Source organism: Pseudomonas sp. GD03875 (assembly GCF_029840585.1).
GTDB lineage: Bacteria > Pseudomonadota > Gammaproteobacteria > Pseudomonadales > Pseudomonadaceae > Aquipseudomonas > Aquipseudomonas paralcaligenes.
Map to the genome: position 1 here is coordinate 55,337 of NZ_JAOCCV010000013.1, position 53,588 is coordinate 108,924.

The 53,588-nt window shown below is 67.9% G+C and carries 55 protein-coding genes (1 of these 55 cut by a window edge); 30 read left to right on the plus strand and 25 right to left on the minus strand.

The window, feature by feature from the left end; all coding sequences use genetic code 11:
- Positions 1-160: 160 nt before the first annotated feature.
- The 4 genes from N5D30_RS13525 (at position 161) to can (ending at position 2,344) form a co-directional block, all read left to right on the plus strand.
- The gene (locus N5D30_RS13525; RefSeq protein WP_279909413.1) at positions 161-298 is read left to right on the plus strand and encodes a hypothetical protein; all 138 of its coding nucleotides are present in this window, start codon (positions 161-163) and stop codon (positions 296-298) included.
- Complete coding sequence (locus N5D30_RS13530) at positions 295-804, plus strand: nitrogen fixation protein NifQ (protein ID WP_279909414.1); 510 nt, start codon at positions 295-297, stop codon at positions 802-804. The genes N5D30_RS13525 and N5D30_RS13530 overlap by 4 nt, the downstream gene beginning before the upstream one ends.
- A gap of 16 nt (positions 805-820) precedes the next feature.
- On the plus strand, positions 821-1,630 hold the full coding sequence (locus N5D30_RS13535; RefSeq protein WP_279909415.1) for a TOBE domain-containing protein: 810 nt from the start codon (positions 821-823) through the stop codon (positions 1,628-1,630).
- An 87-nt stretch (positions 1,631-1,717) separates the two neighbouring features.
- Positions 1,718-2,344 (plus strand): carbonate dehydratase, encoded by a 627-nt coding sequence (gene can / locus N5D30_RS13540; RefSeq protein ID WP_220815775.1) that lies wholly within the window; start codon positions 1,718-1,720, stop codon positions 2,342-2,344.
- 165 nt (positions 2,345-2,509) lie between these two features.
- Here can and N5D30_RS13545 read toward each other — a convergent pair whose 3' ends face one another.
- From N5D30_RS13545 to N5D30_RS13560, 4 genes are all read right to left on the minus strand, one after another.
- Positions 2,510-2,938, minus strand: a complete 429-nt coding sequence (locus N5D30_RS13545) for a type II toxin-antitoxin system death-on-curing family toxin (protein WP_279909417.1) — start codon at positions 2,936-2,938, stop codon at positions 2,510-2,512.
- Positions 2,939-2,948: 10 nt separating this feature from the next.
- The gene (locus tag N5D30_RS13550; protein WP_220815777.1) at positions 2,949-3,170 is read right to left on the minus strand and encodes an AbrB/MazE/SpoVT family DNA-binding domain-containing protein; all 222 of its coding nucleotides are present in this window, start codon (positions 3,168-3,170) and stop codon (positions 2,949-2,951) included.
- Between the two features lie 200 nt (positions 3,171-3,370).
- Positions 3,371-4,000 (minus strand): two-component system response regulator NarL, encoded by a 630-nt coding sequence (gene narL, locus N5D30_RS13555; protein WP_279909418.1) that lies wholly within the window; start codon positions 3,998-4,000, stop codon positions 3,371-3,373.
- Positions 3,997-5,799 (minus strand): HAMP domain-containing protein, encoded by a 1,803-nt coding sequence (locus N5D30_RS13560; RefSeq protein WP_279909420.1) that lies wholly within the window; start codon positions 5,797-5,799, stop codon positions 3,997-3,999. Before N5D30_RS13560 ends, narL begins: the two co-directional genes overlap by 4 nt.
- 233 nt (positions 5,800-6,032) lie before the next feature.
- On the opposite strand from N5D30_RS13560, the gene N5D30_RS13565 reads away from it, so the two are divergent.
- From N5D30_RS13565 to N5D30_RS13615, 11 genes are all read left to right on the plus strand, one after another.
- Complete coding sequence (locus tag N5D30_RS13565) at positions 6,033-7,295, plus strand: nitrate/nitrite transporter (protein WP_220815780.1); 1,263 nt, start codon at positions 6,033-6,035, stop codon at positions 7,293-7,295.
- A gap of 18 nt (positions 7,296-7,313) precedes the next feature.
- Entirely contained in the window at positions 7,314-8,729 is a 1,416-nt protein-coding gene (locus N5D30_RS13570) for a NarK family nitrate/nitrite MFS transporter (RefSeq protein ID WP_279909422.1), read from the plus strand.
- A gap of 67 nt (positions 8,730-8,796) precedes the next feature.
- A complete protein-coding gene (locus N5D30_RS13575) occupies positions 8,797-12,549 on the plus strand; it encodes a nitrate reductase subunit alpha (protein WP_279909424.1) in 3,753 nt (1,250 codons plus the stop codon).
- A gap of 11 nt (positions 12,550-12,560) precedes the next feature.
- Positions 12,561-14,099, plus strand: coding sequence for a nitrate reductase subunit beta (gene narH / locus N5D30_RS13580; protein ID WP_279909425.1), 1,539 nt, complete (start codon positions 12,561-12,563; stop codon positions 14,097-14,099).
- A gap of 3 nt (positions 14,100-14,102) precedes the next feature.
- Complete coding sequence (gene narJ / locus N5D30_RS13585; RefSeq protein WP_279909426.1) at positions 14,103-14,858, plus strand: nitrate reductase molybdenum cofactor assembly chaperone; 756 nt, start codon at positions 14,103-14,105, stop codon at positions 14,856-14,858.
- Positions 14,851-15,546, plus strand: coding sequence for a respiratory nitrate reductase subunit gamma (gene narI / locus N5D30_RS13590; RefSeq protein ID WP_220815784.1), 696 nt, complete (start codon positions 14,851-14,853; stop codon positions 15,544-15,546). Before narJ ends, narI begins: the two co-directional genes overlap by 8 nt.
- Before the next feature lie 188 nt (positions 15,547-15,734).
- On the plus strand, positions 15,735-16,706 hold the full coding sequence (locus tag N5D30_RS13595; RefSeq protein ID WP_279909427.1) for a peptidylprolyl isomerase: 972 nt from the start codon (positions 15,735-15,737) through the stop codon (positions 16,704-16,706).
- Between the two features lie 41 nt (positions 16,707-16,747).
- On the plus strand, positions 16,748-17,737 hold the full coding sequence (moaA, locus tag N5D30_RS13600) for a GTP 3',8-cyclase MoaA (protein WP_279909480.1): 990 nt from the start codon (positions 16,748-16,750) through the stop codon (positions 17,735-17,737).
- 727 nt (positions 17,738-18,464) lie between these two features.
- Positions 18,465-20,480 (plus strand): ribonucleoside triphosphate reductase, encoded by a 2,016-nt coding sequence (locus N5D30_RS13605; RefSeq protein WP_279909428.1) that lies wholly within the window; start codon positions 18,465-18,467, stop codon positions 20,478-20,480.
- Between the two features lie 34 nt (positions 20,481-20,514).
- Positions 20,515-20,664, plus strand: coding sequence for an anaerobic ribonucleoside-triphosphate reductase (nrdD, locus tag N5D30_RS13610; protein WP_220815095.1), 150 nt, complete (start codon positions 20,515-20,517; stop codon positions 20,662-20,664).
- 262 nt (positions 20,665-20,926) lie between these two features.
- Positions 20,927-21,658, plus strand: a complete 732-nt coding sequence (locus N5D30_RS13615) for an anaerobic ribonucleoside-triphosphate reductase activating protein (protein ID WP_279909429.1) — start codon at positions 20,927-20,929, stop codon at positions 21,656-21,658.
- Positions 21,659-21,728: 70 nt separating this feature from the next.
- Here the strand turns inward: N5D30_RS13615 and N5D30_RS13620 are convergent, their stop codons facing one another.
- The 4 genes from N5D30_RS13620 to N5D30_RS13635 form a co-directional block, all read right to left on the minus strand.
- Positions 21,729-23,093, minus strand: a complete 1,365-nt coding sequence (locus N5D30_RS13620) for a 4Fe-4S binding protein (RefSeq protein WP_279909430.1) — start codon at positions 23,091-23,093, stop codon at positions 21,729-21,731.
- Positions 23,090-23,944 carry an FTR1 family protein gene (locus N5D30_RS13625; protein ID WP_279909431.1) on the minus strand — a complete coding sequence of 285 codons (855 nt, stop codon included), beginning with the start codon at positions 23,942-23,944 and terminating at the stop codon, positions 23,090-23,092. Before N5D30_RS13625 ends, N5D30_RS13620 begins: the two co-directional genes overlap by 4 nt.
- Before the next feature lie 8 nt (positions 23,945-23,952).
- Entirely contained in the window at positions 23,953-24,273 is a 321-nt protein-coding gene (locus N5D30_RS13630) for a cupredoxin domain-containing protein (protein ID WP_279909432.1), read from the minus strand.
- Between the two features lie 130 nt (positions 24,274-24,403).
- Entirely contained in the window at positions 24,404-24,937 is a 534-nt protein-coding gene (locus N5D30_RS13635; protein WP_279909433.1) for an iron transporter, read from the minus strand.
- A 171-nt stretch (positions 24,938-25,108) separates the two neighbouring features.
- Here N5D30_RS13635 and N5D30_RS13640 point away from each other — a divergent pair, with 171 nt between their 5' ends.
- Positions 25,109-25,354, plus strand: a complete 246-nt coding sequence (locus tag N5D30_RS13640) for a hypothetical protein (RefSeq protein WP_279909434.1) — start codon at positions 25,109-25,111, stop codon at positions 25,352-25,354.
- A 157-nt stretch (positions 25,355-25,511) separates the two neighbouring features.
- Here N5D30_RS13640 and N5D30_RS13645 read toward each other — a convergent pair whose 3' ends face one another.
- The 8 genes from N5D30_RS13645 to metG all read right to left on the minus strand — a co-directional run bounded on the left by N5D30_RS13645 (position 25,512) and on the right by metG (position 32,506).
- Positions 25,512-25,694: a hypothetical protein gene (locus N5D30_RS13645; protein ID WP_220815088.1), complete on the minus strand. Its 183-nt coding sequence runs from the start codon at positions 25,692-25,694 to the stop codon at positions 25,512-25,514.
- A 107-nt stretch (positions 25,695-25,801) separates the two neighbouring features.
- Entirely contained in the window at positions 25,802-26,440 is a 639-nt protein-coding gene (nth, locus tag N5D30_RS13650; RefSeq protein ID WP_220815087.1) for an endonuclease III, read from the minus strand.
- Positions 26,437-26,991 carry an Rnf-Nqr domain containing protein gene (locus N5D30_RS13655; RefSeq protein ID WP_279909436.1) on the minus strand — a complete coding sequence of 185 codons (555 nt, stop codon included), beginning with the start codon at positions 26,989-26,991 and terminating at the stop codon, positions 26,437-26,439. Before N5D30_RS13655 ends, nth begins: the two co-directional genes overlap by 4 nt.
- Positions 26,988-27,587, minus strand: a complete 600-nt coding sequence (locus tag N5D30_RS13660) for an RnfABCDGE type electron transport complex subunit G (RefSeq protein ID WP_279909437.1) — start codon at positions 27,585-27,587, stop codon at positions 26,988-26,990. The genes N5D30_RS13655 and N5D30_RS13660 overlap by 4 nt, the downstream gene beginning before the upstream one ends.
- Positions 27,584-28,588 carry an RnfABCDGE type electron transport complex subunit D gene (locus tag N5D30_RS13665; RefSeq protein WP_279909438.1) on the minus strand — a complete coding sequence of 335 codons (1,005 nt, stop codon included), beginning with the start codon at positions 28,586-28,588 and terminating at the stop codon, positions 27,584-27,586. The genes N5D30_RS13660 and N5D30_RS13665 overlap by 4 nt, the downstream gene beginning before the upstream one ends.
- Positions 28,569-29,711, minus strand: coding sequence for an electron transport complex subunit RsxB (rsxB, locus tag N5D30_RS13670; protein WP_279909440.1), 1,143 nt, complete (start codon positions 29,709-29,711; stop codon positions 28,569-28,571). Before rsxB ends, N5D30_RS13665 begins: the two co-directional genes overlap by 20 nt.
- A 151-nt stretch (positions 29,712-29,862) precedes the next feature.
- Positions 29,863-30,411, minus strand: a complete 549-nt coding sequence (locus tag N5D30_RS13675) for an Rnf-Nqr domain containing protein (protein WP_279909441.1) — start codon at positions 30,409-30,411, stop codon at positions 29,863-29,865.
- Positions 30,412-30,469: 58 nt separating this feature from the next.
- Positions 30,470-32,506 carry a methionine--tRNA ligase gene (gene metG, locus N5D30_RS13680; protein WP_279909443.1) on the minus strand — a complete coding sequence of 679 codons (2,037 nt, stop codon included), beginning with the start codon at positions 32,504-32,506 and terminating at the stop codon, positions 30,470-30,472.
- Between the two features lie 169 nt (positions 32,507-32,675).
- Between metG and apbC the strand changes: the two genes are divergently transcribed.
- Positions 32,676-33,770 carry an iron-sulfur cluster carrier protein ApbC gene (gene apbC, locus N5D30_RS13685; protein ID WP_279909444.1) on the plus strand — a complete coding sequence of 365 codons (1,095 nt, stop codon included), beginning with the start codon at positions 32,676-32,678 and terminating at the stop codon, positions 33,768-33,770.
- Positions 33,771-33,773: 3 nt separating this feature from the next.
- On the opposite strand, the gene N5D30_RS13690 is transcribed toward apbC, so the two are convergent.
- On the minus strand, positions 33,774-34,271 hold the full coding sequence (locus tag N5D30_RS13690; RefSeq protein WP_279909445.1) for a hypothetical protein: 498 nt from the start codon (positions 34,269-34,271) through the stop codon (positions 33,774-33,776).
- 271 nt (positions 34,272-34,542) lie between these two features.
- Between N5D30_RS13690 and dcd the strand changes: the two genes are divergently transcribed.
- The 4 genes from dcd to N5D30_RS13710 all read left to right on the plus strand — a co-directional run bounded on the left by dcd (position 34,543) and on the right by N5D30_RS13710 (position 36,119).
- Positions 34,543-35,109: a dCTP deaminase gene (dcd, locus tag N5D30_RS13695; protein ID WP_220814012.1), complete on the plus strand. Its 567-nt coding sequence runs from the start codon at positions 34,543-34,545 to the stop codon at positions 35,107-35,109.
- 24 nt (positions 35,110-35,133) lie between these two features.
- On the plus strand, positions 35,134-35,424 hold the full coding sequence (locus N5D30_RS13700; RefSeq protein WP_279909446.1) for a hypothetical protein: 291 nt from the start codon (positions 35,134-35,136) through the stop codon (positions 35,422-35,424).
- 4 nt (positions 35,425-35,428) lie between these two features.
- Positions 35,429-35,863 (plus strand): DUF4279 domain-containing protein, encoded by a 435-nt coding sequence (locus tag N5D30_RS13705; protein WP_279909447.1) that lies wholly within the window; start codon positions 35,429-35,431, stop codon positions 35,861-35,863.
- A gap of 88 nt (positions 35,864-35,951) precedes the next feature.
- Complete coding sequence (locus N5D30_RS13710) at positions 35,952-36,119, plus strand: hypothetical protein (RefSeq protein ID WP_279909484.1); 168 nt, start codon at positions 35,952-35,954, stop codon at positions 36,117-36,119.
- A 59-nt stretch (positions 36,120-36,178) separates the two neighbouring features.
- Here the strand turns inward: N5D30_RS13710 and nadE are convergent, their stop codons facing one another.
- From nadE to N5D30_RS13725, 3 genes are read right to left on the minus strand one after another with little or no spacing between them, the layout of a single operon-like run.
- Positions 36,179-37,006 (minus strand): ammonia-dependent NAD(+) synthetase, encoded by an 828-nt coding sequence (gene nadE, locus N5D30_RS13715; protein ID WP_279909449.1) that lies wholly within the window; start codon positions 37,004-37,006, stop codon positions 36,179-36,181.
- Positions 37,007-37,016: 10 nt separating this feature from the next.
- Positions 37,017-38,210 carry a nicotinate phosphoribosyltransferase gene (pncB, locus tag N5D30_RS13720; RefSeq protein WP_279909451.1) on the minus strand — a complete coding sequence of 398 codons (1,194 nt, stop codon included), beginning with the start codon at positions 38,208-38,210 and terminating at the stop codon, positions 37,017-37,019.
- A 1-nt stretch (position 38,211) separates the two neighbouring features.
- Positions 38,212-38,856 carry a nicotinamidase gene (locus N5D30_RS13725; RefSeq protein ID WP_279909452.1) on the minus strand — a complete coding sequence of 215 codons (645 nt, stop codon included), beginning with the start codon at positions 38,854-38,856 and terminating at the stop codon, positions 38,212-38,214.
- Positions 38,857-38,997: 141 nt separating this feature from the next.
- Between N5D30_RS13725 and N5D30_RS13730 the strand changes: the two genes are divergently transcribed.
- On the plus strand, positions 38,998-39,690 hold the full coding sequence (locus tag N5D30_RS13730) for an NUDIX hydrolase (RefSeq protein ID WP_279909453.1): 693 nt from the start codon (positions 38,998-39,000) through the stop codon (positions 39,688-39,690).
- A 37-nt stretch (positions 39,691-39,727) separates the two neighbouring features.
- On the opposite strand, the gene N5D30_RS13735 is transcribed toward N5D30_RS13730, so the two are convergent.
- Together N5D30_RS13735 and N5D30_RS13740 are read right to left on the minus strand one after the other, a co-directional pair.
- Positions 39,728-40,333, minus strand: coding sequence for a YdcF family protein (locus N5D30_RS13735; protein WP_279909454.1), 606 nt, complete (start codon positions 40,331-40,333; stop codon positions 39,728-39,730).
- 2 nt (positions 40,334-40,335) lie between these two features.
- Entirely contained in the window at positions 40,336-41,778 is a 1,443-nt protein-coding gene (locus N5D30_RS13740; RefSeq protein WP_279909455.1) for a methyl-accepting chemotaxis protein, read from the minus strand.
- 349 nt (positions 41,779-42,127) lie between these two features.
- Here N5D30_RS13740 and N5D30_RS13745 point away from each other — a divergent pair, with 349 nt between their 5' ends.
- A complete protein-coding gene (locus tag N5D30_RS13745; protein ID WP_279909457.1) occupies positions 42,128-44,194 on the plus strand; it encodes an LTA synthase family protein in 2,067 nt (688 codons plus the stop codon).
- Positions 44,195-44,333: 139 nt separating this feature from the next.
- Here N5D30_RS13745 and N5D30_RS13750 read toward each other — a convergent pair whose 3' ends face one another.
- Positions 44,334-45,338 (minus strand): AraC family transcriptional regulator, encoded by a 1,005-nt coding sequence (locus N5D30_RS13750; protein ID WP_279909458.1) that lies wholly within the window; start codon positions 45,336-45,338, stop codon positions 44,334-44,336.
- Positions 45,339-45,445: 107 nt separating this feature from the next.
- Between N5D30_RS13750 and N5D30_RS13755 the strand changes: the two genes are divergently transcribed.
- The 4 genes from N5D30_RS13755 to N5D30_RS13770 all read left to right on the plus strand — a co-directional run bounded on the left by N5D30_RS13755 (position 45,446) and on the right by N5D30_RS13770 (position 49,157).
- The gene (locus N5D30_RS13755; RefSeq protein ID WP_279909459.1) at positions 45,446-46,918 is read left to right on the plus strand and encodes an NAD(P)/FAD-dependent oxidoreductase; all 1,473 of its coding nucleotides are present in this window, start codon (positions 45,446-45,448) and stop codon (positions 46,916-46,918) included.
- Positions 46,902-47,825: an alpha/beta hydrolase gene (locus tag N5D30_RS13760; protein WP_279909460.1), complete on the plus strand. Its 924-nt coding sequence runs from the start codon at positions 46,902-46,904 to the stop codon at positions 47,823-47,825. The genes N5D30_RS13755 and N5D30_RS13760 overlap by 17 nt, the downstream gene beginning before the upstream one ends.
- Complete coding sequence (locus N5D30_RS13765; RefSeq protein ID WP_279909461.1) at positions 47,822-48,577, plus strand: SDR family oxidoreductase; 756 nt, start codon at positions 47,822-47,824, stop codon at positions 48,575-48,577. Before N5D30_RS13760 ends, N5D30_RS13765 begins: the two co-directional genes overlap by 4 nt.
- 223 nt (positions 48,578-48,800) lie before the next feature.
- Positions 48,801-49,157 (plus strand): ribonuclease E inhibitor RraB, encoded by a 357-nt coding sequence (locus N5D30_RS13770; protein WP_220814024.1) that lies wholly within the window; start codon positions 48,801-48,803, stop codon positions 49,155-49,157.
- A gap of 58 nt (positions 49,158-49,215) precedes the next feature.
- Here the strand turns inward: N5D30_RS13770 and N5D30_RS13775 are convergent, their stop codons facing one another.
- Positions 49,216-50,106 carry a DUF6685 family protein gene (locus tag N5D30_RS13775; RefSeq protein ID WP_279909463.1) on the minus strand — a complete coding sequence of 297 codons (891 nt, stop codon included), beginning with the start codon at positions 50,104-50,106 and terminating at the stop codon, positions 49,216-49,218.
- 149 nt (positions 50,107-50,255) lie between these two features.
- Here N5D30_RS13775 and N5D30_RS13780 point away from each other — a divergent pair, with 149 nt between their 5' ends.
- Complete coding sequence (locus N5D30_RS13780) at positions 50,256-50,477, plus strand: DUF2835 domain-containing protein (RefSeq protein ID WP_220814026.1); 222 nt, start codon at positions 50,256-50,258, stop codon at positions 50,475-50,477.
- A 112-nt stretch (positions 50,478-50,589) separates the two neighbouring features.
- Positions 50,590-51,615 carry a quinone-dependent dihydroorotate dehydrogenase gene (locus N5D30_RS13785; RefSeq protein WP_279909464.1) on the plus strand — a complete coding sequence of 342 codons (1,026 nt, stop codon included), beginning with the start codon at positions 50,590-50,592 and terminating at the stop codon, positions 51,613-51,615.
- 302 nt (positions 51,616-51,917) lie between these two features.
- On the opposite strand, the gene rmf is transcribed toward N5D30_RS13785, so the two are convergent.
- Positions 51,918-52,133, minus strand: coding sequence for a ribosome modulation factor (rmf, locus tag N5D30_RS13790; protein WP_192319738.1), 216 nt, complete (start codon positions 52,131-52,133; stop codon positions 51,918-51,920).
- 396 nt (positions 52,134-52,529) lie between these two features.
- Here rmf and rlmKL point away from each other — a divergent pair, with 396 nt between their 5' ends.
- Positions 52,530-53,588, plus strand: partial view of a bifunctional 23S rRNA (guanine(2069)-N(7))-methyltransferase RlmK/23S rRNA (guanine(2445)-N(2))-methyltransferase RlmL gene (gene rlmKL, locus N5D30_RS13795; RefSeq protein WP_279909465.1) — the 5' portion only. The gene runs 1,134 nt beyond the window's last position; only the first 1,059 of its 2,193 coding nucleotides appear in the window; its start codon is at positions 52,530-52,532; its stop codon lies off the right edge, out of view.

A 53,588-nucleotide genomic window follows, 5' to 3' on the forward strand; every position in this document is an offset into this window, starting at 1 on the left:
CGCCGACAATAGGCGACTGTCGTTCCGTGGCCTTGATGCCCATCAAGTTCTCTCGAACCGAGGAGCGATTTTTCCCGTTCTTGATTCTGGTCAGTTCTGTCCGGGGCGCCATTGCGTAGCGTTATATCCAAGTTGCTATTACGGGTTGGGAGGCAAGCGGATGAAAGCGAGAGGCATCGGGCGCCCGAGGCGCGGCGGACTGCTGCTCTCCGGCAACCCAGGCATGGCGTCGGGGCAGGGCGAGGGCCGCATCGCGCTGCGCCATGTCGAAGTCGCCGTGGACAGGGTCGCCGCATGAACGCGCAGGCGCGCAACCCGGCGATGGAAGGCCCGGCCGTCCGAGCGGTGAGCGCGGTGCTGAGTGGCGCCCAGGGCGGCGACCTGCCGCTGTTCGCCTGGACCCTGGGCCTGGCGCAGACCGAGCAGCGGGCGATGCTGCGCCGCCGTTTTCCCGTGCTGGCGCAGGCGCCGATGGTGCCGGAGGGCTGCTATGTGCGCATCGGCATCGCACCGCTGCAGTTCGCGCCGATGGCGGCGTTGCTGCGCGAGCATGGCCACCGGGAGCTGGCCGAGGACCTGTCCGATTACCTGGCGAGGGCACTGGCAGCCGCCTGCTTCGGCCACCGGGAGCTGTGGCAGGACCTCGGGTTGAGGCACCGGGAGGAGCTGGACTGGTTCATGGTGCTGTACTTCCCGCCGCTGTACCGGCGCAACGCCGCCGGCGGATGCTGGAAGCGTTTCCTTTTCGCCGAATCGGAGCATGGCGCGGCGGCTTTGCCGGTATGCTTGCGGCCTGTCGTTTGAGGCCCGGGAGGCACGGATGGACAAGGACAACTCGATCCAGCTGCACGGTTCGCTGTGGATGACGGTCGCCGGCGAGAACTTCGGTGGCCGGGGCCGCGTGGCGCTGCTGGCCAGGGTCGCCGAGTGCGGCTCCATCACCCGGGCGGCCAAGTCCCTGGGCATGAGCTACAAGGCCGCCTGGGACGCCATCGATACCATGAACAATCTGGCCGGCGAGCCGCTGGTGGCGCGCCTGGTCGGCGGCAAGGGCGGCGGCGGCACGCGCCTGACCCCGCGCGGCGAGCGCCTGGTGGAGAACTTCCGCCTGATCGAGCGCGAGCACCAGCGTTTCGTGGAGCAACTGGGACGGCAGGCCGAAGGCATTGCCGACGACTATCTACTGGTCAGGCGGATGAGTATGAAGAGCAGTGCACGCAATCAGTTCTTCGGAACCGTAACCCAGGTCCGGCGCGGCGCCGTCAACGACGAGGTGGAGCTGGCGGTGGCCGACGGCGTGAAGATCGTCGCCGTGATCACCCACGACAGTTCCGAGGCGCTGGGGCTGGCGCCGGGCTGCGAGGCCTTCGCGCTGATCAAGTCGTCCTCGATCATCCTCGTTGCCGACGACGAGGGCGCGCGCTTCTCAGCCCGCAACCGCCTGCGCGGCGTGGTGGCGCGGGTGCAGCTGGGGGCGGTCAGCACCGAGGTGGTGATCGAGCTGCCGGCGGGGCCGACCGTGGCGGCGATCATTACCCACGAGAGCGGCGAGGCGCTCGGCCTGCAGCCGGGGCAGGAGATCACCGCGATCTTCAAGGCTTCCAGCGTGATCCTCGGCGTGCCCGCCTGAGCCTCCGGCCGGGCTTGATTCCGGACAAGTCCGCGCGCCGGACCGCGTGCTATTCCGCCACGGGACGAATGCCGTGGAGGATCGGGCGTGGACGTGGAGCAGTTGCTGGCCAACAACCGTTACTGGGCGGAATCGCTGCGGGCGCGCGATCCGGATTTCTTCGCCCGCCTGGCCCGCCAGCAGCGGCCGGAATTCCTCTGGATAGGTTGCTCGGACAGCCGGGTGCCGGCCAACGAGGTGGTGGGGCTGATGCCGGGCGAGCTGTTCGTGCACCGCAACGTGGCCAACATGGTGGTGGCCACGGACATGAACTTCCTGTCCGTGCTGCAGTACGCCGTCGACGTACTGCAGGTGGGCCAGGTGATCGTCTGCGGCCACTACGGCTGCGGCGGCGTGCGCGCCGCGCTGGGGCACGAGGAACTGGGGCTGATCGACAACTGGCTGCGCGCGCTCAAGGCGCTGTATCACCAGAACCTGCCGCGCTTCGAGGGGCTGGACCCGGAACGGCAGGTCGACCTGCTGTGCGAGCTGAACGTGCAGCGCCAGGTGCGCAACGTCTGCCACACCACCATCGTGCAGAACGCCTGGCGCCGCGGCCACCGGCTGGCCGTGCACGGCTGGATCTACGGCCTGAGCGACGGCCTGGTGAAGGACCTGCGGGTGACGGTGAACAGTGCCGCGCAGCTGGACAGCACCTTTCTCTACGACCAGTGACGTCCCGGGGGCGCCGGGCTTCCTGCAGGCTATGTTCGCGTCCGCTGTCGCACACCTTGTGGGAGCGGATTCATCCGCGAATGTCGCGGCCAATCGGCATGCCGCCCAGCCATTCCCGCAAAGCAGGATCGCGCAACCCGCACGTAACGGTGGCAGAGCCTTCTTTCAGCCGTAGCGCCCGGTCGTTTCCTGCACCTTCCCGGGCGGAATGTCGATGACGATGCGCTCGCGCAGCCAGCGGGCGAACTCGGCTTCGTCGAGCGAGCCTTCGGCCAGGCCGATCATGGCCGCGTACTTCTCTTCATCGGTGGCAACCAGGGTGCAGTCGTTGAGTTGCAGGAAAACCCGGTAGCAAACATGCGCCGTACGCTTGTTGCCATCGACGAAGGGATGGTTGCGCGCCAGGCCGTAGGCCAGGCTGGCGGCCAGGTCGGCCATGTCCGGCGGCGGCTCGCCATAGGCATGGCGCTGCTGCGGGCGCGCCAGGGCGGAGTCGAGCAGGGCCTCGTCGCGCACGCCGCTGCCGCCGCCATGCTCGGACAACTGGCGGTCGTGGATGGCCAATGCCAGGGTCTTGCCGATCCAGACGATCATCGGGCGATCCTCACTGGGCCAGCTTGTGCAGTACCTGGCGGTCTTCGCGCATGATCTGCTCCGCCACATCCATCTGCTCGGCCAGGGTCGGATCGAACACGGTGAGCTTGATGCCGTCCGGCGTCTCGAGCACATATAGCTCGTCGCCTTTCTCCAGGCGCAGGCGGGCGAGGATTTCCTTGGGCAGGATGACGCCGGCGGAATTGCCGATGGCGCTGATCTTGAGTTTCATGGTGCCTCCGGGGTTGGTTATAACGAATGGTATAACCAGGCTCGGCCGCCCGCAACGCTTCCCCCACACCGCCGATCGGCGTGTCACGCATGGTTTCTGTCGTGTGCGGAAAAGCATGCTGTGGGAGCGGCCTTGGCCGCGAAGCTTTTACCGTGCCGCCTCGGTTCGCGGCCAAGGCCGCTCCCACACAACCCAGAGCCTCAGCGCAGGTTCTCCAGGGCCCACACGGCGGCCTCCACCCGCGAGCGCAGGCCGAGCTTGTGCAGCAGGTTCTTCACGTGGACCTTCACCGTTCCCTCGGTGATGCCGAGCTTGTTGCCGATCATCTTGTTGCTCAGGCCGGAGGCGATCATCTTCAGCACCTGGCGCTCGCGGTCGGTGAGGTCCAGCGAGCTGGCGCCCTGCGGCGTGCGCAGGGCCTGGGCCAGCACGGTGGTCAGGGACGGGCTGACCACCAGGGTGCCGTGCAGCACGTCGCGCAGGCGGGCGATCAGGTGTTCCGGTTCCATGTCCTTGAGCAGGTAGCCGTCGGCACCGAAGCGCATGGCGTCGCGCACGTCGTTCTCGGCATCGGACACGGTGAACAGCAGCACCTTGCCGGCGAAGCCCTGTTCGCGCAGGCGCTTGAGCGTCTCCACGCCGTTGAGCTGGGGCATGTTGTTGTCCAGCAGGACCAGGTCGGGAGTCAGTCGCGCGACCTGCTCGCAGGCCTCCGCGCCGTTGTTCGCTTCGCCGACCACCACCAGGTCGCCCTCCAGTTCGATCAGTTGGCGGATGCCGCGACGCATCATGGGGTGGTCGTCGACCAGCAGCAGGGTGTGGGCGTTCATAGCGAGGCCTCGTGGCTCGGTTGACGCAGGAAGCCGGGGCAGAAGCGCAGTTCCACGCGCGTGCCCCGCTGCTTGCGACGGGTGATGGAGAGCTTGCCGCCCAGGCTGCGGGCGCGCTCGTGCATGATGTTCAGGCCGTGGTGCAGGCGGGTGTCGAAGCCCAGGGTGATGCCGACGCCGTCGTCCTCGACGAGCAGCTCGACTTCTTCGCCGGATTGCCGCAGCTGCACCCAGGCCTGTTCCGCCTGGGCGTGGCGGGCGCAGTTGGAGAGCGCCTCGCGGGCGATCTGCAGCAGGTGTATCTGTTCCGTGGCCGACAGGCTGAAGGCCAGCGGCGAGCTTTCCAGCAGCACCCGGATGCCGCCGCGCTCGGCGAACTCGCGGGCGGTGTCGTCCAGCGCCTGCTCGATGCCGCCGTCCTGGATCTGCAGGCGGAAGGTGGTGAGCAGCTCGCGCAGCTGGCGGTAGGCGTTGTTCAGGCCGTCGCGCAGCTCGTCGCTGACCTCCAGCAGGCGCTCGCCTTGCTCGCCGCGGCGGATCAGCGTCTGCAGACGGCTCACCTGCAGCTTCATGTAGGACAGGGCCTGGGCCAGGGAGTCGTGCAGTTCGCGGGCGATGGTGGTGCGCTCGTCGAGCAGCAGCAGGCGGTCGTCCTGCTCGCGCTGGCGCTCCAGCGACAGCGAGGTGCCGATCAGGTGCGCCAGCGCCTGGATCAGCTCGCGCTCCCAGGGATGCGGCGTATGGCGGTCGATGTAGTGGGCGCGCAGCTCACCGAGGTTGTTGCCCTGGGAGCTGATCGGGTAGAGCAGGCTGTCGCTGCCCCCGTGCCGCTCGCAGCTGGCGCATTCGTTGCGCGAGCAGATGTCGCGCGAGGCGCTGCCATGCAGGGCGATCAGGTGCTCGACCGGCTCGCGCATGTCGCCCTTCAGGCACAGGCTCAGGCGCAGGCCGGGAAGGCGCTGCTGGAAGCTGTCGATCAGCGCGTCGAGCTGGCCGGCGCTGGCCGGGCTGCTGGCGATGCTGCGACTGCTCTGGTACAGCAGTTCCAGCGCGGCATTGCTCTTCGCCAACTGCTGGGTCTTCTCGGCGACCCGCGAGGCCAGGGTCAGGTGGGATTCCTCGATGGCATCCGCCATGGCGTTGAAGCTGTCGGCCATCTGCCCCAGTTCGTCGCTGGACCTGTGCTCGATCCGCGCATTGAGGTCGCCGGCGCGGAAGCGCTCGGTGGCGCCCACCAGTTCCTGCAACGGTGTGATCACGCTGCTCTGCAGCTCGAACATGCCCACCAGCAGGATGATCACGGTCATCAGCAGCGCCGCGCCCTGGATGCTCTGCTGCCAACCCTGGCGCTTCTCGCTCTGCTTCTGCAGCAACAGCACGAAGTGTTCGAGCTGGCCGACAAAGATTTCCGACTGCTGCTGGAACGTGACCCTGTCACCACGCTCCAGGGCTGGCCGCAGCTGCCCCTGCCACCGGTCGCGGATGTTGGCGAAGGCCTGGGCCACCGGGCTCTGCCGGTCGCCGTCGACCATGTGCTTGAGTGCGCTGCTGTCCAGGCGCCGCTGCATGTCGTCGCGCAGATGGCCTATCGCCTGCGGCGACGCGTTCGCCTCCAGCTGCCAGTTGAGGCGGTACACGGCCATGCGCAGGGAGCCGGCGGTGTTGATGGCCGCGGCGTCGTCTTCGCTGACCCAGGCGATCAGCACGGCGCTGAACGCGCTGAAGAAGGTGAGGGTGGCGATGAGGATGACGGCCAGACCGGCGCGAGCGGGCAGGGAGCCTTTCAACCAGTCCAGCATGGCGGCTACCTCCAAAGAGTTCCGGCGCCCGTGCAGGCCCGGCGGGTGAGCTTGCTTGTTGTTATAAGTCGATGATCTACAAGGGATATTTTTCGTATTTCCAGCCTATCCCTTTGGAGGTATCCGGCCCCATGGTAGGAGTTGGAGCGGCCTGGCTTCCTTGATTTGAATCAAGGGCGGGAGGGGGCCGGTGCATAGCCTGCGAGCCATGAGAGGCGCTTGGGAGAGCGGTCATGGCGAGTCGGAAAGTGCAACAGGGGCTGGTGCTGGGGATGAGCACCGCCGCGTTCACCATCTGCTTCATGGTGTGGATGATGTTCGCGGTGCTCGGCGTACCCATCAAGGAGCTGCTGCAGCTCAACGAGACCCAGTTCGGCCTACTGGCGTCCACCCCGGTGCTGACCGGGTCGCTGATCCGCCTGCCGCTGGGCATGCTCACCGACCGCTTCGGCGGGCGCATCGTGTTCTTCGTGCTGATGCTGGTCTGCGTGTTGCCGATCTACCTGATCGGCGAGGCCACCGAGTATTGGCAGTTTCTCGTGCTGGGGCTGTTCGTCGGCCTGGCCGGCGGCTCCTTCTCGGTGGGCATCGCCTACGTCGCCAAGTGGTTCGAGAAATCCAGCCAGGGCCTGGCCATGGGCATCTTCGGCGCGGGCAACGCGGGTTCGGCGCTGACCAAGTTCCTCGCCCCGGCGATCATCGCCGCGGCCAGCTGGCAGATGGTGCCGAAGATCTACTCGGCGATCATGTTCGTCACCGCGCTGCTGTTCTGGTTCTTCAGCTACGACGACAAGAGCCACCGCACGCCCAGCAGCGTGTCCTTCGGCGAGCAGCTCAAGACCCTCCGCGATCCGCGGGTGTGGCGCTACTGCCAGTACTACTCGATCGTCTTCGGCGGCTACGTGGCGCTGGCCCTGTGGATGACCAAGTACTACGTGCAGGAGTACGGCTTCAGCCTGCAGAGCGCGGCGCTGCTGGCCGCCTGCTTCTCCCTGCCGGGCGGCGTGCTGCGCGCCATCGGCGGCTGGATGAGCGACCGCTGGGGCGCGCACGGCGTGACCTGGTGGGTGATGTGGGTGAGCTGGATCTGCCTGTTCGTCCTGTCCTACCCGCAGACCGACTTCACCGTGCACACCGTCGATGGCCCGCGCACGTTCCATGTCGGCCTCAACGTCTGGGTGTTCACCGCGCTGATGTTCGTCATGGGCATCGCCTGGGCCTTCGGCAAGGCCTCGGTGTTCAAGTACATCTCCGACGAGTTTCCCGATCGCATGGGGGCCGTGTCCGGCATCGTCGGGCTGGCCGGCGGCCTGGGCGGCTTCGTCCTGCCGATCATGTTCGGCGCCCTGGTGGACCTCACCGGCGTGCGCAGCTCCTGCTTCATGCTGATGTACGGCGTGGTCTGGGTCTCCCTGATCTGGATGTACCTCAGCGAAGTCCGCAAAACCCCGGTCATGGGGTCGGGCTCCACCGGCCCCATGAATTCCGCTTCCTGACGCTTGAGGAGACCGAGCATGTCCGCAACCAAGAATCCGGCCATGGGGCAGCCGCCCCGGCAGGGGCCGGTGATCGAGGATTGGCGCCCCGAGGACCCGCACTTCTGGGGTTCCACCGGCAAGGCCATCGCCACCCGCAACCTGTGGATCTCGATTCCCGCGCTGTTCCTGGCGTTCGCCGTGTGGATGGTGTGGAGCACGGTGATCGTGCGCCTGAACGCCATCGGCTTCGCCTTCAGCACCGACCAGTTGTTCTGGCTGGCGGCGCTGCCGGGGCTGTCCGGGGCGACGTTCCGCATCTTCTACTCGTTCATGGTGCCGGTGTTCGGCGGGCGCCGCTGGACGGCCCTGAGCACGGCGTCGCTGCTGGTCCCGTCGCTGTGGATGGGCTTCGCGGTGCAGGATCCGGACACCTCGTACAGCGTGTTCGTGATCATCGCCCTGCTGTGCGGCTTCGGCGGCGGCAACTTCGCCTCGTCGATGTCCAACATCAGCTTCTTCTACCCCAAGGCCCAGCAGGGCACCGCGCTGGGCCTGAACGCCGGGCTGGGCAACCTGGGCGTCTCGGCCATGCAGTTCCTGGTACCGCTGGTGATCGGCTTCGGCCTGTTCGGCGCGGTGGGCGGCAAGCCCCAGGAACTGGCCGACGGCAGCCAGCTGTGGCTGCAGAACGCCGGCCTGATCTGGGTGCCGCTGATCGCGGCGGTGACCGTGGCGGCCTGGTTCGGCATGAACGACCTGGCCAGCGCCAAGGCCTCCTTCGCCGAGCAAGCGGTGATCTTCAAGCGCAAGCACAACTGGCTGATGTGCTGGCTGTACCTGGCCACCTTCGGCTCCTTCATCGGCTTCGCCGCGGCCTTCCCGCTGCTGATCAAGACCTCGTTCCCGGAAGTCACCGCGCTCAAGTTCGCCTTCCTCGGCCCGCTGGTCGGCGCCCTGGTGCGCCCGCTGGGCGGCTGGGTGGCGGACAAGCTGGGCGGCGCGCGGGTGACCCTGTGGAACTTCGTGGTGATGATCGCCGCGGTCTTCGGCGTCATCGCCTTCCTGCCGCAGAACGGGCAGGGCGGCAACTTCTACGGTTTCCTCGCCATGTTCATGCTGCTGTTCGTCACCACCGGCATCGGCAACGGCTCCACCTTCCGCATGATCCCGGTGATCTTCCGCACCCTGCATGAGCGCCTCAGCGCCGGCAAGGGGGCCGCGGTCAAGGAGCAGTCGTTGCGCGAGGCCGGCAAGGAGTCGGCCGCAGTGCTCGGCTTCAGCTCCGCGATCGGTGCCTTCGGCGCGTTCTTCATTCCCAAGTCCTTCGGCAGCTCCATCGCCCTCACCGGCGGGCCGGAGATCGCCCTGTACGTCTTCGTCGGCTACTACGCCAGCTGCATCCTGGCCACCTGGTGGTGGTACTCGCGCAAGGGCGCCGAAACGCCCTGCTAGACAGCCATCGCCAAAGAAATGACGAGCGCGGGGTAACCGCCCGCGCTCAGCCTGAGAGGAAAGAAAAATGAGCCACATACTCGACCAGCTGCGCTTCTTCAATCGCAAGCAAGGAGAGTTCGCCGACGGTCATGGCGAGACCCGCAAGGAGTCGCGCGACTGGGAGAACGTCTACCGTGCCCGCTGGCAGTACGACAAGATCGTGCGCTCCACCCACGGGGTGAACTGCACCGGGTCGTGCTCCTGGAAGATCTACGTGAAGAACGGCCTGATCACCTGGGAAACCCAGCAGACCGACTACCCGCGCACCCGCAACGACCTGCCCAACCACGAGCCGCGCGGCTGCCCGCGCGGCGCCAGCTACAGCTGGTACATCTACAGCGCCAACCGCCTGAAATACCCCAAGGTCCGCAAACCCCTGCTGAAACTCTGGCGTGACGCGCGCCGCACCCTGGCGCCGGTCGAGGCCTGGGCCAGCATCGTCGAGGACCCGGCCAAGGCGCAGAGCTACAAGAGCAAGCGCGGCATGGGCGGCTTCATCCGCTCCAGCTGGCGCGAGGTCAACGAGATCATCGCCGCGGCCAACGTCTACACGGTGAAGCAGTACGGGCCCGACCGGGTGGTCGGCTTCTCGCCGATCCCGGCCATGTCGATGGTCAGCTACGCCGCCGGCAGCCGCTACCTGTCGCTGATCGGCGGGGTGTGCCTGAGCTTCTACGACTGGTACTGCGACCTGCCTCCCGCGTCACCACAGGTGTGGGGCGAGCAGACCGACGTGCCGGAATCGGCCGACTGGTACAACTCCAACTACATCATCGCCTGGGGCTCCAACGTCCCGCAGACCCGCACCCCCGACGCCCACTTCTTCACCGAGGTGCGCTACAAGGGCACCAAGACCGTGGCCATCACCCCGGACTACGCCGAGGTGGCCAAGCTCACCGACCTCTGGCTCAACCCCAAGCAGGGCACCGACGCGGCGCTGGCGCAGGCCTTCGCCCACGTGATCTTCAAGGAATTCCACCTGGAGAACCCCAGCGCCTACTTCACCGACTACGCCAGGCGCTACACCGACCTGCCGATGCTGGTGCTGCTCGACGAGAAGGACGGCAGCTACCGCGCCGACCGCTTCCTGCGCGCCTCCGACTTGGATGGCGAACTCGGCCAGGACAACAACCCCGAGTGGAAGACCATCGCCGTCGACGCGGGGGGCGAACTGGTCTCGCCCCTGGGCTCGATCGGCTACCGCTGGGGCGAGAAGGGCAAGTGGAACATCGAGGCCCGCGAGGGCGGCGAGGGACGCGCGGTCGACCTCAAGCTGAGCCAGCTGGACAGCGGCGAAGTCGCCGAGGTGGCCTTCCCGTACTTCGGCGGTCAGGCCCACGAGCACTTCGCCCATGCGCCGGGCGAGGAAATCCAGCTGCGCCGCGTGCCGGTGCGCACCCTGGTGCTGGCCGACGGCAGCCAGGCCAGGGTCGCCAGCGTATTCGACCTGATGGCCGCCAACCTGGGCATCGACCGTGGCCTGGGCGGCGCCAACGTCGCCAACCACTATGACGACGACCGCGTGCCGGGCACGCCGGCCTGGCAGGAGAAGATCACCGGCGTCAGCCGCGAGAAGGCCATCCAGATCGCCCGCGAGTTCGCCGACAATGCCGACAAGACCAAGGGTCGCAGCATGATCATCGTCGGCGCGGCGATGAACCACTGGTACCACATGGACATGAACTACCGCGGCCTGATCAACATGCTGATGTTGTGCGGCTGCGTGGGGCAGACCGGTGGCGGCTGGGCGCACTACGTCGGCCAGGAGAAGCTGCGTCCGCAGTGTGGCTGGCTGCCGCTGGCCTTCGGCCTCGACTGGCATCGCCCGTCGCGGCAGATGAACGGCACCAGCTTCTTCTACAACCACAGCTCCCAGTGGCGCCACGAGAAGATGAGCATCCACGAGGTGCTGTCGCCGCTGGCGGACAAATCCGCGTACCCCGAGCACATGCTCGACTACAACATCCGCGCCGAGCGCGCCGGCTGGCTGCCGAGCGCGCCGCAGCTCAACCGCAACCCGCTGCAGATCACCCGTGACGCGGCGGTGGCGGGGCTGGAGCCGAAGGACTACGTGGTCAGGTCGCTGGCCGAAGGCACGCTGCGCTTCGCCTGCGAGCAGCCGGACAACCCGGTCAACTTCCCGCGCAACATGTTCATCTGGCGTTCCAACCTGCTGGGCAGCTCGGGCAAGGGCCACGAGTACATGCTCAAGTACCTGCTCGGCACCCGCAACGGCGTGATGAACCCCGACCTGGGCCAGCGCGGCGGCTTCAAACCGCAGGAAGCCGAATGGCAGGACGAGGGCGCCATCGGCAAGCTCGACCTGGTCACCACCCTCGACTTCCGCATGTCCTCGACCTGCGTGTACTCCGACATCGTCCTGCCGACCGCCACCTGGTACGAGAAGGACGACATGAACACCTCGGACATGCACCCCTTCATCCACCCGCTGTCGGCGGCCATCGACCCGGCCTGGGAAGCGCGTTCGGACTGGGAAATCTACAAGGGCATCGCCAAGGCCTTCTCAGAGATGGCCGAAGGGCACCTGGGCGTGGAGAAGGACCTGGTCACCGTGCCGCTGCTGCACGACACCCCCGGCGAGCTGGCCCAGCCGTTCGGCGGCAGCGACTGGAAGACGGCGGGGCAGGCGCCCCAGCCGGGCCTCAACTGTCCGAACATCACGGTGGTCGAGCGCGACTACCCGAACACCTACAAGAAGTTCACCTCGCTCGGCCCGCTGCTGGACACGCTGGGCAACGGCGGCAAGGGCATCAACTGGAACACCAAGCACGAGGTCGAGTTCCTCGGCGAACTGAACTACACCGTGCGCGAGGAGGGCGTCAGCCAGGGCCGGCCGAAGATCGAGTCGGCCATCGACGCCGCCGAGGTCATCCTCAGCCTGGCGCCGGAAACCAACGGCCATGTCGCCGTGAAGGCCTGGGCCGCGCTGTCGGAATTCACCGGCCGCGATCACAGCCACCTGGCGCTGCCCAAGGAACATGAGGCGATCCGCTTCCGCGACATCCAGGCGCAGCCGCGCAAGATCATCTCCAGCCCGACCTGGTCCGGCCTGGAAGACGAGCACGTCAGCTACAACGCCGGCTACACCAACGTCCATGAGCTGATCCCGTGGCGCACCCTGACCGGCCGCCAGCAGTTCTACCAGGACCACCCCTGGATGCTCGCCTTCGGCGAGGGCCTGATGAGCTACCGGCCGCCGATCAACACCCGTTCGACCGGCTACGTGCAGGGCAAGATGCCCAACGGCAACCCGGAGATCTGCCTGAACTGGATCACCCCGCACCAGAAGTGGGGCATCCACAGCACCTATACCGACAACCTGATCATGCTCACCCTGAGCCGTGGCGGGCCGATCGTGTGGATGAGCGAGATCGACGCCAGGAAGGTCGGCATCGAGGACAACGACTGGATCGAGTGCTTCAACGCCAACGGCGCGCTGACCGCCCGCGCGGTGGTCAGCCAGCGGGTCAAGGAGGGCATGGTGATGATGTACCACGCCCAGGAACGCATCGTGAACGTGCCCGGCGCGGAGAGCACCGGGACCCGTGGCGGCCACCACAACTCGGTGACCCGCGTGGTGCTCAAGCCCACCCACATGATCGGCGGCTACGCCCAGCTGGCCTACGGCTTCAACTACTACGGCACCGTGGGCTGCAACCGCGACGAATTCGTGGTGGTGCGCAAGATGAGCAAGGTGGACTGGCTGGACGGCCCCAATGGCAACGACTTGCCGCAACCGCTGCCGCAGGACATTTGAGGATTACTGCCATGAAAATTCGTTCACAAGTGGGCATGGTGCTGAACCTGGACAAGTGCATCGGCTGCCATACCTGCTCGATCACCTGCAAGAACGTCTGGACCAGCCGCGAAGGCATGGAATACGCCTGGTTCAACAACGTCGAGACCAAGCCCGGCATCGGCTACCCCAAGGAGTGGGAGAACCAGGACAAATGGAAGGGCGGCTGGGTGCGCAACCCGGACGGCTCGATCAACCCGCGCATCGGCGGCAAGTTCCGCGTGCTGGCGAACATCTTCTCCAACCCCGACCTGCCGAGCATCGACGACTACTACGAGCCGTTCGACTTCGACTACCAGCACCTGCACACCGCGCCGCTCGGTGAGCACCAGCCGGTGGCGCGGCCGCGCTCGGCCATCTCCGGCAAGCGCATGGAGAAGATCGAATGGGGCCCCAACTGGGAGGAAATCCTCGGCACCGAGTTCGCCAAGCGGCGCAAGGACAAGAACTTCGACCAGGTGCAGGCCGACATCTACGGCGAGTACGAGAACACCTTCATGATGTACCTGCCGCGCCTGTGCGAGCACTGCCTCAACCCGGCATGCGCGGCCTCCTGCCCGAGCGGCGCGATCTACAAGCGCGAGGAGGACGGCATCGTCCTCATCGACCAGGAGAAGTGCCGCGGCTGGCGCATGTGCATCAGCGGCTGCCCGTACAAGAAGATCTACTTCAACTGGAAGAGCGGCAAATCCGAGAAGTGCATCTTCTGCTACCCGCGCATCGAGGCCGGCCTGCCCACCGTGTGCTCGGAAACCTGCGTCGGGCGCATCCGCTACCTGGGCGTGCTGCTGTATGACGCCGACCGCATCCACGAGGTGGCCAGCACGCCGAGCGAGCAGGACCTGTACCAGAAGCAGCTGGAAATCTTCCTCGACCCCAACGACCCGAAGGTGATCGAGCAGGCGCTGGCCGACGGCGTGCCGCTGTCGGTGATCGAGTCCGCGCAGAAATCGCCGGTGTACAAGCTGGCGGTGGACTGGCAGCTGGCCCTGCCGCTGCACCCGGAATACCGCACCCTGCCGATGGTCTGGTACGTGCCGCCGCTGTCGCCGATCCAGAACGCCGCCGCCAAGGGCGCCGTGAGCATGGACGGCGTGCTGCCGGACGTGGACAGCCTGCGCATTCCCGTGCGCTACCTGGCCAACCTGCTCACCGCCGGCGACGAGCAGCCGGTCAAGCTGGCGCTCAAGCGCCTGCTGGCGATGCGCGCCTACAAGCGCGCGGAACAGGTCGACGGCGTGCAGGACCTGCAGGTCCTGGCATCGGTGGGGCTGTCGGTGGCGCAGTGCGAGGACATGTACCGCTACCTGGCCATCGCCAACTACGAGGACCGCTTCGTCATCCCTTCAGCGCACCGCGAGGAGGCGATGAGCGATGCCTTCGCCGAGCGTTCCGGTTGCGGCTTCAGCTTCGGCAGCGGCTGCAGCGGGTCTTCGGACACCAACATGTTCGGGGCGAAGAAGGCCAATCGCCGCGATGTGCTCAAGACCGTGCAGATCTGGGAGGACTGAACCATGCGCATTCTCAAGGTGATCTCCCTGTTGCTGGACTATCCCGACGAGGCGCTGCAAGGCGCCCACGCGGAGCTGGAGGCTGCCCTCGGAGGCGCCCGCGAGATCAGCCCCGACCAGCGTGGCGCGCTGCTGCGCCTGCTCGACGAGCTGGCCCGGGAAGAGCTGATGGACGCCCAGGAACGCTACACCGAGCTGTTCGACCGGGGCCGCGCGCTGTCGCTGCTGCTGTTCGAGCACGTGCACGGCGAATCCCGCGATCGTGGCCAGGCCATGGTCGACCTGATGGCCCAGTACGAGGCCGCGGGCTTCGCCATCGGCGTGCGCGAGCTGCCCGACTACATCCCGCTGTATCTGGAATACCTGGCCAGCCGCGAGCCGATCGAGGCGCGTGAGGGGCTGGCCGACGTGGCGCACCTGCTGGCCCTGCTGGCGGCGCGCCTGGAGGAGCGCGAGAGCCCCTATGCGGCCTGCTTCCGCGCGCTGCTGCAGATCGCCGGCGAGCAGCCGGCGAGCGCGCTGGCCAAGGTACGCGAACAGGTGGCCGGCGAGCCGCGCGACGACAGCCTGGAGGCGCTCGACAAGCTGTGGGAGGAGGAGGCCGTGGACTTCCTCAAGGCCGAGCAGCAGGAGCGCTGCCCGAGCCAGACCACGCGGCCGGGCAAGGTCCGCGAAGAAGTGCCGGTGCCGGTGCACTGGATCGATTTCAAGCAGGATGGGTCGGCCGCCGCGCCGGCCCGGGAGGTGCGCAATGGCTAACCTGAATCTACTCGCCTTCGGCGTGTATCCCTACATCGCCCTGGCGGTCTGCGTGATCGGCAGCTGGGCGCGTTTCGACCTGTCGCAGTACAGCTGGAAGGCCGGATCGAGCCAGATCTTCAACCGCACGCCGGCCGAGCACCGCTACATGCGTATCGCCAGCAACCTGTTCCACGTCGGCGTGCTGTTCGTCCTGGCCGGCCACTTCGTCGGCCTGCTGACGCCCGCGTCGATCTACCACCATGCGATCTCCACCGAAAACAAGCAGCTGCTGGCGATGGTCTCCGGCGGTTTCTTCGGCGGCCTGTGCCTGATCGGCCTGCTGATGCTGCTCTACCGACGCCTGAGCGACGCGCGGGTGCGCGCCAGCTCCAGCTGTTCGGACGTGCTGGTGCTGCTGGTGCTGCTGGTACAGCTGCTGCTCGGCCTGGGCACCATCTACGCCTCCACCCACCACATGGACGGCTCGGTGATGGTGATGCTGGCCGACTGGGCGCAGTACACCGTGACCCTGCAGCCGCAGCTGGCCGCCGCCGCGATAGCGCCGGTGAGCCCGGTGTACAAGCTGCACGTGTTCCTCGGCCTGAGCCTGTTCGTGCTGTTCCCCTTCACCCGCCTGGTGCACATCGTCAGCGCGCCGGTCTGGTACCTGGGCCGGCGCTACCAGATCGTGCGGCAGAAGGCCTGAGACCAGACCTGCAGGCTCTGACCTGTGGAAATGGACCTGTGGAAATGGACCTGTGGAAATGGACCTGTGGGAGCGGACTTGTCCGCGAGCTTTTCACCCGGAATTACCCGTAGGCGGAAGGCAAAACTCGCGGCCAAGGCCGCACCCACGCTCTGCGAATGAAACCGACTGATCGAGGAGATCCCATCATGGGTTGTGGATGCGGTGGTAACGGAAACGGTGGCGGCTGCAGCGGTGGCCAGCCGAGAGTGGAAATCCCGGCCAATGCGCCGGTGGTGCAGGAAGTGGTGCCCGACTCGCGGCCCGGCGCCGACGAGCCGGAGGCCGACGAAGGCGAAGAGGACGAGCCAGCCCCCGAGCTGATCGCCAGCAGCGAGCAGGAATGGCCGCGGATCAAGGTCAACGGCCTGCCCATCGCGGTGGAGGCGATCGCCCAGGAGCTGCAGTACCACCCGGCGGCGAGCCGCCGCGAGGCGGTGTTCCTCGCCGGCCAGGCGCTGGTGATCCGCGAGCTGCTGCAGCAGCGGGCGGCCGCGCTGGGCCTGCAGGTGCGCGCCGCCGGCGGCGAGAGCGAGGAGGAGGCGCTGACCCGCACCCTGATCGAACTCGAGGTGCCGCTGCCGCGGGCCGACGAGGACACCTGCCGGCGCTACTACGAGCGCAACCTGGCGCGCTTCGCCAGCGCGCCGCTGCTGGCGGCGCGGCACATCCTGCTGGGCTGCCCGGCCGACGACGCCGAGGCACGCAGCCTGGCCCGGGAACGCGCCGAGGCGCTGATCGCCGAGCTGCGTGGCGAACCCGGGCGCTTCGCCGAGCTGGCGCTGGCCCATTCGGCCTGCCCGTCGAAGGAGCAGGGCGGCTCGCTGGGGCAGATCAGCCAGGGCCAGACCGTGCCCGAGTTCGAGCGCCAGCTGCTGCGCCTGCCGCTGGGCCTGGCCACGCAACCGCTGGAGAGCCGCTACGGCTTCCATGCGGTGCAGGTGGACCTGCGCATCGAGGGCCGGCAACTGCCGTTCGAGACGGTGGTCGGGGCGATCCGCGCCGAACTGGACCAGCGGGTCTGGCAGGTGGCGGTGGCCCAGTACCTGAAGAACCTGGTGGGCGAGGCGGACATCCAGGGCATCGTCCTGGAAGGCGCCGACTCACCGTTGCTGCAGTAGCCCGGATGCCATCCGGGCTACGTGAACTGGACGGGATGATGATGGACGCACAACTGCAGGACAGCTTCGGTCGCACCATCGACTACCTGCGCCTGTCGGTCACCGACCGCTGCGACTTCCGCTGCATCTACTGCATGGCCGAGGACATGACCTTCCTGCCGCGCCAGCAGGTGCTGACCCTGGAGGAGCTGGAGCGGGTGGCGCGGCTGTTCGTGGCCAACGGCACGAAGAAGATCCGCCTGACCGGCGGCGAGCCACTGGTGCGCCCCGGCGTGGTCGGCCTGTGCGAGCGCATCGCCGCGCTGCCGGGGCTGCGTGAGCTGGTGATGACCACCAACGGCTCGCAGCTGGACAAACTGGCACGGCCCCTGGCCGAGGCCGGCGTGCGCCGCCTCAACATCAGCCTGGACAGCCTGCGCCCCGAGCGCTTCCGCGCCATCACCCGCACCGGCGAGCTGGCCCAGGTGCTGGATGGCATCGTGGCGGCGCAGGCGGCCGGCTTCGCCAACATCAAGCTGAACACCGTGGTCATGCACGGGCGCAACGCCGACGAAGTGCTCGATCTGGTCGAATTCGCCGCCCGGCGTGGCCTGGACATCAGCTTCATCGAGGAGATGCCGCTGGGCCAGGTCGGCCGCGAGCGCGGCGAGAGCTACTGCTCCAGCGACTGGGTGCGCGAACGCATCGGCGAGCGCTTCGCCCTGCTCGACAGCGCCGAGCAGAGCGGCGGTCCGGCGCGCTACCTGCGCCTGGTCGACTTCCCCGGCACGCGCATCGGCCTCATCTCGCCGCACAGCCACAACTTCTGCGCCACCTGCAACCGCGTGCGGCTGACCACCGAAGGGCGCCAGCTGCTGTGCCTCGGCCACGAGCACTCGGTGGACCTGCGCGCGCTACTGCGCCGCCACCCGGGCAATGACGAACCGGTGCTGGCGGCCATCCGCGCCGCGCTGCCGCGCAAGCCGCTGCGCCATGAATTCGCTGTCGGCGACGTGCAGATCCTGCGTTTCATGAACGCCACCGGCGGCTGACGCCCGTTCCTCCCTCCAGCCTGGTCGCCAGGCGGGTTGCCACGCTTGCCGGCGGGCAGGGTCGTCTGTCGCGGGCGTGGCTTTTTTGGGGCTATGTTCTCGTGATGTGTTGCACGTAGCCGTAGCCATAGAAGCAAGAGCCCAGTCCGCGGTCGCGGCAGGTAAAGCCGTCAAGCAACTCGGAGCTGGAGTCCCCGTCAGGAGGCCGAGCGGAGGTGTTGCGCAGGGGGACGAGCCGCAGGGATGCGGCGAAAGAACTGGGCGTCCCCGCATAACGGGCCATGGATGGCCCGTGTATGCCGTGCCCCCGGAGCAGCACCGGAGGGAGGGAACCCCGCCGCAGGCGGGGCCGGATGCCGGGGTGGCCTTCTCTTTGGTTACTTTCTCTTGGCCAAACAAGAGAAAGTGACTCGCCCAGGAGGGCGAAACCAGAACTTTCATGCAACTGGATAAACAGCCGGGGATCGTAGTTGCCGATTTATCGGTGCGCGCAGCGCACCCTACGAATCACAGGCCTTCGCCCAATGGGCACATAGCCTTTTTCGACCGTTTCCCGACACCCAGTCGCGTCCATGCGCGAGGGCGACGAAGTGAAACGGCTCACGGATGCCATCGCTCCCGACTTGATCGTGATCAATTTCTGATCACCGCCTCCTGGCGTAGATTCACATCATCTTGTGTGTCAAAGATAAATTCATAACTAGATGATGTGTTCAGGGGGTAGTGAATGAATCCGCAGCAACCGCCTTACCGGCCCCGCACGCTGCTCAAGCGCGACGGCAGCGAGGTGTCGTTCGACCTCGGCAAGATCGAGCGCGCGATCGCCGCCGCCGGCCAGGCCACCGGCCAGTTCGGGCCGTACGAAGCGAAGGCGCTGGCCGACGCGGTGCTGTCCCGGCTGCTGGAATTCCGCAGCCTGGGCGTGGAGCAGGTGCAGGACAAGGTCGAGCTGGTGCTGATGGAGGCCGGCTACTACGACACCGCTAGGGTCTACATCGTCTATCGCGAGCGCCACGGTCGCCTGCGCCGCGAGCACAAGACCCTGGTCGACGTGGCCGCGTCGATGAACGAATACCTGCGCCGCGAGGACTGGCGCGTGCAGGCCAACGCCAACCAGGGCTATTCCCTGGGCGGGCTGATCCTCAACGTCTCCGGCAAGGTCACCGCCAACTACTGGCTGGACGAGGTCTACAGCCCGGAGATCGGCCGCGCCCACCGCGAGGCTGACCTGCACATCCACGACCTGGACATGCTCGCCGGCTACTGCGCCGGCTGGTCTCTGCGCACCCTGCTGCACGAGGGGCTCAACGGCATCCCGGGGCGGGTCGAGGCGGGGCCGCCCAGACACCTGTCGAGCGCCCTGGGGCAGATGGTCAACTTCCTCGGCACGCTGCAGAACGAGTGGGCCGGCGCCCAGGCATTCAGCTCCTTCGACACCTACCTGGCGCCCTACGTGCGCAACGATCGGCTGGACTACGAGCAGGTGCGCCAGGCGCTGCAGGAGTTCATCTACAACCTCAACGTGCCGTCGCGCTGGGGCACCCAGACGCCCTTCACCAACCTGACCTTCGACTGGGTCTGCCCCGAGGACCTGCGCGAGCAGGTGCCGGTGATCGGCGGGGTGGAGATGCCGTTCTGCTACGGCGAACTGCAGGCGGAGATGGACCTGATCAACCGCGCCTACATCGAGGTGATGATGGCCGGCGACGCCATGGGCCGGGTGTTCACCTTCCCGATCCCGACCTACAACATCACCCACGACTTCCCCTGGGACAGCGACAACGCCACGCGCCTGTTCGACATGACCGCGCGCTACGGCCTGCCGTACTTCCAGAACTTCCTCAACTCGGACATGCAGCCCAACCAGGTGCGCTCCATGTGCTGCCGCCTGCAGCTGGACGTGCGCGAGCTGCTCAAGCGCGGCAACGGCCTGTTCGGCTCGGCCGAGCAGACCGGCTCGCTGGGCGTGGTGACCATCAACTGCGCGCGCCTCGGCCACCTCTACCGGCAGGACCTGCCGGGCCTGCTGCGGCGCCTGGACGAACTGCTGCAGATGGCCTACGAGAGCCTGGAGGTCAAGCGCAAGGTGATCCAGCACCACATGGACGCCGGCCTCTATCCCTACACTAGGCGCTACCTGGGCACCCTGCGCAACCACTTCTCCACCATCGGCGTGAACGGCCTGCACGAGATGCTGCGCAACTTCTCGGGCGACACCGAAGGCCTGCACACCGAGGCCGGCCGGCGCCTGGCGCTGCAACTGCTGGACCATGTGCGCGAGCGGCTGGTGCGCTTCCAGGAGGACAGCGGCCACCTCTACAACCTGGAGGCGACGCCGGCCGAGGGCACCACCTACCGCTTCGCCAAGGAAGACCAGAAGCGCTATCCCGATATCGTCCAGGCCGGCACCCCCGAGGCGCCTTACTACACCAACTCCTCGCAGCTGCCGGTGGGCTTCACCGAAGACCCGTTCGAGGCGCTGGAGCTGCAGGACGCGCTGCAGTGCAAGTACACCGGCGGTACCGTGCTGCACCTGTACATGGCCGAGCGCATCTCGTCGGCGCAGGCCTGCAAGCAGCTGGTGCGCACGGCGCTCGGTCGGTTCCGCCTGCCGTACCTGACCGTGACGCCCACCTTCTCCATCTGCCCGGTGCACGGCTACCTGGCAGGCGAACACGAGTTCTGCCCGAAATGCGACGAGGCACTGCTGCACAAGCAGTCGTGCTGCGGCGCCTGCGGCTGAACCAGAGTCCACCCACCGCAAGGAGCAACATCCCATGAAACAAGCCATGCAACTGCCCGAAGCCCAACGCCAGCGCTGTGAAGTCTGGACCCGGGTGATGGGCTACCACCGCCCGGTATCCGCCTTCAACCCGGGCAAGCAGTCCGAACACCGCGAGCGCCGGCATTTCAGCGAGCCGCGATAGCGCGCCATCCCACTCGCAATGCTGCTCACCTGAGGACTGACCGGATGCGCTCAGTCCTTTCGCTGCAGCGGGTGAAGGCCATGAACGAACCCTGTGGGAGCGGACTTGTCCGCGAATCTTCGCTGCCAGTTCCATTCGCGGACGCCCAGCTGCTTCCACGGGGTCAAGGCACTCGCCAGCACACCCCATTGGGACATGGCCCAGGTGAACGGCATTACCCACCCCGCCCGGATCTTTCGGGCGGCTTCCTCCGGAGTCCCTGATGAATGCCTCCTGCAGCCGGTCGCAGCACCTGCGCGAATTCTCGCTGAAGGTCGGCGGGCTGTTGCCGCTGACCACCATCGACTACCCCGACCACATCGCCTGCGTGCTGTTCTGCCAGGGCTGCGCCTGGCGCTGCCGCTACTGCCACAACCCGGAGCTGATCAGGGCGCAGGCGGAAGGCGCGGTGGCCTGGCATGAGGTCGTCGCCTTCCTGCGCAAGCGCCAGGGGCTGCTCCAGGCCGTGGTGTTCAGCGGCGGCGAGGCTACCCTGCAGTCTGCCTTGCCGGCCGCCATGCGCCGGGTGCGCCAGCTGGGCTTCAAGATCGGCCTGCACAGCGCCGGCATCAAGCCGAACGCGCTGCGCCGCGTGCTGCCGCTGTGCGACTGGGTCGGCTTCGACATCAAGGCGCTGGAAGAGGACGCGGCGCTGATCACCGGCGTCTCCGGCAGCGGGCGGGTCAACTGGGAAAGCCTGGAGTTGCTGATCGCCAGCGGCGTGGACTTCGAGTGCCGCACCACGGTGCACTGGCACCTGTTCGACTGCCAGCGCCTGCAACGCCTGGCCGAGCGCCTGGCCGCCGTCGGCGTGCAGCGCTTCGCCGTGCAACTGGCGCGCCCCGGACGCATGCTGGACCCTACCCTGGGCAACGCCCCGACCCCGGCCGAGGCCATTGAACTGTGGCCCTATCTGCAACAGTTGTTCGCCCGCTTCGAGCTGCGCGATATCTGAAAGCCTGTTTCGCTCGCGGCCACTGACTCCGCTGGTGCGCATGGCGCACCCTACGGCCCTGCGAATCGCGTTACCAGCCCCAGAACTGCAGCCACCAGCAGTAGCCGAGCAGGGCGTTGGCCAGCAGCAGGCCGGTCATCGGCGCCAGCCGTTGCCGCGCCGGCAGGCGCTGGCAGACGCGCCAGCCCAGCCACAGGCTCCAGCAGGCCGCGCCCAGCAGCAGGGCGCCTCGCGCGGAGGGCACCCAGGACAGGACCAGGCCTTCGTAGCGCAGCAGCTTCACCGTGGTGGAAGACAGCCCGAGGAACAGCCCCGCGGCGCCGGGCGGCACCAGGCACAGCGCCAGGTGGCGGGCGAAGGCCGCCGACTGTCCGGCCATGCGCCCACCGAGCCCGAGCAGGAGCCGCAGCGATCCGCCCAGCACGAGGCTGCTGGCGGCGAGGTAGAGGCAGATCGCCAGACCGTCGAGCCAAGTGAACGCATCGTTGTTCGACGGGTAGTGGGTCAGTAGCCACCAGGGGGCCGAGGCCTGCAGCGGCCAGAAGATATCGTGCCCGACCAGCCATTCGGCCATGGCCTGCTTCAGGGCGATGAACCAGGGGCTGACCGTCCACTGGAAGGCGCCCATGGCCAGGCCGATCACCCCGTACAGCAGCAGGCGCGACTCCCAGCCGTCCGCCTCGCCGCCCAGGTCGACGATCTCCGCGCTGCCGGAGCGGGCGATCAGGCGCACGGCGTCGCGCTGCCCGCTGCAACGGCCGCAGGCATGGCAGGCGGACGCGCCCTGCATGCGGCGGATATCCAGCAATGGCGCGCAGTTGGGCGGCGGGCGGTGAGGCGGAAGATTGGCCCGCCAGCGCTGCTCGTCCACTTGGAAATGCACCGGCGCCAGCTTCGCCAGCAGGGCAAACACGCCACTGACCGGGCACAGGTAGCGGCACCACACGCGCTTGCCGCGGCCATAGAGAAAACCCACCAGCATCGCTGCGAGGGTGGAGCCGCCGAGGATCAGCAGGGCCGCCTGGGCATAGTCGTAGACGCTGATCAGCTGGCCGTAGAGGGTGGTCAGCAGGAAACCGACCGTGGGCCAGCCGGCCCAGCGCATCCAGCGTGGCACGCCGCGCCCCAGGCCGCGCTGGCTGGCCCACTCGCTGAGCGCCCCTTCGGGGCACAGCAGGCCGCACCACAGGCGGCCGAACAGCACCACCGAGAGCAGCACGAAGGGCCACCAGATGCCCCAGAAGACGAACTGGGCCAGCAGCGCGAGGTTGTCCAGGATACGCGCGTGGGTATCCGGCAGCGGCAGGGCGGCCGGCACCACCAGCAGCGCGGCGTAGACCAGCACCACCGCCCACTGCAGCCGGCGGATCAGGCCGGCATGCCGGCGCATGCCGTCGCCCAGGGCGGCGAGCCGGCGATTCAGCGCGGCGTTCATGCGGCGCTCCGGGGTGTCTCCTCGGCGGGTTGGCGCGCCGCGCGCCGCCAGCGGTAGGCGAGCAGCCAGAAGCCGGCCAGGGTCAGCACCGCGACGAGGGAGGGCATGGCCCGGTAGCCGGTCAGCCCGGCGATCATACCGCCCAGGCGCGAGCCATCGTCGAGCCAGGCCGAGCTGTCCCAGAGCGGGTCGCCCAGCCAGCCGTAGAACCGTTCGGGCAGGTCCATGCCCATCCATTGCCCCGTGGCGCGGTCGAGGGCGTTCATCAGCATGGCGCCGCCCAGCGAGATCATCAGCAGTTCGCTGATGGCGAAGAAGCGCCGCCAGTCCAGCAGGTGGCTGCCGGCCTGGAGCAGGGCGAAACTGAGGGCCCCGAGCAGCACGCCGAGTCCCGCGCCGAGCAGCATCGACGAGGCGCTGGCCGCGCCAGCGGCGCCGTAGAGGAAGATGGCGATCTCGCTGCCTTCGCGGGCCACGGCGATGGCCGCGAGAAGCATCAGGCCACTGCGCCGGCCCTGGGTCAGGGCGTGCTCGGCGCGGCTCTCCAGGCTGCCGCGCAACTGCCGGCCGTTGTGCCGCATCCACATCACCATCTGCAGGATCAGCACGCTGGCCAGGGCGCTCATGGCCGCCTGGAACCACTCGCCCGCCGGGCCGCTCATCCAGTTTCCCGCCAGGATCATCAGGGCCGCCAGCAGCGCCGCCAGGGCGCCGCCGCCGAGCACACCCAGCCACAGCAGGTGGAAGTGCCGGTGCCCGTCGTGCTGACGCCTCAGCCAGGCATGGAGCAGCCCGATGACCAGCAGGGCCTCGATGCTTTCGCGCCAGACGATCAGAAGTGCCTGTTCCATGTCCGCTCCTACTGCGCCTCGATGTAGCCGCCCGGCAGGTCGAGGTGGAATTCGTCGAAGAAGGTGTAGCGCCCCGGCTTGAGCGGGTGGATCACGACGAACGAGGTGACGCCGGGGCCGAGCACCTTCTCCACCCGCAGGGGCAGGCTCTCGAACTCGACCGGCCCCTGGCCGACGTTGCGCACGACGATCTTGAAACGCTGGCCCGCCGGCACCGTCAGGCTGGGCGGCGTGAAGTGCCCGTCGCTGATGCTCAGCTCGTAGCTCGGCAGCGGTGCGCCCCAGGCCGGCAACGCCAGCAGCGCCAGGAGGACGAAGAGGATTCTCATGCGGGTCTCCGCGTGTCGGTTGGTTCCGCAGCCGTGGGAGCGGCCTTGGCCGCGAAGCTCTTGCAGTGCTTTGCCGGTTCGCGGCCAAGGCCGCTCCTACAGTGGTGCATATCTATTGGCTCGCCGCTGCTCAGTAGCCACCTTTCTTGCCGATACCGGCGTAGGTGAAGCTGTATTCCAGCTCACAGGGCTCGAACCAGGGCGCCACGCCGGTTTCCTTGTCGGTGTGGCGGCCGAAGGCGTGATGGTCGCCGCCGGGCGCGGCGACGCGGTAGGTGAGCTGGTACTTGCCGGGGCCATCCAGCTTCACGTTGTCGCCGTAGTGCGGGCCGTCGCTGGCGACCATAGCGTGGAATTCGCCCTGGATCAGCTTGTCGCTGCCCACCCGCTGCAGGGTGTAGCTGATGGACAGATAGGGAACGAAGCTGCCTTCCTGGAAGCCGTGGCAGTTGTCTTCCAGGGCGCTGATATCGGCTTCCATGTGCACGTCGGACTCGGCCGCCGGGCGCATCATCCCGGGCGGGTCCATCACGATCGGCTGCAGGTATACGGCGCCGACCTCCATGCCGGCGCACTGTTGGGGCTCGCCGATGGGGTATTCCTTCGCGCTGGCGGAGGCGGTGGCGAGGAGGGCGATCAGAGGCAGCAGGGTAGAGGTCTTCATGCGCTGGGTTTCCGGTTCGGAGATGACCGGGCCAGCGTAGGAAGGTTGAGGATTATCGATAATGATTCTCGTCAATTTTTATGAAGAGAGAGAGAGGTATCACCATCGGGGTATGGCATGTTCGCCGCCTACGTCCGATCTTGGCGGAGGCCAATTTCCTGGAGCCGACAGGTGAAAGATCAGCAAGCGTTGCTCGCCGTCGTATGGCTGCTGCACCAGAACCAGGTCGCCCTGGCGGACTCGATGCAGCTGATGTCCCGCTGGTTCCTGCGCAGCGGCGTCTCCGAACTCACCCTCGAACTGCAACCGAAAATGGAGGAGATGCTGGCCAACTGCATCTCCATCAACCACGCCCTGGTGGGGCTGGAGGAGCGCTTGGCAGGACTTGGCGAGGGGCAGGGCGCTCATGCTCCGTAGGGTGCGCCGCGCGCACCAAGGGCGTACGCGGGCTTGCCGGTGCGCACGGCGCACCCTACGGCAATACCGCCACAGCCAATGACGGAGCCAAAAAAACACCCTGCCGGGGCAGGGTGTGGATTGGATTCAGTCCCTCCGCGGGAGGGTGGCCGAAGGCTCAGAAATCGTAGTCGTAGTCGCTCAGCTGCTTCTGCAGGCGGCGCTCGTCGAGCAGGTTGTCGATGATGCGGCGTTTGGTCAGGTTGGTCTTGGCGACCTCCACGGTACGCTCGCCAGCGTCTTCGCTGTCTTCGGCGACGAAATCGTCTTCGAGTTCGAGTTCTTCTTTGCCGGTGCTCATAGGCCCACTCCAAAGGTTCGGAGGCTGATGGCGCACCTTATAGCGGCAAAGCAGGGGTCGGTAAAAAAGATTTTTTCAATCGACGCATTGGTCGATTCAATGGCTCGTCAATCGTCCGAAGTCTTCGCCTTGTATTCGCACAGATCCTCGATCCGGCAGGCTCCGCAGCGCGGCTTGCGCGCCTGGCAGACGTAGCGCCCGTGCAGGATCAGCCAGTGGTGGGCGTCCAGCAGGAACTCCCCGGGCACGAACTTGAGCAGCTTCTTCTCCACCTCCAGCACGTTCTTGCCGGGCGCGATGCCGGTGCGGTTGCTGACCCGGAAAATGTGGGTGTCCACCGCCATGGTCGGCTGGCGGAAGGCGGTGTTGAGCACCACGTTGGCGGTCTTGCGGCCGACGCCGGGCAGCGCCTCCAGGTCCTCGCGGTTGTCCGGCACCTGGCTGCCGTGCTTCTCGACGAGGATGCGGCAGGTCTCGATGACGTTCTTCGCCTTGCTGTTGTACAGGCCGATGGTCTTGATGTACTCGCTCAGGCCCTCCACGCCCAGGGCATGGATGGCTTCCGGGGTATTGGCCACCGGGTACAGCCTGGCCGTGGCCTTGTTCACGCCCACGTCGGTGGCCTGGGCGGAGAGGATCACCGCGATCAGCAGCTCGAAGGGGGTGGTGTAGGCCAGTTCGGTCCTGGGTTCGGGGTTGTCTTCGCGCAGGCGGCGGAAGATCTCGTAGCGCTTGGCGGCGTTCATCGGGCGTCGTCTTGGTTGAAATGGCGGAACAGGGCGAGCAACAGGCCGAGCAGGATAAAGGCGCCGGCGGCGTGCGTCAGCAACGGCATGCCGCTCGACCATTGCCAGCCACTGAGCGCCGGACCCGGCAGCCAGTCGGCGTGGGCGAACAGGCTGCCATGGCCGAACGCCTCGCGCAGCGCGCCGAGCAGCACGGCGGCTAGGGCGAACAGCAGGCCGGGCCGGAGTCCCGCCAGGGCGCCCGTGGAATCGCCCAGGGCCAGCGCCAGGCCGGGCAGGACCAGCAGCGGCAGGAACAGCGCCAGCGCGCTTGCCAGTTCGGCGCTGAGCAGTTGCAGGGCCAGGCTGGCGGCGCTGGCCAGGATGCCGCCCAGCAGCAGGGCCGCCAGCAGCAGGGCGTTGCCCGCCAGTCGCCCGCGCAGGGGCGCCAGCGCCAGGCCGCACAGCGTGGTCACCAGCAGGCCGGCGACGCCGATGCCGATGCCCTTGACCAGCAGATCGGTGGCGCCCAGCAGGGGCGCCAGGGCGAGCAGTGGCAGGGTGCGCTTCATGGCCGAACCTCCAGCAGCCGGTCGCGCTCGGCATCGAAGAAGCGCAGGGCGCGCCGCAGGGCCTCGGTGACCGCGCGGGAGGTGACCGTGGCACCGGCGATCTGGTCGACTTCGCCCTGGTCCGCGCGCAGGGTCCAGGCGGCTTCGCCGTCGGTCGTCATCCTGCCGTCGAAGCCGCGCAGCCAGCGGGCGCGCTCGGGCGCCAGGAGGTCGGCCAGGCCCGGGGTTTCCTGTTGCTGCAGCACCTTGCTGCCGAGCAGCCGGCCATCCGCGCCGATGGCCACCAGCAGGCGGATCGGACCTTCGTAGCCGCGCGCGTCGACCGGCAGCAGCACGGCGCTGGACCGGCCGCCGAGGGTGGCGAGATGGCCCTGCTGCGCGCGGGCGTTACCCAGCAGGCCTCCGTCTGGCAGTGCGATGGGCTGCTGCAGCGGGCGGTTGTCGTAGCTGCCGGCGGGCAGCAGGTCGAGCAGGGCGCGCTCGGCGGCGGCCTGGCGCTGGGCCTCGATGCGCGGCGCGGCGAAGTGCTGGAGCAGCGCGAGCAGCCCGGCGCCGAGCAGGGCGATCGCCAGCAGCAGCGGCGCGGCGCGCTTCATCGCGGCGCTCCCAGGCGGTCCAGGCGGGTGACGCACAGGTTCATTAGCAGCACGGCGAAGGCCAGGCCGTCCGGGTAGCCGCCCCAGGTGCGGATGGCATAGGTCAGCAGGCCGACACCGATGCCGAAGTACAGGCGCCCGCGCGGGCTGTCGGCGCCGCTGACCGGCTCGGTGACGATGAAGAAGGCGCCGAGCATGGTGGCGCCGCTGAACAGGTGCAGCAGCGGCGAGCCGTTGGAGTCCGAGCCGGAGCCGTTCCAGCACAGCAGGCTGGCGACGAACAGGGCGCTGAGCATGCCGGCCGGCGCCTGCCAGCGGATGGTCTTCTGCTGCAGGAGGAACAGGCCGCCGGCGAGAAACGCCAGGTTGACCCATTCCACGCCACGCCCGCCGATGCCGCCGAAGGCCGGGTGGCTGGCGAACAGTTCGTCGACGGTCAGGCGGTCGTTGTGGCGCAGGCTGTCCAGCACGGTGGCCTGGCTCCAGCCATCCGGCAGGCCGGGGCCGATGGCGAATATCTGCTGCAGGCCGGCCAGCAGGTCGTGCCCGCCGCCCGGCGCGGGCCAGTGCACCATCTGCGCCGGGAAGGCCACCAGGGCGAAGGCGTAGCCGAGCATGGCGGGGTTGAACGGGTTGTGGCCGAAGCCGCCGAACAGCGCCTTGCCGAACAGGCTGGCGAAGGCGGCGCTGGCGACCGTCAGCCACCAGGGTGCGTAGCCGGGCAGGGCCAGGGCCAGCAGCAGGGTCGTGACCAGGCCGCTGCCCTCGGCCAGCAGCGGCTGGCCGAACAGGCTGTGGCGCCCGTCATGGCGCGGCCAACCGCGCAGGCGCCGGGCCAGCAGGTCACAGGCGCAGCAGGTGAGGGCGGCCAGCAGCAGCTGGATCAGCAATCCCCAGCCGTTGAACCAGAGCAGGACCAGGGCGCCGGGCAGGCAGGCGAGCAGCACCCGCTGCATGGCCGGGCGCGGGTCGAAGGCGAGTTCAGGGCTGCTGGTGGTCATGCAGGCGTCGCTCCGCCTCCGCCAGACGCTGGCGGGCCCGCTGCAGGACGTCGGCCTCGACCGCCGAGGCGTTGGCCGCCAGGCGTCGCTCCAGGCGCTGCAGCTCGGCGCGGGCGTAAGCGTGCTCGGTCTTCAGCTCGCGCAGCGCGGGATCGACCGGCCGCTTGTCGACGCGCACCAGCTCGGGCGCCGGTTTGCCGCTGGCGTCCTCGGCGGCATGCAGGGCCTGCGTCGCGGTGTCCAGCGCCTGGCGCAGCGCCTGCACCGTGGCGTCGTCGGCGCCCTGGCGCAGGGCCTTGTCCAGTTCGGCGCGGCGCAGGGCGAACTGGATCTTCGCCTGCTTGAGCGCGGCGATGCCCGCGCTGGGCGCGGCCGGGGCCGGCGGGGTGGCCTGGTCGAAGGCCTGCTGGGCCCGCTCGGCGGCGCGGCGCAGTTCGTCCACCTGGCGCTGCAGCTCGGGATTGCCGCGCTGGGCGAGCTGCTTCTCGGCCTTGGCCAGCACCACCTTGGCCATGGCTGCCTCGATCTTCAGGCGTTTGTAGGTGTCGCCGCCAGCCGGAGGCGTCGTCGGGGCGGCCGCCACCACGGCGGGCGCGCGGGCGGCGCGCTCGGCCTGGCGCCTGGCCTCGTCGCGCGCCAGGCGGGCGAGGTGGGCCTCGTGGCGACGGCGGAACTGGTCGGCGCGCTCGCGCTGCTGCTGCGCTTCCGCTGTGGCCAGCGGCAGGATGTCGATGCAGTCCACCGGGCAGGGCGCCACGCACAGCTCGCAGCCGGTGCATTCGTCGCGGATCACCGTGTGCATCAGCTTGGCCGCGCCGACGATGGCGTCCACCGGGCAGGCCTGGATGCACTTGGTGCAGCCGATGCACTCGGCCTCGCGGATCAGGGCGATCTGCGGCGGTACTTCTGGCAGTTCCAGCGGCAGTTCCGGCACCGCGAGCAATTGGGCCAGGGCGTGAAGGGTGGCGGTGCCGCCGGGTGGGCACTTGTTGATCGCCTCGCCGGCGGCGATGCCCTCGGCGTAGGGCTTGCAGCCTGGATGGCCGCACTTGCCGCACTGGGTCTGCGGCAGCAGGGCGTCGATGGCCTGGACGCGCGCGTCGCTGCGCAGGGCGTTGTTCATGGCCATGCCCCCGCAGACACTCGGGGGAGCGCACCTGTGGGAGCGGTCTTGGCCGCGAAGCGTTTGTTATGGCGGCTAGAAGCTCGCGGACAAGTCCGCTCCCACAGCGGCGGGATTGCGCCAGCAACAGGCACCGGGAACATCGTCTCGTTCATGCCGCCCCCAGGCCGCCGAAGCCGAGGAAAGCCAGGCCTGTGAGGCCGGCGACCATTAGCAGGATCGGCGCGCCGCGGAAGGCGGCGGGCACGTCGCAGCGCTCAGTGCGTTCGATCATGTCGCTCATCAGTTGCAGCACCAGCCAGAAGCCCAGTCCGCCGACGATACCGAGCGCCATCGAGCTGGCGAAGTCGTCCAGGGTTGTGGCCAAGACCATGGCACCCAGGCCGTTGCCGAGCAGCAGCGGCCACAGGCCGGTCAGGTCCAGCGCGGGACGCAGGCGTGCCAGCAGGGCCAGGCAGAGCCAGCCCAGGGCGGCCAGCAACGGCAGGCAGGCGAGCAGGTGGAGGTAGGCCAGCCCCGTCGCCGACAGCGCCTGCTGCACCAGCCAGGACAGCGGTGCGGCGAGCAGGATCAGCAGCGCGCCGGCCGGGCCCAGGGCCTGGACGCGGACATGGCGCAGGGCGTCGGCGGCCAGCGGCAGGCCGAGAATCAGGTTGCTGACCAGCGCGGCGCCGATCAGGGCGAAGAGGAAGTCGGTCATGCGCATTCGCTCCAGGCTCGCGACGGGTGTCGCGGGCCTGTTACAAGGCTAGCCTCTGTTACTTCACCCGCTGGCCGGGCCTGGCGCCGCTGTCCGGGCTGAGCAGGTAGATTTCCTCGCCGCCCGGGCCGGCGGCCAGGACCATGCCCTCGGAGACGCCGAACTTCATCTTGCGCGGGGCCAGGTTGGCCACGTACAGGGTCAGGCGGCCTTCCAGCTTGCTCGGGTCCGGGTAGGCGCTCTTGATGCCGGAGAACACGTTGCGCTTCTCGTCGCCGATGTCCAGGGACAGGCGCAGCAGCTTGTCGGCGCCCTCGACGAACTCGCACTTCTCGATCAGGGCGATGCGCAGGTCCACGGCGGCGAAGGCGTCGAAGTTGATCTCGGCGGCCAGCGGGTCTTTCGCCAGTTCGCCATTGCCTTGGGGCTTGGAGGCTTCGGCGGCGAGGTCTTCCTTGGAGGCTTCGGTCATGGCTTCGATCTTCGCGGGTTCGATGCGGGTCAGCAGCGGGTTGAACGGATTCAGCTGATGGTCGGCCAGCGGCGTGGCCAGGTCGGACCAGCCCAGCGGGGCGACGTTGAGGAAGACCTCGGCGTCGCGGGCCAGGTTCGGCAGCACCGGCTTGAGCAGGATCACCAGCTGGCGGAACAGGTTGATGCCCAGGGCGCAGATTTCCTGCACCTCGGCCTGCTTGCCCTCGACCTTGTTCAGCGCCCAGGGCGCCTTGTCGGCGATCCAGGCGTTGGCGCGGTCGGCCAGGGCCATGATCTCGCGCATGGCGCGGGAGAAGTCGCGGGCCTCGTAGGCGTCGGCGATGCTCGGCGCGGCGGCCTGGAAGGCTTGCCACAGTTCAGGCTCGGGGTTGGCGTCGACCAGCACGCCGGCATTGCCCTTGTGGATGAAGCCGGCGCAGCGGCTGGCGATGTTGACCACCTTGCCGACCAGGTCGGAGTTGACCTTCTGCACGAAGTCCTCGAGGTTCAGGTCGAGGTCGTCCACGCCGCGGCCGAGCTTGGAGGCGTAGTAGTAGCGCAGGTATTCCGGGTTCAGGTGGTCCAGGTAGGTGCGCGCCTTGATGAAGGTGCCGCGCGACTTGGACATCTTCTGGCCGTTGACCGTCAGGTAGCCGTGCACGTTGACCGCGGTCGGCTTGCGGTAGCCGGCGCCTTCGAGCATGGCCGGCCAGAACAGGGCGTGGAAGTTGACGATGTCCTTGCCGATGAAGTGGTACAGCTCGGCAGTCGAGTCCTTGCCCCAGAAGGCGTCGAAGTCCAGCTCCGGGCGGCGTGCGCACAGGTTCTTGAAGCTGGCCATGTAGCCGATCGGCGCGTCCAGCCAGACGTAGAAGTACTTGCCCGGCTCGTCTGGAATCTCGAAGCCGAAGTAGGGCGCGTCGCGGGAGATGTCCCACTCCTGCAGGCCGCCATCGAGCCATTCGGCGATCTTGTTGGCCACGGCCTCTTGCAGGGTGCCGGAGCGGGTCCACTGCTTGAGCATGGCCTCGAAGTCCGGCAGCTTGAAGAAGAAGTGCTGGGACTCCTTGAGCACCGGGGTGGCGCCGGAGATGGCGGATTTCGGGTTCTTCAGCTCGGTGGGCGCGTAGGTGGCGCCGCACTTCTCGCAGTTGTCGCCGTACTGGTCCTCGGCCGCGCATTTCGGGCAGGTGCCCTTGATGAAGCGGTCGGCCAGGAACATGCCTTTCTCGGGGTCGAAGTACTGGGTCACCGCGCGGGTGGCGATGTGGCCCCGGTCGCGCAGCGCCAGGTAGATGGCGGCGGACAGCTCGCGGTTCTCTTCCGAGTGGGTCGAGTGGTAGTTGTCGAAGTCCACCAGGAAGTCGGCGAAGTCGGCCATGTGTTCGGCGCGCACGTTGTCGATCAGCTGTTCCGGCGTGATGCCTTCCTTCTCGGCGCGCAGCATGATGGCCGAGCCGTGGGCGTCGTCGGCGCAGACGTAGATGGCCTGGTTGCCGCGCAGCTTCTGGAAGCGCACCCACATGTCGGTCTGCAGGTACTCGAGCATGTGGCCGAGGTGAATCGAGCCGTTGGCGTAGGGCAGGGCGCTGGTGACGAGTATCTTGCGGGCTTCGGACATGGTGAGCGGGCCGTACAGGTGAACCGAGGGAAGTCGGCCACTATATAGGCGCGGCGGTTTTTTTTCACCCGCGCGCCCGGATGACCCGCTGCGGCGAAAAGGACCTACGGTGGTTTTCCGCCCTGCTGTAAGATGCCCGCCTGTTTTGCTCAGTCTTTCGGAGTTGCCCATGAGCGCCGTCACCCGCGAAGCGGTCGAAGCCCGCCTGCGTCAGTTCACCGACCCCCATCTGAACCAGGACCCGGTCAGCGCCGGGTGCCTGCGCGAAATCGACATCCAGGGCGGCAAGGTCGCCGTGCGCCTTGAGCTGGGCTATGCCGCCGGGCTGTTCAAGAGCGGCTGGGCGCAGATGCTGCAGATGGCGCTGGAGGGGCTGGACGGCGTGGAGTCGGCCCAGGTGCAGGTGGACGTGGTGATCGAGCCGCACAAGGCCCAGGAGCAGGTGCCGGCGCTGGCCGGGGTGAAGAACATCATCGCCGTGGCCTCCGGCAAGGGCGGGGTGGGTAAGTCCACCACCGCGGCCAACCTGGCCCTGGCGCTGGCCCGCGAGGGCGCGCGCGTCGGCATCCTCGACGCCGATATCTACGGCCCCAGCCAGGGCATCATGTTCGGCATCCCCGAGGGCACCCGGCCCAAGGTGCGCGACCAGAAGTTCTTCGTGCCGCTGGAGGCCCACGGCGTACAGGTGATGTCCATGGCCTTCCTCACCGACGACAACACTCCGGTGGTGTGGCGCGGGCCGATGGTCTCCGGCGCGCTGCTGCAGCTGGTGACCCAGACCGCCTGGGACGACCTGGACTACCTGATCGTCGACATGCCGCCGGGCACCGGCGACATCCAGCTGACCCTGGCGCAGAAGGTGCCGGTGGCCGGCGCGGTGATCGTCACCACCCCGCAGGACCTGGCCCTGCTGGATGCGCGCAAGGGCGTGGAGATGTTCCGCAAGGTCAACATTCCGGTGCTGGGCGTGGTGGAGAACATGGCCGTGCACATCTGCAGCAATTGCGGCCACGCCGAGCATCTGTTCGGCGAAGGCGGTGGCGAGAAGCTGGCCGCCCAGTACGGCGTCGACCTGCTGGCCTCGCTGCCGCTGTCGATGGCCATCCGCATGCAGGCCGACGGCGGCAAGCCGACCGTGGTGGCCGACATCGAAAGCCAGATCGCCATGATCTACCAGGCCACGGCCCGCAGCGTCGGCGCGCGCATCGCCCAGGGCGGCCTGGGCAGCGGCGCCATGCCGATCATCGAGATCAGCGACGACTGAGCCTCAGTGCGCGATCAGCGTTCCCTCTGCAGTGGGGAACGCCAGGTCGCGCAGCTCCTCGGGGGTCAGTTCGCGGCCGGTCCAGATATACAGCGTGCGGATGCCGTTGGCCGTGAACAGCTCGGTGAAGGCGCGGATTTCCACCTGGGTCAGCCCGCCTTCCAGGCGCTCCCGTGGGTGCAGGATCAGCACGGGAGGGCGGTTCCAGGGAAAGCGCGGGCGCCAGCGGCGGAGGAACAGCTTGATCGTCTGCTCCGCGACGGGAAAATCGGCCAGCAGTGTGCGCGGGTGATCGAAGCCGTTGACGATGCGGATTTCCGAGCGCTCCTGCAGCTTCAGGGCCTCGGTGCCCATGGCGACGCCCTTGCGCGAGCCGTCGCGGGCGTGCTCAATGGCCAGCATCGGCAGCTCGTCGAATGCCTTTCCCGAGGGCAGATGCAGGCCGCTGAGGCGCCGGGCGCCGAGTTTGAGGTAGAGCGTGGAACGGGCGAGCCTGAACATGAGGGTATCCTTCCGTGGATTGAGCAGGCGCGCAGCTTAAGGCCCGCGGCCCCGTCCCGTCGACTGGCCCTGGCAATCGGGTGAAGAGCCTGTGAATTCCGTCATTCCCGCGCATGCGGGAATCCATGCGCGGTGTTTCTGGGTCCCCGCCTGCGCGGGGATGACGGGGATCTAGGATATGCGTGCAGCCGGCCGGGACGGCCTTTGCGCGAAGCTGTGACCCCGGTAATATGCGCGATCATTTTTCAGCCACTGCTTTCAGGACGCCGCCATGAGCATCAAATCGGACAAGTGGATTCGCCGCATGGCCCAGGAACACGGAATGATCGAGCCCTTCGTCGAGCGCCAGGTGCGCACCGAGGGCAGCGAGCGCCTGATCTCCTACGGCGTCTCCAGCTATGGCTACGACGTGCGCTGCGCCGCCGAATTCAAGGTATTCACCAATATCCACTCGGCCGTGGTCGACCCGAAGAACTTCGACGAGAAGAGCTTCGTCGACATCAACAGCGACGTCTGCATCATCCCGCCGAACTCCTTCGCCCTGGCCCGCACCGTCGAATATTTCCGTATCCCGCGCGACGTGCTGACCATCTGCCTGGGCAAGAGCACCTATGCGCGCTGCGGCATCATCGTCAACGTCACCCCGCTGGAGCCGGAGTGGGAAGGCCACGTGACCCTGGAGTTCTCCAACACCACCAACCTGCCGGCGAAGATCTACGCCAACGAGGGCGTGGCGCAGATGCTGTTCCTGCAGTCCGATGAGGCCTGCGAAGTGTCCTACGCGGACCGGGGCGGCAAGTACCAGGGCCAGACCGGCGTAACCCTGCCGAAGACCTGATCGCTGGAGCAAGAGGGCAGGTCCATGTCGTATCCGAAGCAGCTCGGTACCATCGCCTGCCCCTGCGTGGTTTCCGGCGCCAGACCCGTGCTGTTCGTGTCCCGCGCTGGTGGCGACTGGCAGATGTACTGCCACTGGAAGAACCACGACTTCACCTGTGCAGACACCCTGGATCAGCTCCAGTTGGTCGGAGTCGCCCATCTGCTGGCGATGGACCCGACGCTCGAGGAACTGGCCGACCTGCCCGTGGACATGGGGGCGGAAAGAACCCATGTGGGCGGGGCATGGGAGCGCTACGAAGACAGGGACGACTAGCCTCTTGGCCTATGTCGACGATTACGCGGCATGCGAGAACACCCACGTCGCGCTGTGCATCTATACGGGCTCGGTCGATCCCGAGCTCGTGACTTCCTGCCTCGGCGTCCAGCCCACGAACTGGCAGAGGGTAGGCGAATGTCCGTACGCTGCGGACTCGCCGCGAGCGGGCCGCCCGGCAAAGCTCAGCGCCTGGTTTCTGTCGTCCAAGGATGAAGTGTCCTCGCGGGATGTCCGCCGCCATATTGACTGGATTCTCGATCGCCTGGACGGCAAGGTCGAGGCACTGTGCCTGCTGCGGGAGAAGGGCTGCGAGATGCACCTGAGCTGCTACTGGATGTCCGCGTGCGGGCATGGAGGACCGACGCTCTCTCCCTCCCAGATGGGCCGGCTGGCAGAATTGGGCCTCGACCTTGCCTTCGATATCTACGGGGCCTGACAGCCAGGATTCGCCCCCTCGTCAAATCCTTGAATTTCTTCCGCTTGGGCGAACTCTACCCTCAGAGTTCACAGCGGAGGACCTCACCATGTTTGCAGCAACGATTTCCCCTCGGGCCTGGGCACAGAACGGCACGATTCCCGGGCAGCCCGACCCGGATACCCCGGACCTGCCCCACGAGCCGGACCTGCCGCCGCCTCCGGGCGAGCCGACCATCCCCGATCAGCCGCCACCCGTGCCCGTCGCCCGCCATTGAGGCGGGCGCGGGTAGTGGGGTAGCCCGGATGCAATCCGGGAAGACAGGTTCGGCTCAGGTCAGGGAACCAGCGGCAGCTCGCGCTTGTGGCGGGTGTTGTCGTAGGTGCGCACGATGGTGGCGTAGGCCTCGTCGCTGACCTTCTCGCCATGCAGGAAGGCGTCGATCTCGGCATAGGTCACGCCGTGGGCCTCTTCGTCCGGCTTGCCCGGACGCAGTTCCTCAAGGTCGGCGGTCGGTGTCTTCTGCACCAGGTGCTGGGGCGCGCCGAGGTACTTGGCAATGGCGCGCACCTGGCTCTTCACCAGGCCGGAGAGCGGAGCCAGGTCGCAGGCGCCGTCGCCGAACTTGGTGAAGAAGCCCATCACCGCCTCGGCGGCGTGGTCGGTGCCGATCACCAGGCCGTTGTTGGCGTTGGCGATGGCGAACTGGGCGACCATGCGGATGCGCGCCTTGATGTTGCCGTTGACGAAGTCGCGGCGGGCCTCCGTGAGTTTCTGCAGGTGCGCGACCTGCTCGCCCAGGCCGCGCACGCTGCCGGCGATGTTGACGGTGTCGTTCTCGTCGGCGCCGACGAATTTCAGCGAATCCTGGGCGTCGTGTTCGTCGTGCTGGGTGCCGTGGGGCAGGCGGACCGCGATGAAGCGATACTCCGGGTCGCCGGTCTCGGCGCGCAGCTCCTCCACGGACAGCTGGGCCAGACGGCCGGCGGTGGTGGAGTCCACGCCGCCGCTGATGCCCAGCACCAGCACCTTCAGGCCGGCGTTTCTCAGGGTGTCCTTGATGAAGCGCTTGCGGCGCTCGATCTCCGCGACCAGCGCGGCTTCGTCGGCAAAGGGCGGCACCACGTCCAGCGCGGCGGCGATTTCGGCTTGGCGGTTGCTCATGGCGAGGTCCTCATACGCGGAAAACGTGTTTCAGGTAGCTGACGAAGTTCTCGTCGCGGCACTGGGTCTTGCCCGGTGTGTCGGAAATCTTGGCGACCGGCTGGCCGTTGCAGGCGGTCATCTTGATCACGATGTTCATCGGCTCTACGCCGGGGATGTCGCAGGTCAGCCGGGTGCCGACGCCGAAGCTTACGTTGATACGACCGGAAAGTGCACGGTAGAGCTGCAGCGATTTTTCGAAGTCGAGGCCGTCGGAGAACACCAGGGTCTTGCTCATGGGGTCGATGCCGAGCGTCTCGTAGTGGGCGATGGCCTTTTCCGCCCACGCCAGCGGGTCGCCGGAGTCATGGCGCAGGCCGTCGAACAGCTTGGCGAAGTACAGATCGAAGTCGCGCAGGAAGGCGTCCATGGTGATGCAGTCGGTCAGGGCGATGCCGAGCAGGCCGCGGTACTCGCGCACCCAGCAGTCCAGCGCGGCGATCTGGCTGTCGATCAGGCGCGGGCCGAGCTGCTGGTGGGCCATCAGCCATTCGTGGGCCATGGTGCCGAGTGGCTTGAGGTCCAGCTCGCGGGCCAGGTGCACGTTGCTGGTGCCGACGAAGCGACCGGGGAAGTCGCGCTTCATGATCTTCACCATCTGCTCCTGCACCCGGTAGGAGAAGCGCCGGCGGGTACCGAAGTCGGCGACCTGGAAACCGTCCAGCTCGGCGGTCGAGGCTTCGCGCTTGAGCCAGTCGAACTTGTCGTACAGGCGCTCGCTGGCCTGCTCCAGCAGCACTTCGCGGTAGCGATAGCGGTTGCGCACCTCGCTGACGATCGCCAGCAGCGGGATTTCGTAGAGGATCACGTGCAGCCAGGGGCCACGCAGGCGGATACACAGCTGGCCATCCTCGATGCCGGTCTGCACATGGCGCGGGTTGAAGCGGAACAGGCCGAGGAAGCGGATGAAGTCGGGCTTCATGAACGGGATGCGTTCGAGGAAGGCCAGCTGGTCGGCGGTGGCCTCCAGTTCGGCCAGGCGCTCGATCTGGTAGCGGATCTCGGCCAGGTAGGGCGCCAGGTCCTCGCTGTTGCGGCAGCGGAATTCCCACTCGACCTCGGCGTTGGGGTAGTTGTGCAGCACCGCCTGCATCATCGTCAGCTTGTAGAAGTCGGTGTCCAGCAGGTTCTGCACGATGCGCTCGGCGAATACGCTCTCGGTCATCTCAGTTGTCTCCATCCAGGTTCAGCGCTGCGTCCAGCTCGTCCAGGCTGGCGTGCAGGGCGATGCCCGCGGCGCGCATCTCGGAGCAGGCGCTGGCGGCGGTGTCTTCGGCGATGGCCCGGCAGGCCGGCAGGAACACGTCGACGGCGAAGCCGGCGCGGCGCAGTTGCAGGGCGGTGGTCTTGACGCAGTAGTCCAGGGCCAGGCCGCCGACCAGCACGCGTTGCACGCCATTGTGCCGGAGAAACTCGATGGCGCCCGTGCTGCGCTTCTCGGCCAGGTCGTGGTAGCAGGCGCCGTAGGGGTGCAGGTCAGGCTCAACGCCTTTCCACACGAAGTAGTCGTAGTCCAGCGGAGCGGGCAGGCCGTCGAGCAGTTCGAAGCCCGGCGTGCCTGGCACGCAGTGGCTGACCCAGGACAGGTCGGCGTTGGCCAGCGGCAGGGGCTGGAGCATCTCGGCATGGCTCGGTGCAACCCAGGCGGCCTGAGGGCTGTGCGCGTCCTTGCTGCCCAGGCGCAGGCTGGCGCGCTCGGCCAGTTGGTTGAGGGCCGGGGCGATGGCGTCGCCGCCGGGAACCGGCAGCTCGTCCGGGCACAGGGGAGTGAAACCCTTTTGCGCATCGACGTCGAAGCTGGCGATTTTCATCTTGGCACTCCTCGTTGCCGTGAAGGTGGTTACATATTCCATCTGATGAAATAAGTTGTCCAGCGGTTTTACCCGGCAGAGGTGAAAAGTTGTGAGTTATTCGTCAAGATGAAATAAGTCCGCTGACATCGAGGAGGGAGCATGGCATCTGCGGAAGTGCTGGCCGGCGTGGACATCGTGGCATTGCGCCTGGGCGAGGCGGGCAGGCTGGAACTGCTGCTGGGGCGGCGCGCCCAGGAGCCGTTCGCGGACCAGTGGGCGCTGCCCGGCGTGCTGGTCAACGGCCGCTGCGCCGATGCGAGCCTGGATGCCGCCGCCGGGCGCGCCTTGCAGGACCGGGCGCGGATCGTGCCGGCCCACCTGGAGCAGGTGGCCACGGTCGGCAACGCGGCGCGCGACCCGCGCGGCTGGTCGCTGTCGACCTTCTACCTCGCTTTGCTGGCTCCCGATGTGCGCCTGCCGGGCGAGGACCTGCGCTTCGTCGCCCTGGAGGAGGTGCTCTACGGGCGGCTGTCGCTGCCATTCGACCACGCCCAGTTGGTGGCCCAGGCCGCCGAGCGCCTGGCCGGCAAGGCGGTGTACACCTCGCTGCCGCTGTACCTGCTGGCGCCGTGCTTCACCGTCACCGAGGCCCTGGCCGCATTCCAGGCCGTGCTGGGCCAGACGGTGCAGCACACCACGTTGCGCGGGCGCCTGGACAAGATGAAGCAGCACGGCTGGATCGCCGACACCGGCGAGAAGAACCAGCCGAAGATGGGCCGCCCCCAGCACCTGCTGGCGCATCGGCCGCAGGCGCCCGGTGGCTTCATCTTCGATCGCAGCGTGCTGTCGTGAGGCGTGGTTCGGAAAATGCCGGTGCGCGTGGCGCACCCTACATGGCGCAGCGTGGGCCGAGGCCTGCCAGGCGACGGGCCTGGAGGGCGAGGTAGAAGAAGGTTTCGTAGGCCAGAGACTCGGCCTTGGTGTTCCAGCTGCGGTAGCGGCTGGTGGGCGTCGGCGAGGCGTGGGCGTGCAGGCCGATGTCCTCGGCCAGGGCCATGGCGCGCCGCATGTGCAGCGGGTCGCTGACCAGCAGGGCGCTTTCCAGGCCGTGGCGTTTCATCAGCGCGCAGGCCTCGGCCAGGTTCTCGGCGGTAACCCGGGAGACCGATTCGGTGAGGATACGCTCGGCTGGCACGCCGGCGGCGATGGCGTACTGGCGGGCGACGTCCGACTCGGCGCGGCCACCTGCGGCACCGACACCGCCAGTCAGGATCAGGTAGTCCGCGGTACCCTCCGTGATCAGCCGCACGCCGTGCCTGATCCGCTCTTCGAAGACCGGCGAGGGCTGGTCCTGCCACACGGCCGCGCCGAGCACGATGGCCGCGTCGGCCCTGGCGGGTGGCGTGCCGGGCTCATGCAGCACGATGCGCAGCGCCGCCGTGGTCGCCGCGACGACCAGCAGCGCCACCAGCACCAGGCATAGCCGCAGGAGCAAGCTCAGCGCTGTTCCACGCGCTGGTGCAGCTGCTGCGACAGTTGCTCCAGGCGCTTGCCCAGGTCGACCAGCGACTCCTGGGCGTCGAGCAGCTCGGCGCTGGCGGCGCGCTGGCGCTGGCTCGCTTCCCGCTGCCCGGCACTGTGGTCGCGCACCTGCACCAGTTGCCGGTGGGCGTTGTCCAGGGCCTGGCTGTGCTCGAGGATGGCGCTGGAAAGACTGGCGGTCAGCTCGGCGTTCTCGCTCAGCGCCTCGCCCACCTCGGTGACCTGACGGGCGCCGGTGCCCACCGTCTGCTCGGACTGGCCGAGCACGCTCTGCACGGTGTCGGCGGTCTGGTTGCTGCGTTGGGACAGCGAGCGCACCTCGTCGGCGACCACGGCGAAGCCGCGTCCGTGTTCCCCGGCCCGTGCCGCCTCGATGGCGGCGTTGAGGGCGAGCAGGTTGGTCTGCTGGGCGATGGCGCTGATCATCTGCATGGATTCGGCGATGCGCTGGTTGCTCGCCTGGATCGCCTGCATGCTCTCCTGAGCCTGCTGCATGCGGCTGGCGCAGGCGTTGACCTGGCCGCTGCTGTCCTGGGTGTCACGGCTCAGCTGCTGCATGTGCTCGGTGCTCTGCGCCAGGCTGGCGAGCACTTCATGCACGGCCGCGTCCAGCTGGTGCATGGCGTCGGCCTGGCGCTGCACGTCGCCGTCGATGCTCTGGCAGCGCTGGCGCATGTTGTCGAGGGTCTGGTAGAGCTGCTGGGAGAGCTGGCGCAGGTCGCCGGCACTGAGGCGCACCTCGTCGAGCAGGCTGGCCAGCTGCTCGGCGCCGCTGGTCGCGGCCCGGCCGACTCGTTCGGCCTCCTTCAGGTGCTGCTCGGCGCCGTCCAGCGCCTGCTGGCGCATCCGCGCGCTGTACCACTGGGCCAGCCACATGGTGATCACCGGCAGCAGGTAGCCCGAGTATTCGTTGACCAGCGCGTCGCGCGGGCTCAGCTCGAACTGGGGCAGGATGGCGCCGGAGCGGTCCAGGCGGATCAGCCAGAATACGAAGATCAGCTGCAGCAGCCCCCAGAGCGCCGCGCTGCGCCCACCCAGCAGCAGGTAGGCGAAGCTGATCACCACCAGCGGCCAGAAGATGTGCGCCGAATGGAGCCCGCCGAGCTGATAGATGAGGATCATCGCGTAGCTGCTGATCAGCGCCATGGCGAAGTTGGCCGCGCCGCGGGCCGGCAGCCAGGCCTGGCGCAGCGTCAGCAGCGCCAGCGGCATGCCGAGGATCAGCAGCAGCGAGCCCTGGACCAGGGCGTCGTTGCCCAGGCGGGCCCACTTGATGCCGCTGTACAGGCCGATGGTGATGCCGCACAGGCAGAAGAAGGCGAGCATGCGGCTCACCAGCTGGTCGCTGGGGTTCTGCTCGGTCTGAGGCATGAGAATGGCTAACAGCCCTTGCTGCATGGGACTCGCTCCGTTCTTGTTCGTTATCGAGCGTATCGGCGAGGATCGCATCGGCTTGACCGCGCTTCGCCGATTGATGGCACATGGCCTGCGGGCAGATTACCCAGTCCGGCTGCTGCCGGCTAACCCTTCGCGACAAAACGTCGAGGCGGACGGCCGTTTCGCTGCCGGGAAAGGCGGATAAGCCGCCTCATCGTACGCCAGCACGACCAGCCGGTCGTCGACTGGCGCAGAACGGCGTCGGCAGGGATGGGTCTTTCTGCTGCCTCGACGGAATTTTCACCTGCCGCGCAGGAGAATTCCCGATCGGCACAATGCCTTCCGTTTCAAAGACTGGACTTTCCCTAGCATGCCTTCAGTGGACGCCACCCGTTCCTCCGCTATTCCCGCTGCGCGCCTGCAGCCCAACCTCGCCAGCCACCTGACCTTCACCCTCGCCAGCGCGCTGGTGCTGATGCTGATGTATTCGTCGTTGCGCCTGGCGTTGCTCCACCACAACAGCGAGCTGATCGCCGACGTCAGCCGCGGCGACCTGTTCGAGGCGTTCTTCAACGGCCTGCGCTTCGACCTGCGGGTGGTGGTGTACGCTGTGGCGCCGCTGCTGTTGTCGCTGCTCAGCGCGCGCGCCATGGCCGCGCGCACCGCCCACGTGGTGTGGCTGACGGTGGTGGCCAGCCTGACCCTGCTGCTCGGCGTGGTCGAACTGGACTTCTACCGCGAGTTCCACCAGCGCCTGAACAGCCTGGTGTTCCAGTACCTGGAGGAAGACCTGGGCACCGTCGCCAGCATGCTCTGGCACGGCTTCCCGGTGGGTCGTTACCTGCTGGCGTGGGCGCTGGCGACGCTGGCCCTGGGCATGCTCTTCCACTGGCTGGAAGGCGTCACCCGGCCGCGCCGGGCCAAGCCCACGCTGGCCTGGTACTGGCGCCTGTCGGTGTTCTTCGTGTGTCTGGTGCTGGCGGTGATCGCGGCGCGTGGCACTCTCAAGCAGGGGCCGCCGCTGCGCTGGGGCGACGCCTTCACCACCGACTCGATGTTCGCCAACCACCTGGGCCTGAACGGCGTGCTGACCCTGGTCGACGCTGCCGAGAACAGCTTCTCCAGCCACCGCGACAACGCCTGGAAGGCCAGCATGCCGGAGGACGAGGCGCTGCAAACGGTGCGCGAGATGCTGCTTACCGAGCGGGACACGCTGGTGGACGCCGACAGTGCGGCGGTCCGCCGCGACTCCACGCCGGCCACCGAAGGCACGCTGCCGATCAGGCACGTGGTGGTGATCCTGATGGAGAGCTTTGCCGGGCGCTGGGTCGGCGCGCTGGGCAGCGACGCCAACATCACGCCCAACTTCGACCGCCTGAGCCGGGAAGGGCTGCTGTTCACCCGCTTCTTCTCCAACGGCACCCACACCCACCAGGGTATGTTCGCCACCATGGCGTGCTTCCCCAACCTGCCGGGCTTCGAGTACCTGATGCGCACGCCGGAGGGCAGTCACAAGTTCTCCGGCCTGCCGCAGCAGCTCAGCGCGCGCGGCTACGACGACCTGTACGTCTACAACGGCAACTTCCAGTGGGACAACCAGTCCGGCTTCTTCGGCAACCAGGGCATGCGCAACTTCATCGGCCGCGAGGATTTCGTCGACCCGGTGTTCATCGATCCGACCTGGGGCGTGTCCGACCAGGACATGTTCGACCGCGCCGCCATCGAACTGGCCAAACTCGACCCGCAGAAACCGTTCTACGCGCTGCTGCAGACGCTCTCCAACCACACCCCCTACGCGCTGCCGGAAAGCCTGCCGGTGGAGCCGGTGACCGACCGTGGCTCGTTCAACCAGCACCTCACCGCCATGCGCTACTCCGACTGGGCGCTGGGGCGCTTCTTCGAGCAGGCGAAGCAGTCGCCGTACTATCAGGACACCCTGTTCGTGATCGTCGGCGACCACGGCTTCGGCAGCCCGGAGCAGCTCACCGAGATGGACCTGTTCCGCTTCAACGTGCCGCTGCTGCTGATCGCCCCGGGCATGCAGGAGAAGTTTGGCGAGCGCCTCGACACGGTCGGCACCCAGGTCGACGTGGTGCCGACCATCATGGCCCGCCTGGGCGGCGAGACCCGCCAGCAGTGCTGGGGCCGCGACCTGCTCGGTCTGCCCGAGGGCGACCCGGGTATCGGCGTGATCAAGCCCTCAGGCAGCGACCAGACGGTGGCCATCGTCAACGGCGAGAAGATCCTGGTGCAGCCCAAGGGCCTGCCGGCCAAGCTGTACCGTTACCAGCTCGGCGCCCAGCCCGGGGTCGAGGTGGTGCAGGGCGACGATGACCAGGCCGGGTTGCAGAAGCGCCTGGAAGCCTTCCTGCAGGTAGCGACGCAGAGCCTGCTGCAGAACACCGCCGGCGCCACGGGCGGCAGCGCCGTACGCTGAGCGTTTAGAGCCTGTTTACGAGCTGCTGAATTAGAGCCAGACAAGGCAAAGTCGCCGAAAAAGCGCAGTTTACGCAGTGTAAATGAGCATTTTGAGGCGACTTTCAGCGCCGTATGGCCGACAGCGCGTAGACAGGTTCTCACGCGCCGCGCTGGAAACGGCGCGGCGCCACGCCCTTCCAGCGCTTGAAGGCGTGGATGAAGTTGGACACCTCGCCGTAGCCGAGGCGTTCGGCGATCTCCTCCAGCGTCAGCCCGCCGGTGGCCAGCAGCTCCTCGGCCAGGGCCTGGCGCACCTCGTCCAGCAGCAGGCGGAAGTTGCTGCCTTCCTCGTCCAGGCGCCGGCGCAGGGTGCGCGAACTCATGTTCAGGCCGGCCGCCACCTGTTCCATGTCCGGCAGTCGCCCGGGGCGCTCCAGCAGCAGGGCGCGGATGCGCCCGGCCAGGCCGCCGTGCTGGCTGCGCTTGGCCAGCAGGCGCTGGCACTGTTCCTCGCACAGCTGCGCCGCCTGCGGGTGGGCGCCGGCCAGGGGCCGGTCGAGCAGGTAGCGGGGGAAGACGAAGCGGTTCTCGGCCTGGCCGAACAGCGGCGCCACGCCGATTTCGTCGCGGTACACGGCGGGGTCGTCCGGCGGCGGCAGGCGCAGTTCCACCCGCAGCAGCGGCGGCTCGGCGCCCAGCACCTCGCGCAGCACCTGCAGCATGCCCGCCAGGTCACGCTCCAGCAGGAAGCTGTGCAGCTCCTCGGGCACTTCCCGGTCGTCCAGCAGCAGGTGGACTTCTTCGTCGTGCTCCTCCAGGCGCATGCCGTGGAAGGCGTAGGTCAGGCCGAGGTAGCGCAGGCCCAGGCGCGCGGCATCGCCGTAGGTCGGGCTGGCGAGCAGGGCGAAGCCCCAGATGCCGTAGCTGTTGAGCTGGTAGCGGCGGCCCAGGGGCAGGCCGAAGCCGGGTCGGGCGCCGCAGGCTGCGATCAGGTTGCGCACCAGGCGCAGCTCCTGTTCGGCGTCCACTTCGGCGGCGGGATCGGCCAGCCGCAGCCAGTCCAGGCCGGTGCCGTGCAGGCAGGCGTCGAGGGACAGGCCGTGATCCAGGCCGTACTGGGTGAGCAGCTGGACGCTGACAGCGCTGCGGCGAGGGCGGGGCATAGATTGTCCGAAAGTCACAATTCCGTGGCCGACTATGCCATAAACCGGGCTCGGGGAAAGCCCTAGGATGGCCTCGACCGCACTATTGGCGGCTCATGGAGATAACAATGACCAACAAGACTCCCGAGCAGGCACCCTTGCGCGTGCTGATCATCGGCGCCGGCTTCGCCGGTCTCGGCCTGGCGATGCGGCTGCGGCAGCAGGGCCATGAGGATTTCCTGATCCTCGAGAAGGGCGAGGAGCCCGGCGGCACCTGGCGCGACAACCACTACCCCGGCGCCGCCTGCGACGTGCCCTCGCACCTGTATTCCTTTTCCTTCGAGCCCAAGCTCGACTGGAGCCGGCGCTACGCGCCGCAGCCGGAGATCTTCGCCTACGTGCGCCAGTGCATCGAGCGCCACCGGCTGGCGCCGCACATCCGTTGCCGCAGCGAGGTGGCCGGGGCCTGGTTCGACGAGGCGGCCGCCCTGTGGCGGGTCACCACCACGGACGGCGCCAGCTTCAGCGCGCGGGCACTGGTCAGCGCCTGCGGCCAGCTCAACCGGCCGCTGTACCCGAAGCTGCCGGGGCTGGAGCGCTTCGCCGGCGAGAGCTTCCACTCGGCGCGCTGGCGCCACGACGTGGAGCTGGCCGGCAAGCGGGTGGCGGTGATCGGCACCGGCGCCAGCGCCATCCAGTTCGTGCCGCAGATCGTGCCGAAGGTGGCCCGGCTGCATCTGTTCCAGCGCACGCCGGCCTACGTCATGGCCAAGCCGGACCGCGCCTACCGCCCCTTCGAGCTGGCGCTGATGAAGCGCTGGCCCTGGACGCAGAAGCTCGACCGGGCCTGGCAGTACCTGTTCCACGAGGCGCGCGGCGTGGCGTTCTTCCTCTGGCCGTCGATCATGAAGCTGCAGCGCATGCTGGTGCTGCGCCACCTGGCCCGGCAGGTCCCGGAGCCGGGCCTGAGAGCGAAGCTCACCCCGGACTACCCGCTGGGCTGCAAGCGCATCCTGATCAGCAACGACTACTACCCGGCGCTGCGCCAGCCCCAGGTGGAGGTGGTGGACGAGGCGATCCGCGAGGTGACGGAGCGCGGCATCGTCACCGCCGACGGCGTGGAGCGGGAGGTGGACGTGCTGATCCATGGCACCGGCTTCGCCGCCAGCGACTTCCTGGCGCCGATGCACATCCGCGGCCTCGGCGGCCTGGACCTGAACCAGGCCTGGCGCGACGGCGCCGAGGCGTACAAGGGCATCAGCGTCAGCGGCTTCCCCAACCTGTTCATCCTCTACGGGCCGAACACCAACCTCGGCCACAACTCGATCATCTACATGCTGGAGAGCCAGTTCCCCTACGTGCTGGACTGTCTCGCCAGGCTCGACCAGGGCGTGCGTTACCTGGACGTGCGCCGCCACGTGCAGGACGCCTGGAACCGCCAGGTGCAGCGCGACATCGCCGACTCGGTGTGGGAGCAGGGCTGCAGCAGCTGGTACAAGAACGCCGCCGGCAAGCACACCAACAACTGGTCGGGCTTCACCTTCAGCTACCGTCACCACACGCGCCGGCCGCGCTGGAGCGACTATGAACTGGTGCGCTGAGCTGCCCCGGCCGGGCCTCGGCCAGCGCCTGCTCACCGGCTGGCTGCGGGCGAGTACCTGGCTGGTGTTCCGCAGCGGCATGCACCCCGTGGTGCCGCCGCGCCTGCAGCGCGGGGTGCTGCGCCTGGCGACCCTGACCGCGCCGCGGGCACGGGGCGTGCGTATCGAGCCCGGAGTGCTCGGCGGCGTGCCCTGCGAATGGCTGAGGGGCGAGCGGGACAACGGCTGGGTGCTGCTGTACCTGCACGGTGGCGCCTTCATGGTCGGCTCGCCGCGCACCCACCGGGCGATCACCAGCCACCTGGCCAGGCAGACCGGCACGCGGGTCTGTGCTTTGGACTACCGCCTGGCGCCGGAGCATCCCTGGCCGGCGGCGGCGGACGATGCGCTGGACGCCTACCGGGCGCTATTGGAACAGGGCCAGTCGCCAGACAGGATCGTGATCGCCGGCGACTCGGCAGGCGGCCACCTGACCCTGACCGCCGCGTTGCGGCTGCGCGACGCCGGATTGCCGGCGCCGGCGGCGCTGGTCTGCTTTTCGCCGGTCACCGACCTGAGCGGCGCGACCTGGCACGAGCCACCGGGTGGCGACCCGCTGATCACCATGGCCTGGGTGGAGCAGGGCGTGAATGGCTACTGCCCGCCGGGCGTGGATCGCGCTGCGCCGCTGCTGTCGCCGCTGCACGCCGACCTGGCCGGGCTGCCGCCGCTGCTGGTGCAGGTCGGCGAGGACGAGCGCCTGCTGAACCAGAGCCTGGGGCTGCGCGATTGCCCCGGGCTGGACCTGCGCCTGGAGATCTATCCGGGTCAGTGGCACGTGTTCCAGATCAACTGCGGCCTGCTGCAGGTCGCCGCGCTGGCGATGCGGCGGGTCGCCGGATTTCTTGGGGAGAGGGGCTGCCAATGAAGCACATTCTGATCACCGGCGCCGCGTCGGGCATCGGCGCGGCCAGCGCCCGGCTGTTCCACGCCCGCGGCTGGCGGGTCGGCCTGCTGGACGTGGGCGCGGAGCCGCTGGCGGCCCTGGCCACCGAGCTGGGCGGCGCTTGGCACCGGGCACTCGACGTGACCGACGGCGAGGCGCTGAACCAGGCACTGGCCACTTTCTGCGGGGAGGGCGGGGCGTTGGACGTGCTGTTCAACTGCGCGGGCGTGCTGCGCTTCGGCTTCTTCGAAGAGATCGCGCTGGAGGAGCATGCGCGCATCCTGCAGATCAACGTGTTCGGCCTGCTCCAGGCCACTCATGCCGCGTTTCCCTACCTGAAGGCGGCGCGTGGCCAGGTGGTCAACATGGGCTCGGCTTCGGGGCTCTACGGCACGCCGCACATGGTCAGCTACTCGGCCTCGAAGTTCGCCGTGCGCGGGCTGACCGAGGCGCTGGAGTTGGAATGGCGGCGCCACGGCATACGGGTCGGCGACCTGATGCCGCCGTTCGTCGCCACGCCGATGGTCGACAGCCAGCGCTTCACCCCGCCGACCCTGCGCCGCCTGGGCGTCGCGTTGCGCGCCGAAGACGTGGCCGAGGCAGCCTGGCAGCAGGTCCGCGCGCCCCGGGTGCACCGCGTCATCCACTGGCTGTTCAATCTGATGTACTGGTCCGGACAGCTGTCGCCGCCAGCCACCAACCGGGCCGTGATGGGCTGGCTCTCCCGCGACTGAGGCCCGCGACCGGTGGTCGATGGCCGGGCACATCCGCCATTCAGGCACTACCCTCAAGGAACGGCGGCTCGGGCACGCATTCGCGAAACCAGCCGCCTGCGGGCGTTCGCGCCCGTCGCGACAGACCAGGCAGCGTTGCCTGGTTCTCGGGCGGCACCCCCTGGTGTCGCGATGCCGCCGACGGCGGCTGCGGTCGATCCATCGCCTGAGAGGAGGTCCTTCCATGAGTACAGCCTTCCAAGATGATGTCAGCACTAACGTTCTGCGCCGCATGAAAGAGGGCGGTTTCGATTTCGCCCGCGTCCATCCCATCGAGTTCTACGCCATCTTCCCGAACGAGGAGCGGGCCAGAGAGGCGGCAAGGCAGTTTCGCGGTGAATCCCTGAATGCCCAGGTCAGCGTCCGCGAGGACGGCGCCTGGCACCTGCAGGTGAGCAAGGTGATGTATGCCACCCATGCCGGCATCGGCGACTTCGAGCAGGATCTGGAGGCCCTGGTGATGCCGCTCGGCGGTGTGCTGGACGGTTGGGGGGTGACCCAGGAGGTCCGCCTCGACGCTCAGCTCTCCGGCCGGCTCTGAGCATGGTGGACGCCGGCCAGCCTGCGGGCGGCCGGCTGCCGGCATTTTCCCCCGGTTGTCAGACGACGGTGCGCTGGTGCAGCGCCTCGATGAAGGCGGTTACGTCCGGCGCGCCCGCCAGGCGCAGGCCCTCGCCCAGGGCGTTGGCTTCCTCGGAGCTTTTCGGCAGCAGGAGGAACTCCGGCGCGTCCGGGTAGCGCAGCAGGGACAGGCGGGCGTAGGGCAGGCCGTGGTCGAGCAGCAGGCTCATGAAGGCGGGCTCGCTCCAGGCCTGCACCGGCATCGCGGTCATGTGGTAGCGCCGGCGCAGCTCGGCCAGGCCGTTGGCGCTCAGCCGGTAGTGGGTCAGCTCGGCCGGCAGGGTGACTTCCAGGCCGCGCAGGCGGGCGTAGGCGATGGCGCAGGCGAAGGCCTCGCCATGCTGGTCGCCGGCCCAGAAGATGCGTTCGCCGAACCAGCTGGCCTGGCGCAGTTCGATGGCCTCGGCGGCGAGGAAGCGCGGCACGGCCTGGCTGATGGTCTTGAGGAAGTCCTTGTAGCTGATGATGCGGGCGCAGCGGCCCAGCGGGCTGGCGGCCAGCTCCTCGAAGCTGGTCAGCCTGTCGCCGGTGTTCGCCGGCGGGCTGCAGAGGCCATCGATGGTGCGTAGGTCGAAGTTGTCCAGATGCTCCGTTTCCCGCTCCACCACGCCCATCAGCACGGCGCGGGCGGCGGCCTTGTCTTCCTGCACCGGCCCCGAGAGCGCGTCGCGGGGCAGGTCGACCAGCCGGTGCAGCGGCGGTCCCGCCTGCCACCAGAGGCTCGGCTCCGGCAGCGGCAGCGGCTGGAACGGCAGCCGCAGACCACGGGCGCGCTCGAACACCACGCGCGGCACACGCCCCTTCAGGCCCAGGCGCTGGGCCAGGGCGGAAAGGCGCGAGACGAGTGTGAGGGATTCGGTCAAGCTCACTGGCAACGGACTCCGGGTACTACCGGGTCAGTGTGGCAGAGCCGTCGATGGCGCGCACTACCCGTGCGCCCGTTGTCGCGGGGGTGGGAGCCGGCGGTCGATGCCGCCGACTGTGGCAGAATGGTGCCGATCACTACGAGGATGCCTCCATGCCCAGCCTGGTGCTGGATATCGCTTTGCCTGCGGAACGCTTCCTGGCCGTCTACCAGGGGCGCGCCAACCGGGTCCTGCTCTATAGTCGCGATGGCCGCAAGGTCAGCCTGCCGGCCCATCACCTGCGCCCGTTCCTGCGCCACGACGGCATAAATGGCGTGTTCGAGCTGGAGTTCAGCACGAGCGGGGAACTGCTCGACCTGCGCCAGCTACGATGACGATCAATGGGGCCGGCGCTCCTTATTACTCCGTTGCCTCGCCTGAGGCTAGTGCCGGTGGCTATAATCGCGCCCTGTTTCCCACTGTCTTCCTATCCGAGCCGATCCGCCCATGTACGACCTGGCCCGCGCGCTGCTGTTCCGTCTCGCTCCCGAAACTTCCCATGAGCTGTCCGTCGACCTGATCGGCGCCGGCGGCCGCCTGGGCCTCAACGGCCTGCTGTGCAAGGCGCCGGTCCGCCTGCCGGTGCAGGTGATGGGGCTGGAGTTCCCCAACCCGGTGGGCCTGGCCGCCGGCCTGGACAAGAACGGCGACGCCATCGACGGCTTCGCCCAGCTCGGTTTCGGCTTCATCGAGATCGGCACCGTGACGCCGCGCCCGCAGCCCGGCAACCCCAAGCCGCGCCTGTTCCGCCTGCCGGAGGCGACGGCCATCATCAACCGCATGGGCTTCAACAACCACGGCGTCGAGCACCTGCTGGCCCGGGTCCGCGCGGCCCGCTACAAGGGCATCCTGGGCATCAACATTGGCAAGAACTTCGATACCCCGGTCGAGCGCGCGGTAGACGACTACCTGATCGGCCTGGACAAGGTCTATGCCCATGCCAGTTACGTTACCGTCAACGTCAGCTCGCCGAACACCCCGGGCCTGCGCAGCCTGCAGTTCGGCGACCAGCTCAAGGCACTGCTCGAGGCCCTGCGCCAGCGCCAGGAAGACCTGGCCGAGCAGCACGGCCGGCGCGTGCCGCTGGCGATCAAGATCGCCCCGGACATGACCGACGAGGAAACCGTGGAAGTGGCCCGCGCGCTGGTGGAAACCGGCATGGACGCGGTGATCGCCACCAATACCACCCTGGGCCGCGAAGGCGTCGAGCACCTGCCGTTCGGCGGCGAGGCGGGCGGCCTTTCCGGCGCCCCGGTGCGCGACAAGAGCACCCACACCGTGCGGGTGCTGGCCGGCGAGCTGAAGGGGCGTCTGCCGATCATCGCCGTGGGCGGCATCACCGAAGGCGCCCACGCGGCCGAGAAGATCGCCGCCGGCGCGAGCCTGGTGCAGATCTATTCGGGATTCATCTACAGGGGGCCGGCGCTGATCCGCGAGGCGGTGGACGCCATCGCCGCGCTGCCTAAGGCGTAGGGTGCGCCGTGCGCACCTGGCGATGTAAGGGCGGGCTTGCTGGTGCGCGCGGCGCACTCTACAACGGCGGTCTCGGGGGCATGACCAAATGTACCCGTTACGTGTTGGTGGCGTAATTCTGCTCTTGTGGGGGCGGCTGGGCGGCATTCCGATTGGCCGCGAAATTCGCGGATAAATCCGCTCCCACAAGGCGTGCAACAACTAACGGGGACATAGCCAATAAAAAAGGGCCCCGGAGGGGCCCTCGGGCTCTCGCCCACCGCCCGGATGGGACGGTCTGGTGAAGTCGGGGTGATCCTGATTCAGCCGACGGCGTGAAGTTCGTTGAGTCTGTGGATACCGGCGGTGCCGGTCAGTCCGTCCCAGTTGTCACCGCGGCCCTCCCGCCAGCCGTTGATCCAGGCTTGCCGAGTGGAGGGGTGGGTGAAGGGGCACATATCGCGGGATTTGCCATGAATGCCGTGCTGATAGCCGCGCAAGAATGCTCGTTCCAACGGATCACGCTTAAGTCTTCTCATAGGGTGTTGCCCTCACTGTTGACTGTTATGTCCCGTTGGCCCCTTGATGGGGCCGGGCAGAGAATGCTCTGCCAGCGGGGCCCGCTGCCGGCGTGGCGGGCCACCTCGTCGGCACCGTTGCGGTGTCGACCTGGGTTGATTTCTAGCGAATGCCTTCCACCCTGTGAATGATCGTTTTGTCATAAGGACGTAACGCGAGTGGGATGGGAGCCATAAGGTTCAACTCTTTTTTCGTTCGCCGATTGCCCTGGGCCGCGTGGTTGGGGAGTCTCGGCGGGGCAGGCAGGCGTATTGCCATTGCGAATGGCTCTCGTCTGTATGGCTCTTTTATTCCGACGAAGGGTCGCGAATGCGACCTTCCGCCACATGGGCTGGCGCCCGATTACTGGATACCTCATGTCTGACCGCTACGAACTGATCCTCACCTGTCCCAAGAGCCTGGAAGGCCTGCTGCTCGAAGAAGCCAGCGGCCTGGGGCTGGAAGAAGCCCGCGAGCAGACCGCTGCCGTGCGCGGCTTCGCGCCCATCGAGGTGGCCTACCGCCTGTGTCTGTGGTCGCGCCTGGCCAACCGGGTGCTGCTGGTGCTGCGCCGCTTCCCGGTAAGCAACGCCGAGGAGCTGTACCAGGGCGTGCTGGCGGTGGACTGGGCCGAGCACCTGGACCCGGCCGGCACCCTGGCGGTGGAGTTCAGCGGCCACGGCGCCGGCATCGACAACACCCACTTCGGCGCGCTCAAGGTCAAGGACGCCATCGTCGACAAGCTGCGCACCGCCGATGGCACCCGTCCGTCGATCGACAAGGTCGACCCGCACCTGCGCGTGCACCTGCGCCTGGACCGGGGCGAGGCGGTGCTGTCGCTGGACCTCTCCGGGCACAGCCTGCACCAGCGCGGCTACCGCCTGCAGCAGGGCGCCGCGCCACTCAAGGAGAACCTGGCGGCGGCCATCCTGATCCGCGCCGGCTGGCCGCGCATCGCCGCCGAGGGCGGCGCGCTGGCCGACCCCATGTGCGGCGTCGGCACCTTCCTGGTCGAGGCGGCGATGATGGCGACCGACATGGCGCCCAACCTGCGCCGCGAGCGCTGGGGCTTCTCCGACTGGCTGGGCCACGTGCCGGCGATCTGGAAGAAGCTGCATGCCGAGGCCGAGCAGCGCGCCGCCGCCGGCCTGGCCAGGCCGCCGCTGTGGATTCGCGGCTACGAGGCCGACCCGCGGCTGATCCAGCCGGCGCGCAACAACATCGAGCGGGCCGGCCTGGGCGAGTGGGTCAAGCTGTACCAGGGCGAGCTGGCGACCTTCGAGCCGCGCCCGGACAAGAACCAGACCGGCCTGATCGTCAGCAACCCGCCCTACGGCGAGCGCCTGGGCGACGAGGCGAGCCTGCTGTATCTCTACCAGAACCTCGGCGAGCGCCTGCGCCAGAGCTGCCTGAACTGGGAGGCGGCGGTGTTCACC

What these genes read in the sequence shown, in the direction of transcription:
- rsxB (WP_279909440.1), bottom strand. Translation starts at nt 29,711, where the DNA reads ATGAACAACGCCCTGCGCAGCGACGCGCGCGTCCAGGCCATCGACGCC.
- N5D30_RS13700 (WP_279909446.1), top strand. Translation starts at nt 35,134, where the DNA reads ATGTCGTATCCGAAGCAGCTCGGTACCATCGCCTGCCCCTGCGTGGTT.
- N5D30_RS13780 (WP_220814026.1), top strand. Translation starts at nt 50,256, where the DNA reads ATGCCCAGCCTGGTGCTGGATATCGCTTTGCCTGCGGAACGCTTCCTG.
- narJ (WP_279909426.1), top strand. Translation starts at nt 14,103, where the DNA reads ATGCGCATTCTCAAGGTGATCTCCCTGTTGCTGGACTATCCCGACGAG.
- N5D30_RS13770 (WP_220814024.1), top strand. Translation starts at nt 48,801, where the DNA reads ATGAGTACAGCCTTCCAAGATGATGTCAGCACTAACGTTCTGCGCCGC.
- N5D30_RS13630 (WP_279909432.1), bottom strand. Translation starts at nt 24,273, where the DNA reads ATGAGAATCCTCTTCGTCCTCCTGGCGCTGCTGGCGTTGCCGGCCTGG.
- metG (WP_279909443.1), bottom strand. Translation starts at nt 32,506, where the DNA reads ATGTCCGAAGCCCGCAAGATACTCGTCACCAGCGCCCTGCCCTACGCC.
- N5D30_RS13645 (WP_220815088.1), bottom strand. Translation starts at nt 25,694, where the DNA reads ATGAGCACCGGCAAAGAAGAACTCGAACTCGAAGACGATTTCGTCGCC.
- N5D30_RS13615 (WP_279909429.1), top strand. Translation starts at nt 20,927, where the DNA reads ATGAATGCCTCCTGCAGCCGGTCGCAGCACCTGCGCGAATTCTCGCTG.
- nadE (WP_279909449.1), bottom strand. Translation starts at nt 37,006, where the DNA reads ATGAGCAACCGCCAAGCCGAAATCGCCGCCGCGCTGGACGTGGTGCCG.
- N5D30_RS13765 (WP_279909461.1), top strand. Translation starts at nt 47,822, where the DNA reads ATGAAGCACATTCTGATCACCGGCGCCGCGTCGGGCATCGGCGCGGCC.
- N5D30_RS13595 (WP_279909427.1), top strand. Translation starts at nt 15,735, where the DNA reads ATGGGTTGTGGATGCGGTGGTAACGGAAACGGTGGCGGCTGCAGCGGT.
- apbC (WP_279909444.1), top strand. Translation starts at nt 32,676, where the DNA reads ATGAGCGCCGTCACCCGCGAAGCGGTCGAAGCCCGCCTGCGTCAGTTC.
- N5D30_RS13760 (WP_279909460.1), top strand. Translation starts at nt 46,902, where the DNA reads ATGAACTGGTGCGCTGAGCTGCCCCGGCCGGGCCTCGGCCAGCGCCTG.
- narH (WP_279909425.1), top strand. Translation starts at nt 12,561, where the DNA reads ATGAAAATTCGTTCACAAGTGGGCATGGTGCTGAACCTGGACAAGTGC.
- narI (WP_220815784.1), top strand. Translation starts at nt 14,851, where the DNA reads ATGGCTAACCTGAATCTACTCGCCTTCGGCGTGTATCCCTACATCGCC.
- N5D30_RS13565 (WP_220815780.1), top strand. Translation starts at nt 6,033, where the DNA reads ATGGCGAGTCGGAAAGTGCAACAGGGGCTGGTGCTGGGGATGAGCACC.
- N5D30_RS13745 (WP_279909457.1), top strand. Translation starts at nt 42,128, where the DNA reads ATGCCTTCAGTGGACGCCACCCGTTCCTCCGCTATTCCCGCTGCGCGC.
- N5D30_RS13785 (WP_279909464.1), top strand. Translation starts at nt 50,590, where the DNA reads ATGTACGACCTGGCCCGCGCGCTGCTGTTCCGTCTCGCTCCCGAAACT.
- N5D30_RS13655 (WP_279909436.1), bottom strand. Translation starts at nt 26,991, where the DNA reads ATGAAGCGCACCCTGCCACTGCTCGCCCTGGCGCCCCTGCTGGGCGCC.
- N5D30_RS13725 (WP_279909452.1), bottom strand. Translation starts at nt 38,856, where the DNA reads ATGAAAATCGCCAGCTTCGACGTCGATGCGCAAAAGGGTTTCACTCCC.
- moaA (WP_279909480.1), top strand. Translation starts at nt 16,748, where the DNA reads ATGGACGCACAACTGCAGGACAGCTTCGGTCGCACCATCGACTACCTG.
- N5D30_RS13545 (WP_279909417.1), bottom strand. Translation starts at nt 2,938, where the DNA reads ATGATCGTCTGGATCGGCAAGACCCTGGCATTGGCCATCCACGACCGC.
- N5D30_RS13535 (WP_279909415.1), top strand. Translation starts at nt 821, where the DNA reads ATGGACAAGGACAACTCGATCCAGCTGCACGGTTCGCTGTGGATGACG.
- N5D30_RS13605 (WP_279909428.1), top strand. Translation starts at nt 18,465, where the DNA reads ATGAATCCGCAGCAACCGCCTTACCGGCCCCGCACGCTGCTCAAGCGC.
- nth (WP_220815087.1), bottom strand. Translation starts at nt 26,440, where the DNA reads ATGAACGCCGCCAAGCGCTACGAGATCTTCCGCCGCCTGCGCGAAGAC.
- narL (WP_279909418.1), bottom strand. Translation starts at nt 4,000, where the DNA reads ATGAACGCCCACACCCTGCTGCTGGTCGACGACCACCCCATGATGCGT.
- N5D30_RS13750 (WP_279909458.1), bottom strand. Translation starts at nt 45,338, where the DNA reads ATGCCCCGCCCTCGCCGCAGCGCTGTCAGCGTCCAGCTGCTCACCCAG.
- N5D30_RS13740 (WP_279909455.1), bottom strand. Translation starts at nt 41,778, where the DNA reads ATGCAGCAAGGGCTGTTAGCCATTCTCATGCCTCAGACCGAGCAGAAC.
- dcd (WP_220814012.1), top strand. Translation starts at nt 34,543, where the DNA reads ATGAGCATCAAATCGGACAAGTGGATTCGCCGCATGGCCCAGGAACAC.
- N5D30_RS13620 (WP_279909430.1), bottom strand. Translation starts at nt 23,093, where the DNA reads ATGAACGCCGCGCTGAATCGCCGGCTCGCCGCCCTGGGCGACGGCATG.
- N5D30_RS13525 (WP_279909413.1), top strand. Translation starts at nt 161, where the DNA reads ATGAAAGCGAGAGGCATCGGGCGCCCGAGGCGCGGCGGACTGCTGCTC.
- N5D30_RS13730 (WP_279909453.1), top strand. Translation starts at nt 38,998, where the DNA reads ATGGCATCTGCGGAAGTGCTGGCCGGCGTGGACATCGTGGCATTGCGC.
- nrdD (WP_220815095.1), top strand. Translation starts at nt 20,515, where the DNA reads ATGAAACAAGCCATGCAACTGCCCGAAGCCCAACGCCAGCGCTGTGAA.
- N5D30_RS13690 (WP_279909445.1), bottom strand. Translation starts at nt 34,271, where the DNA reads ATGTTCAGGCTCGCCCGTTCCACGCTCTACCTCAAACTCGGCGCCCGG.
- N5D30_RS13550 (WP_220815777.1), bottom strand. Translation starts at nt 3,170, where the DNA reads ATGAAACTCAAGATCAGCGCCATCGGCAATTCCGCCGGCGTCATCCTG.
- N5D30_RS13665 (WP_279909438.1), bottom strand. Translation starts at nt 28,588, where the DNA reads ATGACCACCAGCAGCCCTGAACTCGCCTTCGACCCGCGCCCGGCCATG.
- rmf (WP_192319738.1), bottom strand. Translation starts at nt 52,133, where the DNA reads ATGAGAAGACTTAAGCGTGATCCGTTGGAACGAGCATTCTTGCGCGGC.
- N5D30_RS13560 (WP_279909420.1), bottom strand. Translation starts at nt 5,799, where the DNA reads ATGCTGGACTGGTTGAAAGGCTCCCTGCCCGCTCGCGCCGGTCTGGCC.
- N5D30_RS13660 (WP_279909437.1), bottom strand. Translation starts at nt 27,587, where the DNA reads ATGAAGCGCGCCGCGCCGCTGCTGCTGGCGATCGCCCTGCTCGGCGCC.
- N5D30_RS13570 (WP_279909422.1), top strand. Translation starts at nt 7,314, where the DNA reads ATGTCCGCAACCAAGAATCCGGCCATGGGGCAGCCGCCCCGGCAGGGG.
- N5D30_RS13530 (WP_279909414.1), top strand. Translation starts at nt 295, where the DNA reads ATGAACGCGCAGGCGCGCAACCCGGCGATGGAAGGCCCGGCCGTCCGA.
- pncB (WP_279909451.1), bottom strand. Translation starts at nt 38,210, where the DNA reads ATGACCGAGAGCGTATTCGCCGAGCGCATCGTGCAGAACCTGCTGGAC.
- N5D30_RS13625 (WP_279909431.1), bottom strand. Translation starts at nt 23,944, where the DNA reads ATGGAACAGGCACTTCTGATCGTCTGGCGCGAAAGCATCGAGGCCCTG.
- N5D30_RS13755 (WP_279909459.1), top strand. Translation starts at nt 45,446, where the DNA reads ATGACCAACAAGACTCCCGAGCAGGCACCCTTGCGCGTGCTGATCATC.
- N5D30_RS13675 (WP_279909441.1), bottom strand. Translation starts at nt 30,411, where the DNA reads ATGACCGACTTCCTCTTCGCCCTGATCGGCGCCGCGCTGGTCAGCAAC.
- N5D30_RS13635 (WP_279909433.1), bottom strand. Translation starts at nt 24,937, where the DNA reads ATGAAGACCTCTACCCTGCTGCCTCTGATCGCCCTCCTCGCCACCGCC.
- N5D30_RS13710 (WP_279909484.1), top strand. Translation starts at nt 35,952, where the DNA reads ATGTTTGCAGCAACGATTTCCCCTCGGGCCTGGGCACAGAACGGCACG.
- N5D30_RS13575 (WP_279909424.1), top strand. Translation starts at nt 8,797, where the DNA reads ATGAGCCACATACTCGACCAGCTGCGCTTCTTCAATCGCAAGCAAGGA.